Annotated in this window: 40 protein-coding genes and 1 tRNA gene (2 of these 41 cut by a window edge); 28 read left to right on the forward strand and 13 right to left on the reverse strand. The window is 35.9% G+C overall.

Going from position 1 to position 57,671, the window contains the following annotated elements; genetic code table 11:
* Positions 1–573, forward strand: the 3' portion of a protein-coding gene (locus CKV78_RS03725) for a patatin-like phospholipase family protein (RefSeq protein ID WP_005762155.1). Its footprint begins 270 nt before the window's first position; 573 of the gene's 843 nt are visible here — the last part of the coding sequence; the start codon falls outside the window, past its left edge; the stop codon is at positions 571–573.
* Between the two features lie 61 nt (positions 574–634).
* Here the strand turns inward: CKV78_RS03725 and rplY are convergent, their stop codons facing one another.
* Positions 635–919 (reverse strand): 50S ribosomal protein L25, encoded by a 285-nt coding sequence (rplY, locus tag CKV78_RS03730; RefSeq protein ID WP_005762156.1) that lies wholly within the window; start codon positions 917–919, stop codon positions 635–637.
* Positions 920–1,152: 233 nt separating this feature from the next.
* Between rplY and CKV78_RS03735 the strand changes: the two genes are divergently transcribed.
* On the forward strand, positions 1,153–1,767 hold the full coding sequence (locus CKV78_RS03735) for a DedA family protein (RefSeq protein WP_005762157.1): 615 nt from the start codon (positions 1,153–1,155) through the stop codon (positions 1,765–1,767).
* A 65-nt stretch (positions 1,768–1,832) separates the two neighbouring features.
* On the opposite strand, the gene bioD is transcribed toward CKV78_RS03735, so the two are convergent.
* Complete coding sequence (bioD, locus tag CKV78_RS03740) at positions 1,833–2,567, reverse strand: dethiobiotin synthase (RefSeq protein ID WP_032855149.1); 735 nt, start codon at positions 2,565–2,567, stop codon at positions 1,833–1,835.
* Positions 2,568–2,668: 101 nt separating this feature from the next.
* Entirely contained in the window at positions 2,669–3,889 is a 1,221-nt protein-coding gene (locus CKV78_RS03745) for an ROK family protein (RefSeq protein WP_005762160.1), read from the reverse strand.
* 288 nt (positions 3,890–4,177) lie between these two features.
* Here CKV78_RS03745 and asnS point away from each other — a divergent pair, with 288 nt between their 5' ends.
* Positions 4,178–5,581 (forward strand): asparagine--tRNA ligase, encoded by a 1,404-nt coding sequence (asnS, locus tag CKV78_RS03750; RefSeq protein ID WP_005762161.1) that lies wholly within the window; start codon positions 4,178–4,180, stop codon positions 5,579–5,581.
* Between the two features lie 71 nt (positions 5,582–5,652).
* A complete protein-coding gene (gene pbpC, locus CKV78_RS03755; protein WP_407946521.1) occupies positions 5,653–8,004 on the forward strand; it encodes a penicillin-binding protein 1C in 2,352 nt (783 codons plus the stop codon).
* Positions 8,005–8,063: 59 nt separating this feature from the next.
* On the opposite strand, the gene rsmI is transcribed toward pbpC, so the two are convergent.
* Positions 8,064–8,909 carry a 16S rRNA (cytidine(1402)-2'-O)-methyltransferase gene (gene rsmI, locus CKV78_RS03760; protein ID WP_005762163.1) on the reverse strand — a complete coding sequence of 282 codons (846 nt, stop codon included), beginning with the start codon at positions 8,907–8,909 and terminating at the stop codon, positions 8,064–8,066.
* 77 nt (positions 8,910–8,986) lie between these two features.
* Between rsmI and CKV78_RS03765 the strand changes: the two genes are divergently transcribed.
* From CKV78_RS03765 to dolP, 4 genes are read left to right on the forward strand one after another with little or no spacing between them, the layout of a single operon-like run.
* Positions 8,987–10,699: a penicillin-binding protein activator gene (locus tag CKV78_RS03765; RefSeq protein WP_005762164.1), complete on the forward strand. Its 1,713-nt coding sequence runs from the start codon at positions 8,987–8,989 to the stop codon at positions 10,697–10,699.
* A 2-nt stretch (positions 10,700–10,701) separates the two neighbouring features.
* A complete protein-coding gene (locus CKV78_RS03770; protein ID WP_005762165.1) occupies positions 10,702–11,061 on the forward strand; it encodes a YraN family protein in 360 nt (119 codons plus the stop codon).
* Positions 11,062–11,067: 6 nt separating this feature from the next.
* On the forward strand, positions 11,068–11,655 hold the full coding sequence (locus CKV78_RS03775; RefSeq protein WP_005762166.1) for a D-sedoheptulose-7-phosphate isomerase: 588 nt from the start codon (positions 11,068–11,070) through the stop codon (positions 11,653–11,655).
* A gap of 60 nt (positions 11,656–11,715) precedes the next feature.
* Positions 11,716–12,300 (forward strand): division/outer membrane stress-associated lipid-binding lipoprotein, encoded by a 585-nt coding sequence (dolP, locus tag CKV78_RS03780; protein ID WP_005762167.1) that lies wholly within the window; start codon positions 11,716–11,718, stop codon positions 12,298–12,300.
* Positions 12,301–12,368: 68 nt separating this feature from the next.
* Here dolP and CKV78_RS03785 read toward each other — a convergent pair whose 3' ends face one another.
* A complete protein-coding gene (locus CKV78_RS03785) occupies positions 12,369–12,983 on the reverse strand; it encodes a riboflavin synthase (RefSeq protein WP_005762169.1) in 615 nt (204 codons plus the stop codon).
* Positions 12,984–13,040: 57 nt separating this feature from the next.
* Here CKV78_RS03785 and CKV78_RS03790 point away from each other — a divergent pair, with 57 nt between their 5' ends.
* On the forward strand, positions 13,041–14,435 hold the full coding sequence (locus tag CKV78_RS03790; RefSeq protein WP_005762170.1) for an MATE family efflux transporter: 1,395 nt from the start codon (positions 13,041–13,043) through the stop codon (positions 14,433–14,435).
* Positions 14,435–15,481 carry a Gfo/Idh/MocA family oxidoreductase gene (locus tag CKV78_RS03795; protein WP_005762171.1) on the forward strand — a complete coding sequence of 349 codons (1,047 nt, stop codon included), beginning with the start codon at positions 14,435–14,437 and terminating at the stop codon, positions 15,479–15,481. Before CKV78_RS03790 ends, CKV78_RS03795 begins: the two co-directional genes overlap by 1 nt.
* Positions 15,482–15,543: 62 nt before the next feature.
* On the opposite strand, the gene pyk is transcribed toward CKV78_RS03795, so the two are convergent.
* Complete coding sequence (gene pyk, locus CKV78_RS03800; protein ID WP_081442232.1) at positions 15,544–16,983, reverse strand: pyruvate kinase; 1,440 nt, start codon at positions 16,981–16,983, stop codon at positions 15,544–15,546.
* Positions 16,984–17,224: 241 nt separating this feature from the next.
* Between pyk and CKV78_RS03805 the strand changes: the two genes are divergently transcribed.
* The 4 genes from CKV78_RS03805 to CKV78_RS03825 all read left to right on the forward strand — a co-directional run bounded on the left by CKV78_RS03805 (position 17,225) and on the right by CKV78_RS03825 (position 20,404).
* Positions 17,225–17,301: transfer RNA gene (locus tag CKV78_RS03805), tRNA-Val, on the forward strand.
* A gap of 191 nt (positions 17,302–17,492) precedes the next feature.
* Complete coding sequence (locus CKV78_RS03810) at positions 17,493–18,704, forward strand: tyrosine-type recombinase/integrase (protein ID WP_005762173.1); 1,212 nt, start codon at positions 17,493–17,495, stop codon at positions 18,702–18,704.
* A 268-nt stretch (positions 18,705–18,972) separates the two neighbouring features.
* Complete coding sequence (locus CKV78_RS10695; protein ID WP_005762174.1) at positions 18,973–19,560, forward strand: integrase arm-type DNA-binding domain-containing protein; 588 nt, start codon at positions 18,973–18,975, stop codon at positions 19,558–19,560.
* Positions 19,561–19,663: 103 nt separating this feature from the next.
* On the forward strand, positions 19,664–20,404 hold the full coding sequence (locus tag CKV78_RS03825; RefSeq protein ID WP_005762175.1) for an outer membrane beta-barrel protein: 741 nt from the start codon (positions 19,664–19,666) through the stop codon (positions 20,402–20,404).
* Between the two features lie 183 nt (positions 20,405–20,587).
* Here the strand turns inward: CKV78_RS03825 and thrS are convergent, their stop codons facing one another.
* Positions 20,588–22,522 (reverse strand): threonine--tRNA ligase, encoded by a 1,935-nt coding sequence (gene thrS, locus CKV78_RS03830; protein ID WP_005762177.1) that lies wholly within the window; start codon positions 22,520–22,522, stop codon positions 20,588–20,590.
* A 339-nt stretch (positions 22,523–22,861) separates the two neighbouring features.
* Here thrS and CKV78_RS03835 point away from each other — a divergent pair, with 339 nt between their 5' ends.
* Complete coding sequence (locus CKV78_RS03835) at positions 22,862–24,457, forward strand: ABC transporter substrate-binding protein (RefSeq protein ID WP_005762179.1); 1,596 nt, start codon at positions 22,862–22,864, stop codon at positions 24,455–24,457.
* 214 nt (positions 24,458–24,671) lie between these two features.
* On the opposite strand, the gene CKV78_RS03840 is transcribed toward CKV78_RS03835, so the two are convergent.
* From CKV78_RS03840 to putP, 3 genes are all read right to left on the reverse strand, one after another.
* Positions 24,672–25,778 (reverse strand): hypothetical protein, encoded by a 1,107-nt coding sequence (locus CKV78_RS03840; RefSeq protein ID WP_095075283.1) that lies wholly within the window; start codon positions 25,776–25,778, stop codon positions 24,672–24,674.
* An 827-nt stretch (positions 25,779–26,605) separates the two neighbouring features.
* A complete protein-coding gene (gene putA / locus CKV78_RS03850; protein ID WP_005762182.1) occupies positions 26,606–30,202 on the reverse strand; it encodes a bifunctional proline dehydrogenase/L-glutamate gamma-semialdehyde dehydrogenase PutA in 3,597 nt (1,198 codons plus the stop codon).
* Between the two features lie 59 nt (positions 30,203–30,261).
* A complete protein-coding gene (gene putP / locus CKV78_RS03855; RefSeq protein WP_005762184.1) occupies positions 30,262–31,761 on the reverse strand; it encodes a sodium/proline symporter PutP in 1,500 nt (499 codons plus the stop codon).
* A 259-nt stretch (positions 31,762–32,020) separates the two neighbouring features.
* On the opposite strand from putP, the gene CKV78_RS03860 reads away from it, so the two are divergent.
* Complete coding sequence (locus CKV78_RS03860) at positions 32,021–32,887, forward strand: fructosamine kinase family protein (RefSeq protein WP_005762186.1); 867 nt, start codon at positions 32,021–32,023, stop codon at positions 32,885–32,887.
* Between the two features lie 68 nt (positions 32,888–32,955).
* On the opposite strand, the gene CKV78_RS03865 is transcribed toward CKV78_RS03860, so the two are convergent.
* Both CKV78_RS03865 and sohB read right to left on the reverse strand, forming a co-directional pair.
* Positions 32,956–33,783 carry an OmpA family protein gene (locus tag CKV78_RS03865; RefSeq protein ID WP_005762188.1) on the reverse strand — a complete coding sequence of 276 codons (828 nt, stop codon included), beginning with the start codon at positions 33,781–33,783 and terminating at the stop codon, positions 32,956–32,958.
* Between the two features lie 248 nt (positions 33,784–34,031).
* Positions 34,032–35,087 carry a protease SohB gene (gene sohB, locus CKV78_RS03870; RefSeq protein WP_005762189.1) on the reverse strand — a complete coding sequence of 352 codons (1,056 nt, stop codon included), beginning with the start codon at positions 35,085–35,087 and terminating at the stop codon, positions 34,032–34,034.
* A 186-nt stretch (positions 35,088–35,273) separates the two neighbouring features.
* On the opposite strand from sohB, the gene CKV78_RS03875 reads away from it, so the two are divergent.
* The 12 genes from CKV78_RS03875 (at position 35,274) to CKV78_RS03930 (ending at position 50,272) form a co-directional block, all read left to right on the forward strand.
* A complete protein-coding gene (locus tag CKV78_RS03875; protein ID WP_005762190.1) occupies positions 35,274–35,864 on the forward strand; it encodes an FMN-dependent NADH-azoreductase in 591 nt (196 codons plus the stop codon).
* Positions 35,865–36,045: 181 nt separating this feature from the next.
* Complete coding sequence (gene trpE / locus CKV78_RS03880) at positions 36,046–37,614, forward strand: anthranilate synthase component I (RefSeq protein WP_005762191.1); 1,569 nt, start codon at positions 36,046–36,048, stop codon at positions 37,612–37,614.
* Between the two features lie 15 nt (positions 37,615–37,629).
* The gene (locus CKV78_RS03885) at positions 37,630–38,208 is read left to right on the forward strand and encodes an aminodeoxychorismate/anthranilate synthase component II (protein WP_005762192.1); all 579 of its coding nucleotides are present in this window, start codon (positions 37,630–37,632) and stop codon (positions 38,206–38,208) included.
* 317 nt (positions 38,209–38,525) lie between these two features.
* Positions 38,526–39,527 carry an anthranilate phosphoribosyltransferase gene (trpD, locus tag CKV78_RS03890; protein ID WP_005762194.1) on the forward strand — a complete coding sequence of 334 codons (1,002 nt, stop codon included), beginning with the start codon at positions 38,526–38,528 and terminating at the stop codon, positions 39,525–39,527.
* A 13-nt stretch (positions 39,528–39,540) separates the two neighbouring features.
* On the forward strand, positions 39,541–40,965 hold the full coding sequence (trpCF, locus tag CKV78_RS03895) for a bifunctional indole-3-glycerol-phosphate synthase TrpC/phosphoribosylanthranilate isomerase TrpF (protein WP_005762195.1): 1,425 nt from the start codon (positions 39,541–39,543) through the stop codon (positions 40,963–40,965).
* 31 nt (positions 40,966–40,996) lie between these two features.
* On the forward strand, positions 40,997–41,752 hold the full coding sequence (locus CKV78_RS03900) for an SDR family oxidoreductase (protein ID WP_005762196.1): 756 nt from the start codon (positions 40,997–40,999) through the stop codon (positions 41,750–41,752).
* A 220-nt stretch (positions 41,753–41,972) separates the two neighbouring features.
* On the forward strand, positions 41,973–43,169 hold the full coding sequence (trpB, locus tag CKV78_RS03905; protein ID WP_005762197.1) for a tryptophan synthase subunit beta: 1,197 nt from the start codon (positions 41,973–41,975) through the stop codon (positions 43,167–43,169).
* Positions 43,169–43,987 carry a tryptophan synthase subunit alpha gene (trpA, locus tag CKV78_RS03910; protein ID WP_005762198.1) on the forward strand — a complete coding sequence of 273 codons (819 nt, stop codon included), beginning with the start codon at positions 43,169–43,171 and terminating at the stop codon, positions 43,985–43,987. Before trpB ends, trpA begins: the two co-directional genes overlap by 1 nt.
* A 143-nt stretch (positions 43,988–44,130) precedes the next feature.
* Positions 44,131–44,826, forward strand: a complete 696-nt coding sequence (gene can / locus CKV78_RS03915) for a carbonate dehydratase (RefSeq protein WP_005762199.1) — start codon at positions 44,131–44,133, stop codon at positions 44,824–44,826.
* 352 nt (positions 44,827–45,178) lie between these two features.
* Complete coding sequence (purR, locus tag CKV78_RS03920) at positions 45,179–46,183, forward strand: HTH-type transcriptional repressor PurR (protein WP_005762200.1); 1,005 nt, start codon at positions 45,179–45,181, stop codon at positions 46,181–46,183.
* 226 nt (positions 46,184–46,409) lie between these two features.
* Positions 46,410–49,049: a phosphoenolpyruvate carboxylase gene (gene ppc / locus CKV78_RS03925; RefSeq protein WP_005762201.1), complete on the forward strand. Its 2,640-nt coding sequence runs from the start codon at positions 46,410–46,412 to the stop codon at positions 49,047–49,049.
* 191 nt (positions 49,050–49,240) lie between these two features.
* Complete coding sequence (locus tag CKV78_RS03930; protein ID WP_005762202.1) at positions 49,241–50,272, forward strand: ABC transporter substrate-binding protein; 1,032 nt, start codon at positions 49,241–49,243, stop codon at positions 50,270–50,272.
* A gap of 156 nt (positions 50,273–50,428) precedes the next feature.
* Here CKV78_RS03930 and CKV78_RS03935 read toward each other — a convergent pair whose 3' ends face one another.
* Positions 50,429–57,671 carry the 3' portion of a YadA-like family protein gene (locus CKV78_RS03935; RefSeq protein WP_005762203.1) on the reverse strand. The gene runs 3,008 nt beyond the window's last position, so the window shows 7,243 of its 10,251 coding nt (coding positions 3,009–10,251); its start codon lies off the right edge, out of view; it ends in the stop codon at positions 50,429–50,431.

Consider the following 57,671-nt stretch of genomic DNA (forward strand, 5'->3'; position numbering starts at 1 on the left):
CCTTTCACTTTAGATCCTTTTGATGTTGATACTTTTATATCATCAAATATTAATTTCTATGCAACACTCACCAATGTTAACACTGGTGAAGCGGAATATTTTAAATTAAAAAATCCATTGAAAGAAATGGAGGTATTACGTGCAACATCAGCGATGCCTTTTGTTTCAAAAATGGTGGAAATCAATGGTCAATTTTATCTTGATGGCGGAATTGCAGACAGTATCCCTCTAAAAAAATGCCAAGAACTTGGTTATGACAAAATCATTGTAGTACTTACTCGCCCATTGGATTACCGTAAAAAGCCTGCACCTAACTGGATTATTAACGCATTTTATCGCAAATACCCTAAATTAGTCGAAAAACTCAAACTACGTTACCAGAATTACAATAACATGGTAGAAGAAATTATTAATCTCAACAATAACAAAGAAATTTTTGTTATCCGTCCTTCCCAAACCTTGCCAATAAAACGTATTGAGAAAGATGTAGAAAAAGTACAAGCAATGTATGATTTAGGTATAGAAGATGCAAAAACAGAAATGGTAGCCTTAAAAGAATTTTTAAAAAGTTAAAAAATTGCACAAAAAAGAAAGCCCAATAATTCCTTATTGGGCTTTCTTTTTAGTTTAAAAATTAAACACGCTTGAAGTCAATGTGTACTAATTTTGGTTTGAATGGATGACGTTGCATAGCTTGTGCTTTAACTGCAACTTCTTTACCTTCAATAACTAAAGTGATCACTTCTGAATAGAATGAATCATGAACTTGTGCGTTATTTAAATCATCGTGGTTTAAGATGATTGAAACTGGTGCTTCGCTACCACCGTAAACGATAGCAGGGATTTGACCATTGTGACGCAGGCGGCGGCTCGCACCCTTACCTTGCGCTTGACGAACTTCAGCAGTAAATTTAAACATTTTTACTCTATCTCATATTTAAAATTAAAAGAAAAAAATCGCAGGCGACCCAGCAATTTTCCATAAATTTGCTCAAAGTCTCACTTTGAGAGGCTGAATTATAGTGAATTTATAAGTACAAAGCAAATGTTTAATCCCGAATTTAAAGGACTTTTTTACTAGGCTTTTTATAGTAAAAGGAGGTAGAATAACACACTTTGTTTATGAAAATATTATTTTGTTGAGTGTATGTAATGGAACTGCTAATTTCATTTTTCTCCGATTATGGCTATTTTGCCGTGTTATTTATTCTTATTCTTTGTGGTTTTGGTCTACCTATTCCTGAAGACATTACCTTAGTTTCTGGTGGTGTAATTGCAGGTTTATATCCTGATGATATCAATGTACATATTATGCTTGTTGTGAGTATGTTTGGTGTTTTAGCTGGTGACTCTTGTATGTACTGGCTAGGTCGTATTTACGGAGCAAAGATCTTACGTTTCCGTTTTATGCGAAAACTGATTACAGTGAAACGCTTAAGACTTGTTAAAGATAAATTTGAAAAATACGGGAACCGAGTCTTATTTACAGCACGTTTTTTACCAGGTTTACGTGCAGTGATTTATATGGTCTCTGGAATTACACGTCGTGTAAGTTACACTCGTTTTCTATTGATTGATTTCTTTGCTGCCATTATTTCTGTACCAATTTGGGTTTATTTAGGATTCTTTGGTGCTAAAAATTTAGATTGGCTAAGAGAGCAAATTCATAATGGTCAAATCGTTATTTATATTTTCATTGTTACTATTGCGGCATTCATTTTTTGGAAATGGAAAAAAAGCAAAAAATCAAAAGTGGAAGCTGAGTAACTAAAATATGCTTAAAAAGAAAAGAGTTTTGTGTAATACAAAACTCTTTTTGCTTTATTCAATTGTTAATCTACAAATGCTGTTTTCATGTAAGTTAAACGCTCTACATTTTTAATGTATTGCCCTAGATTTTGCGCTTCTGGTTTATATAAATAAGGGATCTCTCCCAATAAAGGTGCATCAATTTTCTCACTTAGCACTGAAATCATTTCAGAATAATACCCCAAACAGGGATTAATCCGATTTGCAATCCAACCTAATAAGGGAATACCTCTTTGCATAATTGATTCGATAGTGAGTAAAGCGTGATTGATACAACCTTCTTTAATCCCAACAACTAAAATTACGGGCATTTTTTGCTCTTGAACCCAATCAGCAAAACGATAATGTTTGTTGATTGGCGTTAGCCAGCCATAAGCGCCTTCGACTAACACGGATTGATATTTTGTATTAAGTCGAGATAAATCCATATTTAATTTTTCAATACGGATTCGTTTTCCCTCGTCTACAAAAATTGGCATTGTATGCTTGAATGTATAGCTATTCACATCGTGATAACTTAACTCTTCCACTGTTGAGTTGAGTAATGTCAATACATCTGAATTATCTTCAGAATCATAATCGCCCATCCCCTCATCCACATATTCTACATCAGAATAAACGATATCTTCTTGATTAAAGGCGATGGGCTTATAACCGACAATTTGCATTCCTTTATTTTGTAGGGCTTGTATAATGGCTCGGCTTGCTACTGTTTTACCGACGCTTGTATCTGTACCCGTTACAAAAAAACTGCTCATTTTGTCATCTCCCATTGTTCTTATTACAGGAAGATTCTAAAGGAATTAAATATTATAAGTTTTGAGCTAACACAAGTTTTTATGAAATTACGCCATTTTGGTTAGGAACGAATAAAATGTCCAAGTAGGCTACCATCATAAATACTTTGTTTGATAGCAGATGCTGCAATAACTGGGCTATTCCATTCATATTTTCCAGTTAAGACTTCAACATTCGTATAAGTATCTGCCAAATATAGTTGTAGTTGTTTATTTAAGCGAGTTAAAAATAAATCTTTTGAGCCTAAATAACTTGCGTTCAACATAATTTTTTCAGAACCAAAAATATTTACCAAATTCATCAAAATGTAGGCCAAGCTATCTGCAATATGAAAAATAATTTGTTGTGCCGTTTCGTCACCATTATTTGCTTTTTCACATAAGAAGCGAATTTTTTCTGTACTATCTAACTTATTCGTTTCTGGATAAAAATGTTTAATTAATGGATAAATTGCTCTGTGAGTAATTTGGTTTCTGAGTTGATAGCGTTCATCATTTGGTATATCTAGGGAAATCAGGTCTTGCAATTCATTATGTTTTGGCACATACATTTTACCAATCCGACTTCTCACTTGAAAACGATTTGTTAATAATTCACCTTTAGATAACACGCTAAAATTAATACCATTATCTAATTGTAAAAATAAAACATTGTCACAATTAATTACGCTACCTAAAGTGGATTCAGCTAATAACCAAGTTTGGAAATATTCTGTGATTAAGATTGGTGTTTTAAAATAAGGGCTAAAAAGTGCTTTTAGGTCTATATCCAATTCTGTTTCACCTAATTTTAACAAGCGATTTTTTTGATGATCTAATACACCACCAACAGCAACAGAAAAAGTAATGATATGATTACATTCGTGCTTTGCTTCTTCTAAAAAACTTTCTAGATGTTGAGTTAGTACATTATCTAAATTCGTCAAATCTTCTGAGTTTAAGGGATAAGCAACATGTTTAATTGCAACTCCATCAAGCTCACTTAGAATAATTTCAAATTTATTTTCAATAAGAGTTGCACACAAAGACTGCCAATAAAAAGGAGATACACACAAACCAATAGCTGGTCGCCCCCTACTTTCAGTATTTTGCACAGCACGCTCAACAATAAGTTTTTCCTTAATCAGCTCGCGTGTTAATGCTGTAATTGTGGCAGGGGCTAAACGAGATAACTTTGATAAATCAATGCGAGAAATTTCTTCAAACTGTTCAATCAGACGGTAAATTTTACCTAATTGTTTTAATCGTAAGGGTAACTTATCTTCTTTTCTTATTTTAGGCATAATGCAAACCTCAATGAATATTATTGATACAACAATTCACTTCCCATTTAATTTTTCTTATTAAAAATTGCAATCACAGAGAGCTTATCAACTCAAATGGAGAGATAATGCAGAAAATGAATTTTTCACTTATACCAGTTATTGTCATAAAAACAAGTACTTTAATGCAAATATGAGGCATATTTCACAAAAACAAAATTTTTAATTCATTTTGTTAATTTTTATAACTTGATGTAAAATATATCAGTTTATTTATTCACAAATATTTGTTGAAAATTGAGGTTTTATATGATTAAAGTGGCATCTATTGTTGATGTATTACAAGGGAAAATAGCCATCGGAGAAAAAGTCACGATCCGAGGTTGGATTCGTACTCGCCGTGATTCAAAGGCTGGACTTTCTTTTTTAGCAATTTATGACGGTTCTTGTTTTGACCCAATCCAAGCGATTGTTAATAACGATATTGAAAATTATGCGTCAGAAGTACTGCGTCTAACAACAGGCTGTTCAGTAATTGTGACTGGTACTGTGGTTGAATCTCCAGCAGAAGGTCAAGCTGTTGAATTACAAGCAGAGAACGTTGAAGTAACTGGTTGGGTTGAAGATCCTGAAACTTACCCAATGGCAGCAAAACGCCACTCTATTGAATATTTACGTGAAGTTGCTCACTTACGTCCACGCACAAACATTATTGGTGCGGTAGCACGTGTTCGTCACTGTTTAGCGCAAGCAATCCACCGTTTCTTCCACGAACAAGGTTTCTATTGGGTAGCAACCCCGCTAATCACTGCATCAGATACTGAAGGTGCGGGTGAAATGTTCCGCGTTTCAACACTTGATTTAGAAAATCTTCCTCGTGATGACAAAGGTGCGGTCGATTTTTCACAAGATTTCTTCGGTAAAGAATCATTCTTAACAGTGTCTGGTCAATTAAACGGTGAAACTTATGCCTGTGCATTAAGTAAAATCTATACATTTGGTCCAACATTCCGTGCTGAAAACTCAAATACCACTCGTCACCTTGCTGAATTCTGGATGATTGAACCTGAAGTTGCATTTGCGACTTTAGCAGATAACGCTAAATTAGCAGAAGATATGTTGAAATATGTATTCCGTGCAGTATTAGCAGAGCGCAAGGATGACTTAAAATTCTTTGAAAAACACGTTGATAAAGATGTCATTACTCGTTTAGAAAACTTCATCAACTCAGATTTCGCACAAATCGATTATACTGATGCAATTGAAGTGCTATTACAATCAGGTAAAAAATTCGAATTCCCAGTATCTTGGGGTATCGACTTGTCTTCTGAGCACGAACGTTACCTTGCAGAAGAACATTTCAAATCACCAGTGGTTGTGAAAAACTATCCAAAAGACATCAAAGCATTCTATATGCGTTTAAATGATGACGGTAAAACCGTTGCGGCGATGGACGTTTTAGCACCAGGAATTGGTGAAATCATCGGTGGTTCTCAGCGTGAAGAACGTTTAGATGTATTAGATAAACGAATGGAAGAAATGGGCTTAAATCCAGAAGATTACTGGTGGTATCGAGATCTACGTCGTTATGGTACTGTGCCACACTCTGGTTTCGGTCTTGGTTTTGAACGTCTAATCGTTTATGTAACTGGTGTCCAAAACATTCGTGACGTGATCCCATTCCCACGTGCACCACGTAACGCAAATTTCTAATTGTTGCAAACACATTTCAGTAAACAGTATTCCCCTTATTTCACAATAAGGGGAATTTTTTAGGTTACCTTATGATGAAAATCTCACGAAAAAAAAGCATTTCTGCGTTAATTTTGACCGCACTTTTTTGTGGATTATTCATTTTAGTGACTCGTTTATTTCCCTATTATCCTCTAAAAGATCATTTCCCATACTCCACCGCAGTTTATGATGAAAACCAGAATTTATTACGTTTAACTACTGCCAAAGATGAAAAATACCGTCTTTGGGTGCCACTTGAGGACATTTCGCCACAACTGATTGATGCGGTACTTTTTCAAGAAGATGATTGGTTTTATTGGCATTTCGGTGTAAACCCTTATGGATTACTGCGTGGTGCTTGGCAAACCTATGTATTAGGCAACTCTCCTCAAGGTGGATCAACGATCACAATGCAGCTTGCTCGCGTGCTATGGAATATTGATAGTCGTGGCGTGTTCGGCAAAATAGAACAAATTTTTAGAGCTATTCAGCTTGAAATTCGCTATTCTAAAAAAGAGATTTTAGAGGCATATTTTAATTTTGCACCTTATGGTAGAAATATTGAAGGTGCTGGCACTGCAAGTCTAATTTACTTTAATAAAGCGAATAATAAGATTAATTTAGCAGAAGCGATGACTTTAGCAATCTTACCTAAAAACCCGAATCGTTATATTCGTCACGCTAATGAAATGCTTAATCCAGCACTTTTGCAAGCACGTAACAACCTCTATCAACGTTGGTTAGAAAAATATCCTGCCGATAAAAAATGGCAATCTGATTTTCGTTTAAATTATGGTTTACGCCCGATCGAAAAATTACCTTTTTTGGCACCGCACTTTGTTGATCAACTTTTACAACAATACCCAGAAAAACATGATATTCACAGTACACTCAATCTTGCACAACAACGTTTAATTGAACGGATTACTACTCGTTATCTAGCACAACACAATATCAAAGGAATTAAAAATGCTGCAGTATTGTTAGTTGATAACAGAAATATGGCAGTTAAAGCCTTAATAGGTTCAGGAGATTATTTTAATGATAGTATCTCAGGACAAATTAACGGCACAGCTATTTCACGCTCTTATGGTTCAACATTAAAACCCTTTATTTATGCATTAGCCTTTGATCAAGGTTTAGCTCACGGGAAAACTGTTTTAAAAGACTTACCCACTTCCTTTGGTGATTATCAGCCAGAAAATTATGAAGGCAATTTTTTAGGACCAGTGAGTATTACTCAAGCATTATTACAAAGTCGCAATATTCCAGCCATAGATATGGCAAAACAGCTATCCCCTGATTTATATGATTTATTACAGCAAGCGAATATTGTCTTGCCAAAAGAGAAAAAACATTACGGGTTATCTTTAGTTTTAGGTGGCGCAGAAATCAGTATGCAGCAATTATCCACTTTATACGCTGCACTCGCTAACCAAGGGCAATGGCGACCGTTGCATTGGTTGATTGATGACCCAACAAGTATAGGGAAAAGCCTATTTAGCCCAGAAAGTGCGGTGATGATTCACGATATTTTGCGTCAAAACACAAGAACGGATGTCCAAAATAAAGCGATCAAAACACCGTTACCACTCTATTGGAAAACTGGCACATCAAATGGATTAAGAGATGCTTGGACAGCCGGTTATTTCGGCAATTACACCTTAATTGTATGGTTTGGGAATTTTGATAACCAAAATAATCCCCATTTTGTTGGACGAAAATTAGCTACGCCGTTGTTTTTACAACTAGCTGATGCGTTAATTTCCACTGAACCACAAATGAAAGATCTTAAAAAACCAGAAAATTTGAATTTGAAAGAAGTGCCAGTGTGCGCAGCAGATGGGCAATTGCCGAACCAATATTGCCAACATCAAGTCAATACGTTATTTATTCCGGGTAAATCGCCGATAAAAGTGAGTCAGCTTTATCAAGCATTTCAGGTAATTAAAAATAGCGATATGTTGGCCTGCAAACCTTATTCGGATAGTAGCGAACAAAAAATATATGAAATGTGGTCAAGTGATTTTCAAAAGCTTTTCGCTCAAGCTGGCATAATGAAACGCTCGCCGATAGCGAATCTGCAATGCCCTTACGAGCAACAAACGAACGCATTGCAAGCGCTATATGAAAATAATCCTAAAATAACAAGCCCTTTAATTCAGAGAAATTATTATATTCAGCCTCATCAAGATCAAAAAGGTATTGCACTTTCTGCTGTTGCAGCAGGTAATGTCAAAACACTATTTTGGTTTGTAAATAATGCTTTTCTCGGTGAAACGTCTCCAAATCAACCTTTATTTTGGCGACCAAAATCTGCAAGATATTACAATATTTCAGTTACCGATGATCAAGGTAGAACCAGTTCTGTTACTATTTCTGTTCGTATGAAAAACCACTAAAAAAGCACCGCACTTTATAGAATTTAGTGAGGTGCTTGAACAAGACTTGAAGATGAAATTTAATTAAAGTGTTCTAAACCATATTGATATAGCGCATTCTTCTTATAACCGTATAATTCAGCTACAATTGCAGAGGCTTTTTTCAATGGCAATTCTTCAGTCAGTAATTTCAAAGCCTTAATCGCTTGAAGATTAATCTCTTCCTCTTCTTGCTTTGGTTTGCCCTCAATAATTAATACCATTTCTCCTTTGGTACGATTCGCATCTTCCTGTAACCATTGGCGCAAATTTGCTACTGAATCCCCTCTGATAGTTTCCCAAGTTTTGGTAATTTCTCGTGCAAGTACCACATAACGTTCTCCACCTAGGACTTGTTCAACATCAGCTAAGGTATCTAAAATGCGGTGAGTCGACTCATAAAAGATTAAAGTGCGGTCTTCTTCTACTAAATTTTGTAATTTGTCGCATCTTGCTTTTGTTTTAGCCGGTAAGAAACCTTCAAAACAAAAACGATCAGACGCAATCCCAGAAGCGCAAAGTGCAGTAATTGCAGCACAAGCCCCCGGCACCGGTACTACTTTTATGCCCGCTTGACGACATTGACGTACCAGATGATAACCGGGATCGCTAATTAGTGGTGTCCCCGCATCAGAAATTAACGCAATATTATTTCCTTGTTGTAATTTATCAACTAATAAATGTGCCTTTTGCTGCTCATTATGATCGTGCAAAGCAAAAAATGGTTTTTTAATACCATAATGAGTTAATAATAAACCGCTATGACGAGTATCTTCAGCGGCGATTAAATCAACCTCTTGTAAGACGCTCAAAGCACGCTGTGTAATATCTTGTAAATTCCCAATTGGCGTAGCGACAATATATAAAATTCCTGTTAAATTATTCATTTAATACTTCTTTTATTTGCTTTTAGTATGTGAGATAAGTAAGATCGTTACTATTGTTGTTAACAAACGGAGTAATTATGACTATTCTATTACAACACCTTAATTTTAAAAATCGATTAATGCCTTTTTTATTCACTCTTTTTCTAGCTGGTTGTACTACAACCTTTTTTGGTGGTGGATTAACTAACTTATTAAAAAGTGATGCAAATGCAAGTTCAGATTTTTATATGAACAAAGTTTATCAAACTCAAGACAAACAAGATCAACAAACTTACAAACTTTTAGCTGCACGAGTATTACTCACTGAAAATAAAATTCCTCAAGCACAAGCCCTACTTGCTGAATTAATTGACTTAAATGAAGAACAATTATTGGACAAATCAATTATTGAGGCCAATATTTCTGCATTAAAGCAACAAAACACGCTTGCTGATAGCCAATTAAAGAAAATTAATCTAAGTTTATTAAGCAAATCGCAAATGGCTCGTTACTATAGTGTCGTAGCACGCATTGCTGAGAACCGTTACGATGCAATCGAGGCAGTGAAAGCACGAATTAAAATGGGTCAACTATTAACAGATGTACAAAGAAAACAAGCGAATATTGACCGCACTTGGAACTTATTACGCAACACTAATCGCGGTGTCATTAATAATACAAATGCTAGTGGCAATATTGAGTTAGGTGGTTGGTTAGCTTTAACACGTACTTATAACGAAAACTTAAATAACCCTGCTGTGCTTAGCCAAGCTATTCAACAATGGAAAGCGTCTTACCCAAATCATTCAGCAGCCTATTTATTCCCAACGGAATTACAAAGTTTATTTAATTTCCAACAAACAAACTTATCACAAGTAGCACTTCTTTTACCTCTAAGTGGCAATGCGCAATTAATAGGCAACACGGTGAAAGCCGGCTTTGATGCGGTTAAAGATGATAAAATGGCTAATGTACAAGTCTTTGACTCTATGGTTGCTCCAATGGACACCGTTTTTGAACAAGTGAAACAAGCAGGCATTAGAAGTGTTGTTGGTCCATTATTAAAACAAAATGTAGATGTGATTTTAAACAATGCATCACTTGTACAAGGCTTAGATGTTTTAGCATTAAACTCAACATCAAATGAACGTGCAATAGGTCAGCTTTGCTACTATGGTTTATCCCCAGAAGATGAGGCAGAGTCAGCAGCAAACAAAATGTGGAAAGATGGCGTGCGCAATCCTTTAGTGTTTGTACCACAAAGCGATTTAGGTCAACGTACAGCTTCAGCTTATAACATTCGCTGGCAACAATTAGCAGCGACTGATGCAAATATCAAATTTTATAATCAACCAGCAGATATCGCTTATGCTTTACAAGAAGGTGCTGAAGCAGCTTATATTATTGCAATGAGTGAACAATTAGCTGAAATTAAAACAAATATTGATAACAGTGGACGTAATATTAAATTGTATGCGAGCTCACGTAGCAACTCTGCCAATAATGGACCAGAATATCGTTTATTAATGGAGGGCTTAAAATTTAGTGACTTGCCTTTCTTTAAAGATACAACTTCGACACAATATAAGCGTATTGAAAGTTTAACTAAAGGTGACTACTCATTGATGCGTTTATATGCGATGGGTTCCGATGCATGGTTATTAATTAATCATTTCAATGAGCTACGTCAAGTACCTGGTTATAACATAGATGGTTTAACAGGTAAATTAAGTGCTGGTTCAAACTGTAATATTGAACGTGATATGACATGGTTCCAATATCAGAATGGTGGCATTGTTCCACTCAATTAAAGATGCTCTCATTAAAACGTCAACAAGGGGCGAGATTTGAACAACAAGCTCGCCTTTTTTTAGAATCTCAAGGCCTCAAATTTATTGCTGCGAATCAATACTTTAAATGTGGTGAACTTGATCTTATTATGCAAGATCAAACTACAATCGTGTTTGTTGAAGTTCGGCAGCGTAAAAAGGCTTGTTTTGGTACAGCGGTAGAAAGTGTTGATTGGCAAAAACAACAAAAATGGATAGATGCGGCAAACCTTTGGTTAGCACAACAAAATCTAAGTTTAGAAGATGCTGATTGCCGTTTTGATTTAATTGCTTTTGGAGCAACAACAAAAGAAATTAAATGGATTCCTAATTTTCTTGATTAAAAAACTATGTTAGAAAAATTAAAAGATTTATACACCGAAAGTATTCAAACTCAAATTTCAGCTTCCAGTTTATTACCTGAAACTATCGCTCAAGCTGCTAAATCAATCGTTGATTGCTTATTGCAAGGCAAAAAAATCATTGTTTGTGGTAATGGTCGCTCTTATATCAATGCTCAATTATTTGTGGCTAATCTCTTAAACCGCTATGAACTGACTCGCCCTAGTTTTCCTTCCGTATTATTAAGCTTAGATAGTGCGGTCAATTCTGCAATAGTTTTAGATCAAACAAGTGATACTCTATTTCAACGCCAGTTTAATGCTGTTGCACAAGAAGGCGATATTTTTGTGGTATTTTCCCCTCTAGCACATAATGAAGAAATGGTTACAAATGCGATTAATAGCGCAGTTAATAAAGCGATCAGGGTGATTGTTTTCACTGGTGCAAGTAATGACCATATTCAAGGCTTTCTTACTGAAAATGATTTGGAAATTGCTATACCTGCAACCAAAGAAAGCCGTATTATTGAAGGTCACTGTTTCATTGTGAATACAATTTGTGAATTGATTGATCATGCTTTGTTTTCACATCCATAACTTGACAAGGCAATAAAATTCAACAAAACTACATAAAAAATAAACTAAAGGAGAAAGTCGATGCAAATGAAAAACTTAAAAACCTTAGCGCTTATTTTAGGTAGTGCTATTGTGTTACAAGGTTGTGTTGCTGCAACAATTGCAGGTACTGCTGCGGTAGCGACGAAAGTTGCAACGGATCCTCGAACCGTGGGTACACAAATTGACGACGAAGCACTAGAAGAAAAAGTGCGTTTAGCTATTCGTAAAGATGAACAAGTAAAATCTGAAGCTCGCATTAACATCGTTTCTTACAGTGGACGTGTTTTACTCATTGGCCAAGCACCAAATCCAAATGTTGCTGAAGTTGCAACAAGCCTAGCAAAAGGAGTGGAAGGAGTTAATGACGTTTATAATCAAATCCGTCCTGAACCTAAAATTAGCTTCCCACAAATTGCAAAAGATAGCTGGATTACGACTGAAGTAAAATCGAAAATGTTATTGGATTCACGTGTAAAAACCAGCGATGTGAAAGTTATCACCGAAAATGGTGAAGTGTTCTTAATGGGTAACTTAACTCAGGCACAAGCAGATGCAGCAGCTGATTTAGCACGCAATATTGCAGGTGTAAAGAAAGTAGTTAAAGTGATTCATTATTTGAACTAATTGTTTCCCTGGCTAATAAAAAGTGCGGTGAATATTTTAAAAAATTCACCGCACTTTTTATTTACTAATCACAACCCTTTATTTACTAAATATCGCTCGACTGTATCAACAATCGCTTGTGTTTGAGGGTCAATCTCAATGTTCACTTGGCTACCCACTTTGCGTTGTCCAATTAAAGTTCTAGTCAGTGTTTCGGGAATTAAGTTTACACAGAATTGATTTTCCTTCACTTCACCAATCGTTAAGCTAATCCCATCAATCGCAATAAAGCCTTTTGGTAACACATACTTCATCGTGTCACTATTCGGTAATTCAAACCAAATTTGGCAATTATTTTCGCTACGTATTACATCAACAACAGTTGCAGTGCAATATACGTGCCCAGATAAAATATGACCGCCAATTTCACTCCCCATCTGCATTGCACGCTCAATATTAACAAGATCCCCTGTCTTTAACTCACCAAGATTTGTAATACGCAATGTTTCTGCCATTAGATCAAAACTAACTAAATCGCCATTAATTTCAGTAACTGTTAAGCAAACCCCATTATTTGCTACTGAAGCACCTATTTCTAAAGCATTGAGTAATTCTTGTGGCATTTTTACTATCTGTGTTCTAAAATTGGTTTTCTCTATGATTGACACAATTTGTGCAGTGCCTTGAACAATACCTGTAAACATTAGTCATCTCTCTTTTAAATAAAAAAACCTCGCTATTATAGCAAACTTGAGTATTTTATGAAGTTAACAAATTTTAAAGACTATCAAACTGAGTCTAAAAAGCTGATTTTGATTGCCCTACCTATTTTATTTGCTCAAATTGCACAAAACTCAATGGGCTTAGTGGATACTATTATGTCTGGACGTGTGAGTTCCGCTGATATGGCAGCTGTTTCTGTTGGCGCATCAATTTGGTTCCCACTCGTATTATTTGGTCACGGTTTATTGTTAGCCTTACCACCGACAATATCTTATCTCAATGGTTCTGGTAAACGTGATCAAATTGCGCATCAAGTAAGACAAGGAATTTGGATCATCATTTTTAGCTGTATTCCTCTGGGTTTACTTATTTATTACAGCAATTTAGTTTTTGACTTAATGGAAGTGGAAGAACATCTCAAAGAAATCACAATCGGTTATTTACATGCAATGATTTGGGGATTACCTGCCTATTTATTAATGATTAATTTCCGCTGTCTTAATGATGGTATAGCTAAAACAAAACCTGCAATGGTGATTGCTTTTTTAGGCTTAGCACTCAATATTCCACTTAACTACATTTTTATTTACGGTAAATTAGGCGTGCCAGCATTCGGTGCTGTGGGTTGTGGAATAGCAACAGCAATTGTCAATTGGTTTATGTGTATTTTAATGATTTCTTACTGTGTTAAAGCTCGAAATCAACGTGACTTAAATTTATTTAGCAAAATTATTGAAAAACCAAATCTAGTCACACTTAAAAAACTCTTAAATTTGGGCTTCCCTATTGCTGTTGCCCTATTTTGTGAAGTAGCTCTTTTTGCATTAACGGCATTGCTACTTTCACCTTTAGGTACAAAAATTGTAGCAAGCCATCAAATTGCTTTAAATACCAGCTCTTTCATCTTTATGTTGCCAATGTCTTTAGGAATGGCTGCGACAATTTTAGTTGGGCAACGGTTAGGGGAAGGCAGTGCAGATAAAGCTAAAAAAGTCTCTTATATCGCCCTTATTGTAGGTTTAGCGATTGCCGTTATTACTGCACTTATTACCATTTTACTACGTACTGAAATTGCCCATATTTTTGTGCGAGATCCAGAAGTTATTGCAATGGCTGGTTCACTTTTATTATTGGCCGCCTTATATCAATTTTCAGACACAATCCAAGTGGTATCTGGTGGTGTATTACGTGGCTATAAAGATACTAAAGCCATCTTGTGCATTACTCTATTCTGCTATTGGATTGTAGGAATGCCTATTGGTTATACGCTTGCAAGAACTGACATTGTAATGCCGGCACTCGGTGCTGAAGGTTTCTGGATTGGATTTGTGGTGAGTTTAACTATCGCTGCGGTGCTATTAATGCATCGAATGTACAAAATTCAAGCGCAACCAGATGATATTTTATTTAGCAAATTGGAGAGAATTAAATAATGAAATCAATCATTAATGTTGGTATCGCAGGTTTTGGAATGTCTGCTAAAATATTCCATTGCCCATTTCTTCATCTTGACTCACGTTTTCAACTCAAAAAAGTTTTTGAACGCAACAGCAAAAATGCTAAACAATACTACCCTTACGTTGATGTAGTACATCAATTTGATGAGCTTTTAACAGAAGATATTGATTTAGTGATCATCACTACACCAAACCAAACGCATTATGAGTTTGCGAAACAAGCTATTCTTGCTAGCAAAAATGTAATTGTAGAAAAACCAATTACTATTCATTCACAACAAGCATTGGAACTGGCTCAATTGGCTGAAAAACAAAATGTGACGCTGTCAGTATATCAAAACCGTCGCTGGGATAATGGAGCTTTAACTGTTAAAAAATTAATTAATGAAAATATATTAGGCGACATAGTTGAATATGAAATCCGCTTTGAGCGTTTTAGCCCAAATAAAAATCCTAAAGCGTGGAAAGAAACTGGTGAGCTTGGCACTGGTCTCGTTTATGATTTGGGCGTACACCTCATTGATCATGTTGTAGATTTATTTGGAGTCCCTATCTCACTTTATGCTGATGTGGTAAAACAAAACCCCAATAGTGGCAGCGATGATTTTTTCCGTATCACTTTTTACTATGAAGGTAAACGAGTGATTATGTCTGCAACAAAGTTTGCGCGAGAATCTGCTCCACATATTATATTGCAAGGTAAAAAAGGCTCGTATTTGCAACCTAAAGTGGATAATCAAGAAGCGTTACTGATTAAGGGTATAGAGCCTAAAGGCAATTGGAATAAACTTCCGCAAGAGCAATGGGGTATTTTACATACTGAAATTGAAAATGAAGTTATAAGAAAAAAAATTGAACCAGAGTTAGGTAATTATCAAGCATATTACAATAATATTTACGACAGTATTTGTAATGATTTACCGTTAAAAGTGACAGCGCAACAAGCGTATATTGTGTTACAACTCATTGAAAAAGTGTATGAAAGTGCAAAGTGCGGTCAAAAATTACTAATAAATTTATAAAATGGAATAAAAAACGGTGTCTAATTTAAGTTAGACACCGTTTTTATTACTCAAAGAACAGATTACTCAACAACAAGTGTACGGCAAGTATTTGTACCACTTGCTAATAATTCATCACCTTGTGTTAATAAGACTAAATCACCAGATACTAAGAAACCTTTCTCTTTCAATAGTTGGATTGCTAATGCTGCACCTTTTGAAGTACGGCTGATATCATCAAAGTAAATAGGTGTCACACCACGATATAATGCACATAAATTCAAGGCATCTTGGTTACGAGATAATGCAAAGATTGGTAAACCTGAACTAATGCGTGACATTAATAATGCTGTGCGGCCAGTATGTGTCATTGCGATAATTGCTGCTACACCTTTCATATGGTTAGCTGCATACATCGCAGACATTGCAACAGACTCTTCGATTGAATCAAATTGGATTTCCATACGGTGACGAGATACGTTAATACTAGGCATTTTTTCTGCACCCAAACATACTTTCGCCATTGTAGATACTGTTTCTGATGGATATTGACCTGCTGCTGTTTCAGCAGAAAGCATTACAGCATCTGTACCATCTAATACAGCGTTCGCAACGTCCATTACTTCTGCTCGTGTTGGCATTGGGTTGCTGATCATTGACTCCATCATTTGAGTCGCTGTAATTACAACGCGGTTTAATTGGCGAGCTCGACGAATTAATTTTTTCTGTACACCAACTAATTCAGGATCACCAATTTCAACTCCTAAGTCACCACGAGCAACCATAATTACGTCTGATGCTAAAATGATGTCGTCCATTGCTTCTGTTGTTGCAACTGTTTCTGCTCGCTCTACTTTAGCTACAATTTTTGCTTTTAAGCCAGCTGCTTCAGCAAGCTCACGTGCATAATTTAAGTCAGCACTAGAACGAGGGAAAGAGACAGCTAAGTAATCAACACCAATTTTCGCAGCTAATAAGATATCGTTTTTATCTTTTTCAGTTAATGCATCAGCAGACAAACCACCGCCTAACTTATTAATACCTTTATTATTTGATAAAGGTCCACCAACTGTAACTTCAGTAAATACTTTTGCACCTTCTGTTGATAATACTTTTAATTGAACGCGACCATCATCTAATAATAAAATATCACCAGGAACAACATCTTGTGGTAATGTTTTGTAATCTAAACCAACGCTTTCTTGTGAGCCTTCACCTTTTGGCAATTCAGCATCAAGGATAAATTTATCACCAATATTTAAGAAAATTTTGCCGTCTTTAAAAGTAGAAACGCGAATTTTAGGACCTTGTAAATCACCAAGAATTGCAACTGTTTTACCTAATTTTTTTGCAATTTCACGTACACGTTCCGCACGCCCCATATGATCTTCAGGTGAACCGTGAGAGAAGTTCATACGCACAACGTTTGCACCAGCAGCAATGATTTTTTCTAAATTATTACCACGATCTGTTGATGGTCCCATCGTACATACAATCTTTGTTCTTCTTAGTCTTCTAGACATTACCTACTCCGTAAAATTATTTATGATACACAATTATTGTTCCCGAATTCTTAACCTATTCAGGTTGAGAAAAAACTGGTCATATTATACGCCTAAAATAAAATTAGATCGAGATCACAAATTTGAAAATACCCATTTTAGATAAGGGAAAATGCCTATTTTTTTGACATTCAATAATTAAAACGAAAAAAAGTCTTGTTTTGTCAAAAAAAAACTTATATGATTCCCACACTTTTCAAGTGCAACTATAGCTCAGTTGGTTAGAGCACCACCTTGACATGGTGGGGGTCACTGGTTCGAGTCCAGCTAGTTGCACCATCTCTCCCTTTCATACCTCCTCATAACTCATCAAAAAGCCTTATAAATACTAGATAAAACAGCATTTTTCTTATATTCTACCCCTCACCACTAAACGCTTTAAAACGTATTTAATCAGCTATTTTAGTAACTATCTTAGTAACTACGGCAAAAATACTATCTTTTCATAGTTACTATAAAAGGGAGAATTTATGGCTAGAACAACTAAACCACTTACCAATACAGAAGTTAATAAAGCTAAAGCAAGAGATAAACCTTATACCTTAACTGATGGTAACGGCTTATTCTTATTGATTATGCCTAGTGGAGTTAAAACTTGGCAATTTAACTACTATAGACCCATAACAAAAAAGAGAGCTAAATTTAGCTTAGGTGCTTATCCTAATTTAACCATCGCCCAAGCTCGTGCTAAACGTGAAGAATATAGAGCGCTACTCGCACAAGGCATTGATCCACAACTTCACAAGCAAGAACAAGAATTAAAACAACAAGCAGAAAACACAAATACGCTTTTAAACATTGCTCACCGCTGGAAAGAAAAAAGATCCAAAGAGGTTGAGCCTTTGACCATGGAAAAAAACTGGAAACGACTAGAAAACCATTTATTCCCAATTCTGGGGCATTATCCTATTGATCAAATTACTTCACCTATTTTGATTGATGCCGTAAAACCACTTAATGAACAAGGGTTCAACGATACACTTCATAGAATAATCAACCTTACTAATCAGATCTTAAATTACGCTGTCACTATTGGACTTTTACCCTTCAATAGCTGTGTAAAAGCCTCTGATGCTTATCACAAAGAAGAACAAACAAATCATCCAGCTATCTCCTACAAAGAGTTAGCAACGCTACTAAAAGATTTTCAGGAATCAAATAGGGATTACTTAACAAAAGTATTATTCCGCTGGCAATTACTATCTATGGTAAGACCAGCGGAGGCGGTAAGTGCAGAATGGTCTGAAATTGATTTTGATAAAAAGTTATGGGTTATTCCAGCTATAAAAATGAAGAAAACTAGACAGGGACAATTTGATCACACCGTGCCACTCTCTAGCCAAATGATATCAATTCTCCAAGAATTAAAACCTATTACTGGTGTGTGTAAATATGTTTTCCCTCATTATAGTTTGCCTAATCGCTCTATGAGTAAAGAAACTATTACTAAAGCGCTACGTGATATTGGTTATCAAGGTAAACAAGATTCACATGGCTTGCGTTCTATCGGTAGAACTTATTTAGAAGATCAGAATGTAGATTTTAGATTAGCTGAAACTTGTTTAGCACATCGAGTAGGAGATAAAACGAGTCGAGCATATAACAGGGCTAAATATATAGAATTAAGGCGACCAGTGATGCAACTTTGGGGCGACTATGTAGAAAAATGTTCTCCTAAATAACAAATAAAGTGTGCTGTGCGTAAAAATTTATAAAAATAGTCTTCACCTCTTCATAGTCATCATTTTTATCTATAAATCAATATGTTATAGTGTGAAGACTTATTTTAAGTCTTCACAACAAGTGTTCACATAAGCAAGAAAAGGGGCTATTTGCCCCTTTATTCCTTTTCGATTTCTATTTATTTCTTCATTACATCAGTAAAGAAAACATTAAAATCTCTAAAATGAATATTTGTTCTCATTCCCTCTCTTACTTTATCTTTTTTAAATGGATGCTCATTACCATGTTATTTTATTGCCTGTTCAATACCTGCAACAAAAGTATTTAAACCAAGCTCTTTTAAATTATATGCTGCGGCATAAGCTAAATAAGCGGGGTAAAGGTGAGTTTGTATTCTATTCTCTCCCATTGTTCGAGTACCAATATAGCACCATTTCACTTTCCAAAACCATCCCCAAAAGCCCAAAATTTCAGCGAAACACAGTAATAGAGATAAACAACGCTAAAGTAAAAGACTATTCCCTATCAGATGGTCAAAGTTCTTTTTTGTTAGAAAAAGCAACTCGAAAAAATATAGCATTTCCAATACTACAGACCATTCTCAAAAAAACGTTTATGAGCTTAGGTTATTATCCAGAGATATTGCTTTCTGATGCGAGAAATAAGAGAGATGAATATCGTGCTTTATTATCTAAAGATATAGTTCCACAAGACCATAAACTGAAAGTCGCACAACAAAAACTACAAAAGAAAGAGTTTACTCTTTCAACCATTGCTAAAGGTTGGCTTATATTAAGAGAAAATGAAGTAAAAGCTGGAAAGTTGAAACAAGATACTTATGAAGATGAATGTTAAACAATAATATACTTTACTTCTAACTTCCTACTCATTACTATATACAAAGGTAAATTTACCTAGTAAATCATTAGTTTATTATTGCCACACATGGAACGTTATTATGAAAATTAACACATTACTTTTAACAACATTGTCAGTTCTTCCTGCTTTTGCAATAGCACAAACTGGTCAATTTAATTTTTATGGCAAAGCAGGGATTGATTTGACTTCTCGTTTTGAGTCAGTAGAAATAGCACCTTCAATAAGAAATCATTTTCTTAATACTACCGCTATCACATCAAAGAAAAATACATTCTCACCAAGCATTTTTTTAGAATCTACATATAACATATTACCCCAAACAGAAATTGGTGTTGGGATAGGTTATATTAAACGTAAAGGATTCAATCATACAGCTTCTGCAACTTTTCCAAACACAGCTTATCCAAACAATAATGCTACTCGTACTGTTACAGAAAAATTCAAAATAAATCGCTATTCCTCTATTCCTGTTTATTTAGCCCTTAAACAGAATTATCCTCTTAACCAAAATACAACATTGTATTTCAATGGTAATTTAGGTTATTCCTTTAATAAAATACGTAATAATACTACATACGATATAAAAGATTCCTCCCCTATCCTAAGTTATTCTAGAATATTTAATCTAAAAATTAAAAATGGACTTTATTGGGGTTTAGGCATGGGTATAGAGTACAAGTCATTCTTAGTTGATATTGGATATTATCACACCAATTCTTCTATCAATGTTATAGGTATTTACAACGGAGAAGAATATGAGTCAGGATATCACTCATACAAAAATGATGCACTACGCTTCTCTATTGGTTTTAAATTCTAATAAATAACCTAATCTTTATATAACCCAAAGCCGTTTTAATAACGGCTTTTTGTGTCTAAAATTTGAAGGGTATCGTTCACTTAAAAATAAAAGTATCACATCGTGAATAAACAGTACTCTCTGTTTTCCATAAAAAAACACCGTTTATCTTTATACAAACGGTGTTTTTAATGAATTATGAAATTACGACTCTTCGCCAAACAATTTTAGTTCACGAAGGCGAACTTGTTTTTTCAGAATATCTAAAAATTCTTCAATAGTGAATGTGCCAAGGTCTGCACCTTTACGAGTACGAACTGCCACCTTGCCCGCTTCAATTTCTTTATCACCACAAACGAGCATATATGGAACACGGCGTAAGGTATGTTCGCGGATTTTAAAGCCAATTTTTTCGTTACGTAAATCTGATTTCACGCGTAGACCTGCGTCAGATAAAGTCTTCACCACTTTTTGTACATATTCAGATTGTGAATCAGTAATATTCATCACGACTGCTTGTGTTGGTGCTAACCATGCTGGGAAGAAACCTGCGTATTCTTCAGTAATAATACCAATAAAACGCTCAATCGAACCTAAAATCGCGCGGTGAATCATTACTGGAGTACGGCGATCGTTATCTTCTGCAACATAAGATGCATTTAAGCGACCTGGTAATGCAAAGTCTAACTGAATTGTACCGCACTGCCACTCACGATCTAAACTATCACGTAATGCAAATTCAATTTTCGGACCATAGAATGCCCCCTCACCTTCTTGAATTTCATACTCAAGACCGTTATGTGCTAATGCTGCTGCAAGACCAGCTTCTGCACGCTCCCACATTTCATCTGCACCAATACGTTTTTCTGGACGAGTTGACAGTTTCACCTGAATATTCTCAAAACCAAAAGTGCTATAAATGTCATAAACCATTTTGATACAAGAGGTTACTTCGCTTTCAATTTGATCTTCAGTACAAAAAATGTGTGCATCATCTTGAGTGAAACCTCGTACACGCATTAAACCGTGTAGTGAACCAGACGGTTCATTACGATGACAAGAACCAAATTCAGCCATACGGATTGGTAAATCACGATATGATTTCAAACCTTGATTAAAAATTTGAACGTGACCTGGACAGTTCATTGGTTTGATCGCATATTCACGATTTTCTGATTGTGTCGTGAACATTAAGTCACCGTAGTTTTGCCAGTGACCTGTTTTTTCCCACAACACGCGATCCATCATAAATGGACCTTTTACTTCCTGATAATCGTATTCTTTTAATTTAGTACGAACAAAAGTTTCAAGTTCGCGGAAAATTGTCCAACCGTCATTGTGCCAAAACACCATGCCCGGAGCCTCTTCTTGCATATGATATAAATCTAATGCTTTACCAATTTTACGGTGGTCACGTTTTGCCGCTTCTTCTAAACGCGTTAAATATTCGCTTAGCTGCTTTTTATCAGCCCAAGCTGTACCATAGATACGCTGTAACATTTTATTTTTACTGTCACCACGCCAGTATGCCCCTGCCACTTTCATCAATTTGAAATGATGACAAAAACGCATATTTGGTACATGTGGACCTCGACACATATCGATATATTCTTCGTGATGATAAAGTGCAGGTGTGTCACAACGAGCAATGTTTTCATCTAAAATTGCCATTTTATATGGCTCACTACGTTGTTCAAAAGTATCACGAGCCTCCTGCCAACTCACCACTTTTTTCACTACATCATAATTAGTTTTAGCTAGATCAAGCATACGTTTTTCTAACGCATCTAAATCTTCTTGCGTTAAAGAGCGGTCTAAATCAACATCATAATAAAAACCGTTCTCGATTGTTGGACCAATCGCCATTTTCACATTTGGGAATAATTGCTTAATTGCGTGACCCAATAAGTGCGCACAAGAGTGACGAATGATTTCTAAACCGTCTTCATCTTTTGCGGTAATAATCTCTAGGCTACTGTCATTTGTGATAACGTCACAAGCATCTTTACGCTCGCCATTCACTCGACCAGCAATACAAGCTTTTGCAAGACCAGCACCAATGCTAGCTGCAACATCCATCACAGAAACAGGTTGTTCAAACTGACGCTGTGAACCGTCAGGCAAAGTAATAATAGGCATACATTTTCCTTTACAGTGGTAACCCATACGAGAGGTTACTTGTTTTGACTAAAATTTCTCAAAAATAAACCGCACTTTAGGCTCATTCCTACTCTGAATAAGACAAAAGTGCGGTAGAAAATTCTAGCATATTTCATTTTGATTGGCGATTTAGATTTGAACAAATCAAACAAAGATTGTCGATAATTCCACATTTTGGTGATTTAACTATAATTAATCGTTCACATTTATAGCAAGTCGTTATAAATTAAAACCCGAAGTTCTTTTGTCCATTCTATCAAGTTATTTTAATATAGCCCTTTATATTGCTGAAGCGCTATTTCACAACGAGGAGGCTCAATGAAATTAACCACAAAACTTTCTTTAATTGCGGCAGGCTTACTTGCCATTAACACCGCTCAAGCTGCTAATAAAACCTTTATTAACTGCGTAAGCCGTGCGCCAAGTAGCTTTAGCCCAGCACTCATTATGGAAGGTATTTCTTATAATGCCAGCTCACAACAAGTCTATAATCGTTTGATTGAGTTTAAACGTGGTTCAACAGATATTGAGCCGGCCCTTGCCGAAAACTGGCAAATTAGTGATGATGGCTTAACTTACACCTTTAATTTACGCAAAGGGGTTAAATTCCATACAACAAAAGAATATCAACCAAGTCGAGAATTTAATGCTGATGACGTAATTTTCTCTTTCCATCGACAATTAGATAAAACTCACCCTTATCATTCTGTATCCAAAGGCACTTATCCCTACTTCAATGCGATGAAGTTTCCAAAGCTGTTGAAATCCGTTGAAAAAGTTGATGATTACACCGTTAAAATTACATTGAACAAACCCGATGCTACATTTTTAGCCAGTTTAGGAATGGATTTTATCTCGATCTACTCTGCTGAATATGCTGACAAAATGATGAAAGCAGGTACACCTGAAAAAATCGATACAACACCAATTGGTACGGGTCCTTTCATCTTTACAGGCTATCAACTTGAGCAAAAAATCCGTTTCTTAGCCAACCCAGAATATTGGAAACCGAAAGCAGAAATTGACCGCTTAATTTTTGATATCGTGCCTGATGCAAGCACTCGCTATGCAAAATTACAAGCTGGTAGTTGCCACATGATCGATTTCCCTAATATTGCTGATTTAGCCAAAATGAAAGACGATCCTAAAGTGCAATTAATGTCAAAAGAAGGCTTAAATATTGCATATGTCGCATTTAATACTGAAAAACCACCATTTGATAATGTGAAAGTCCGTCAAGCATTAAACTATGCGACAGATAAACAAGCTATTATCGACGTTGTTTATCAAGGTGCTGGCGTAATAGCGAAGAATATCTTGCCACCAACTATTTGGAGCTATAATGATGCCATTCAAGACTATCCTTTTGATATCGAAAAAGCGAAAAAGCTTTTAACTGAAGCAGGTTATCCAAACGGCTTTGAAACTGAAATTTGGGTACAGCCTGTAGTACGTTCTTCCAATCCAAACCCTCGCCGTATGGCAGAAGTCATCCAAAGCGACTGGGCAAAAGCTGGAGTGAAAGCAAAATTAGTCAGCTACGAGTGGGGTGATTACATTAAACGCACCAAGGCAGGCGAGCTCACCGCTGGCACTTACGGTTGGTCAGGTGATAATGGCGATCCTGATAACTTCTTATCGCCACTATTAGGCAGTGAAAATATTGGCAATAGCAACTACGCACGCTGGAGCAACGCTGAATTTGATGCATTATTAAATAAAGCGATTAGCTTATCTAGCCAAGCGGAACGAGCAGAGCTATACAAAAAAGCTCAAGTGATTGCGAAGGAACAAGCCCCTTGGATCACTATTGCACACTCAATCACTAACACGGCTCTTAGCCCTCGCGTGAAAGACTATAAACAAAGCCCATTTGGTTATAGCTACTTCTATGGCACTAAGCTAGAAGATTAAAAAATTTGTAAAAAATACCGCACTTTAGGAATAAAGTGCGGTTTGTTTTTAGAAAAGATAAATGAAAGTCAGCAAGAAAAATCATATTGATTTGAAATGATATAGCTGTATATTCAATTTAGGAGACAGACTGTACCCCTTGTATCTTTTCATTGCTCAAATTCTTATTATTAGATAACTTCTTTTCTCTGAGCTCTCGTTGAAGAACTTTAAGCTAAAAAGAATAGACTACATCAAATTTCCGTTTTTCTGTTTTCTCTGGTACTTGAAAAACGACTTGTGATACATCGCCGGTATAATAACGAGTAACCTGCGTATAACGTTTTTTCTCATCAACTTCAGGTGGAAATGGCTGGCGAGTTTGGAAAAATTGTCTGATTGCACTTTCTTCGGCTTTAATTTTGCCTTGAGTAACTTGATGATGCGCTTCTTTAAACAAATTCGCTAATTGGCGATGATATAACTTTTCACTTTCAGTTAATAATGGTTCTGTTTTTAAATTAATACCGGATAATGCTCTACCATCTTGATATATTCCATGAACAATCACATTTTCAACCATTTCCGTTGGTAAACGATATACCACCGCATTGCCAATAATTTTCATAAGTTTTATATCCCCTAATTGGGAGTGAATTGTCATAGGAATATCTTTAACTAAGTAGGATTTATATTGTGTTAATGGTAACTCTACCTGAAAAGAAATTTGTTTTATGGGTTTGTATACATCAAACGCAACTTGTGTGTATTCACTATCTTTTGTTGCATAAACTGCTTTCTCAATTTCAGATAAATAATGCTCAAATAATTCGCCATCAAGATTTTTATCTTCAAAAATTTTTGAAGGTGAAAAATAGTCAAAATGAGTTTCTTGAGTTCCGTCGGTGAATTCAATACTTGTTGGTGTAAAAAGGGGGTGCAATTGTGGATTTTGCATAAAATAATCCATTTCTAACCCAAGTAATTCCGCTAATTTGGCCGATTCTTTCGGAATATTCAGAAAATAATAAGATCCTTTAAATGTGATGGTTGATTGTTTTTGAGTAAAAAAACTTTGTAATTGGTTGATATCAATTTCAATTTGGTTCGAAAGTGCAACAAAATTATGTTTATCTGCCGGATTAAATACATTTTGAGGCTGTTGCGGGACAAATTCTAAGGGCGTGAGCGAATCGCTGTTCGCTATTTTTTCCATATATTCTCGTGAAGCTTGCAAATTTGCCAAAGCACGTTGTTTTTCTTCTAAAGGGGTGGCATTCGCGCCAAAAGAGGTTAATAAGCACAATCCCAATAGATAAGTTATCTTTTTCACCATATTCATACCTTCCTCAGAAATAAAGCTCACTTGTTATATATAAAATACTTTGTTTATCATCTACTATTATTCATCAATAAGACACTATAAACACTATCGTGAAAACTTCATAAAAAACAGACCGCACTTTGAAAGTTTTAGGGTTATAAAACGTAAGTTTAATTATATACAAATACGTATATAGGAAAAGTAGCACTTGGAAGGATGACAAAATAGCTAAAAAGACTGCTATAAATAATCTTAAGATATATGAGATGAGCCCTATAATTAGTATAAAAAACTCTTATTATAAAAAAAGCCTATCAAGTAGGCTGTTCTTCGTTCAAATTTATTTTCTATCATTAGAATCTGGCAGGAGGAAAACAATATTTGTAAATGCAATAATAAATCCTAAAATACCAAATGGAATAAGAATGAATAGTGCCATATATATATCGTTATAAGAAAATAATAGAGATAAATATACAAATATTGTATGACAAATCAAAACAATGTAGATATTATCTTGAGTATATCTACGCCAACAACAAACTAGTGCAGATAGTAATGCAGCGATAGTTTCCATACCCGACACCCAAAGACTGTAGTCTCTAAATAAAAGTAATTGAATCAAGATAGGAAGTACAAACGCAACACTAGGAAATCCAAAAATTACTCTAAAATAGGGATAATCATATTTCATTTTCTGGGTCATCAAACAACTCTATTATTCATACAAAATGTCTATATGATAAAACGATTTTTGTTTTTTTGATAGCTTAATCTTAAAATTATAATAATAAAAGTGAGCAAATTGCTCACTTTTTGACTTATTTAAAGGTTAAACGTTTTAGCTAATCAACCTCTGCCATAAGGCTTGTATTGCCACCTGCAGCTGTTGTATTTACACTAATTGATTTCTCATAAATAAGCGGAAATACTGATAGAGCTAAAGAAAGATTCTCAACATAAGTTAAAATTTGACCATCCCTTTCGGCATAATTTATTTTCTGCTGTGCTGAAATTGGAGATAAGACAACCATTAATCCAACATTATTAAATTGGCTTAATTCGGTAACATACAAATACTCCACCAAACGACTTTGATATTTAGCCAATTCTGAATCAGGGCTAACGACTGCTCTAGCTCCCGCAGCGCTAATTGCAATAAGTGCTTTCATTTGTGACAATAAATCACCTTCTCCAATTGCAATGTAATTGCGTGGTTCAAAGCGCAAACAGTTGTCCTCACCTGTAATGCCTTTCATATTGAACCTGTGATTAAGCGGTGATTTGTATTCCAATTGACGTAGAATTTCCAATAATTCATCTTGCTGATTCTTATCAAAAATTGACCGCACTTTTGTTGCCAATGCAGATAAATTGACAGGTTTACCTAAAATGAGATGAGAAAGTTTCCATTCTGAGGTATGCATTAGGCGTTGTAAATAGAATGGGCCACCCGCTTTCGGTCCCGTTCCAGACAAGCCTCGACCACCAAATGGCTGAACACCTACAACTGCGCCTACCGTATTTCTGTTGACATACAAGTTACCTGCTTTTACTCCTTCTAACCAATTGTTAATGGTTTCATCAATTCTGCTGTGAATACCACTTGTTAAGCCGAATCCACTTGAGTTAATTTCATCAATGACTTTATGTAAATCTTTTTCTTCGAAACGAATAACGTGTAGAACAGGTCCAAATACTTCTTGTTTTAAGTGATGAATACTATCAATTTCAAATAAAGTTGGTGACACAAAAATACCATTTTTATTTATTTCAGGATCGATAGATACTTGGAATTTATCCTTCGCAATTTTGCTAATTTCATCAATATGTTGCAATAAACGGGCTTGAGCGGTTCTATCAATCACAGGACCAACATCTGTATTCAAAGACTGTGGTTTACCTACTTGTAATTCTGCCATAGCACCTTTCAACATCGTTAACATTGATGAAGCAATATCATTTTGTATATATAATACACGTAGCGCAGAACAACGTTGCCCTGCCGAGTCAAAAGCAGAACTAATTACATCTACCACTACTTGTTCCGCTAAAGCTGAACTATCCACTATCATTGCATTTTGCCCCCCAGTTTCTGCAATGAGTGGAACTAGTTTCTGTTGTTTTGCAAGATTGCGGTTAATACGTCTTGCCGTATCTGTTGAACCAGTAAAAATAACCCCATCTACACGAGGATCTGACACTAATTTTTCACCAACTACTTTGCCTGAACCGCATAAGCATTGTAATACGCCCACTGGTAAGCCAGCTTGTTGGAAGAGTTTCACTGCGAAATGAGCTATTAATGAGGTTTGTTCTGCAGGTTTTGCGATCACCACATTGCCGGTCACTAAGGCAGAAGAAACTTCACCAGTAAAGATTGCTAATGGGAAGTTCCAAGGGCTAATCGCCACTACAATGCCTCTCGGTTTATTTTCAGTACATAGTTTGCGTGCTTCTTGTGCATAATAACGACAAAAATCCACAGCCTCACGAACTTCGGCAATTGCATTATTTAAGGTTTTACCCGCTTCACGCACTGCAAGATCAAATAGCTGTGACATATTTTGTTCCATAAGATCAGCCATTTTCTCTAAAATTTTTGACCGCTCTTCGACTGGCGTTGCAGCCCAATTTTCTTTGTGCGCACTAGCTATCTCAAAAGCTCTTTCAACATCTACTTCTGTGGCGTCAAACACTTCACCCACAAGCATTGTGGTTTCTGCAGGGTTAAAGACTTGTCGCACTTCGCCTTTAGCTTCCGATTTTTCATCTAACAATGGATAGGCAACATAGTGCGTGTTTTGTAAGTGAGAAAGTGCGGTCTGTAATTCGGTTAATTTTAATGCATCTGTCAAATCATAGCCTTTTGAGTTTGCTCGTTCTTCACCAAATAATTTTTGTGGTAAAGGTGTTTTCGGATGCATTGTGCCTGCTGTTTCTTTCGCTTTCACAACAGGATCAATAATCAACGAATCAACAGGAATAGTGTCATCAACAATATGGTTCACAAATGAGCTATTTGCACCATTTTCTAACAAACGGCGGACTAAATAAGCTAAAAGCGTTTTATAAGAGCCAACTGGCGCATAAATACGGCACTGCACGTTTAAATGATCTTTACCCACCACTTGGTCATATAAGGTTTCACCCATTCCGTGTAAACATTGGAATTCAAAATGCTTACCTTTCGCTAAATGGTAAATTGTAGCAAGTGATTGCGCATTATGTGTTGCAAATTGTGGATAAATCACATCTTGTGCACCCAGTAATTTTTTTGCACAAGCGACATAAGAGACGTCAGTATGTACTTTTCGTGTAAAGACTGGATATCCCTCTGCGCCATCTGCTTGAGCACGTTTAACTTCACTGTCCCAATAGGCTCCTTTCACTAAGCGCACCATGATTTTTCGTTGATGTTTACGTGCTTGTTCAATTAAATAGTCAATCGCAAAGAAACAGCGTTTTTGATAAGCCTGAACAACTAAACCCACGCCATTGAAGCCTGCTAATTCTGGTTCAGTTAACAAACGGTCAACTAGATCAAATGAAGTTTCCAGTCTATCAGCTTCTTCTGCATCAATATTTAAACCAATGTCATATTGTTTTGCTAATAAAAAAAGATATTTTACTTTTGGATAAAGTTCATCAATCACGCGTTGATGTTGTGATAAGCTATAACGTGGGTGAATGGCTGATAATTTAATCGATACTCCAGAGGAATTATAAACGCCTTGTCCTTTAGCGCTTTTACCTACAACGTGAATCGAATTAATATAATCTTGATAGTATCGATCTGCATCTTCTTCTGTTAAAGCCGCCTCGCCTAACATATCGTAGCTATAACGGAATCCTTGTTGGAAACGTTTTTCACCATTTTTGATTGCATCTTCAATAGTTTCACCAGTCACAAATTGTTTACCTAATAAACGCATTGCGACCTCTACTCCTTTACGAATTAAAGGTTCTCCACCTTTAGCGATCAATTTAGTTAAACTCGATGACAATTGTTTTTCGCTATGAGTTGAAACCAGCTTACCTGTGAGTAATAACCCCCAAGCGGCTGCATTTACAAACATGGATGGGCTTTGCCCAATATGTGCACGCCAGTTACCTTTTGAAATTTTGTCACGAATTAATTTATCTGCCGTCGCTTTGTCTGGAATACGCAATAATGCCTCTGCTAAGCACATTAACGCCACACCCTCTTCACTTGATAAAGAAAACTCATGCATTAATGCATCTACACCACTGGCGTTTTTACGTGAGCTACGTACATTTTCAACAAGTTTACGAGCAAGTTGTTGGATTTGAGATTGAAGATGGGAATCTATTTCTGCGAAGGAAAACAAATGTTCCATTAATGTGGGTTCATCAATACGATAATTTTTACTTAGTTGTTCTCGCACAGAAACTAATTTAGGTAATAATTGATAACTCATAATTTTGTCTCACAAACTAACGTTAATCGTAGAAAAGCGGTGTAAAACACCGCTCTCAATTATTTCTGAGCTAGATAAGCTTCAGCTGCTTGCTCAAAATTCGATACCACATTTTTTGTCGGAGCAGGAGTGATTAGAGAAACAACCACAATCGCCACACAAGCTAAAATAAAGCCTGGGATCATTTCATAAATGCCACTGTTTGGCACAACATCATTCCAAAATACTACAACCAGTGCACCTGTTAACATACCAGCTAATGCACCTGCTGTATTCATCCGTTTCCAGAATAATGACAAGATAACTACGGGACCAAAAGCACAACCGAAACCAGCCCAAGCGTAAGAAACTAAACCTAATACTTTACTTTTCGGGTCTTGTGCTAAATAAATTGCAATTACAGCAACAACTAATACCATTAAGCGACCCAACCAAACTAATTCTTTTTGGGACGCATTTGGGCGAATCATACCTTTATAAAAGTCTTCTGTAATCGCACTTGAACAAATCAATAATTGGCAACTTAATGTACTCATTACTGCAGCTAAAATCGCAGAAAGTAAAATACCCGCAATCCAAGGGTTAAATAGTAACTTAGCCAACTCAATAAAGACCTGTTCATTATTCGCATTCACTATTCCTGCAACTTGTGGGTTAGAGAAGAAATAAGCTTGGCCAAAGAAACCAATACCTACCGCACCGAATAAGCAGATAATCATCCACATAATACTAATACGGCGTGCATTTACTAAAGAATGCGCATCTTTCGCACTCATAAAGCGTGCTAAAATGTGTGGCTGACCAAAATAACCTAATCCCCAAGCAGATAAACTTAATAAACCAATAAAGCTGGTTCCAGTGAATAAGTCAGTAAAATCACGTCCTGCGGCTTCGCTTGCTTGCATTAATACGCTATGCGTAGCTTCAAACCCACCAAGGTGAATTAATACGAAAATTGGTGTTAAGAATAATGCAAAGACCATTAGTGTTGCTTGAACAGTATCAGTCCAACTCACCGCTAAAAAACCACCAATGAAAGTATAAGCAATTGTGGCTAATGCACCATACCAAAGTGCAGTTTGGTAAGGCACTTCAAACAAGTTTTCAAATAAACGAGCACCTGCAACAACACCTGAAGCACAATAAATCGCAAAGAAAAAGAGAATAATTGTTGCTGAAATAATTTTTAAAATTTTGGAACTATCATTAAAACGATGGTGAAAATACTCAGGAAGTGTAAGTGAGTTTTGGTTAAATTCAGTATAAACACGTAATCGACCCGCAACAAATAACCAGTTTAAATAAGCTCCAATGGTCAAACCAATTGCAATCCATCCCTCTACAAGTCCTGCGGCATAAACAGCACCGGGTAATCCCATTAATAGCCAACCTGACATATCTGATGCACCAGCGGATAAACCTGTTACAAAACTGCCTAAACGACGACCTCCGAGAATATAATCAGACAAGTTTTGTGTATAACGATATGCAATAAAGCCAATAAGTAACATACCAATGATATAAATAGTAAACGTCATTATTGTTGGATTTCCAAACATACAAGTTCTCCTGATGAATAGAGAAAGATAAAAGGCAGAATAAAAATCACACAATATTAACAATTTTACAACAGTGTTTTTTCAAATTTACAACCTAGATCACACTTGAAACCGTTTACACAACGTAGATATAAAAAATATTCCTTCTTATTCTTAGTATTTTTCATTGTGATTTAAAAATTTTTTGACTTCAATCACAGTATTTTTTTAACAATCTTTTAGACTATAAAAACAACCGTTATCAATCGTCGGAGGCGCTATGTGGAAACATATTTCTCAAGTACTAGCAGATCAATTCGGTGCTTATTACTTTATTAAACATAAAGAACAAATTCATACGGGTGAAATGCACAACGCTTGGATTATTGATGATGGCATCCAACCAGTTTTTGTGAAAATGAATGATAAAAAATTTAGATCAATGTTCCGAGCTGAAGCTGATCAGCTCGCCTTATTAGCAAAAACCAATACTATTAAAGTGCCTACTGTATATGGCGTAGGTTGTTCTATTTCAGAAAGCTTTTTATTACTTGAAGCACTCGAAATGGATAAAAGCAACTATACTAAATATATGGCAGAATTTGGTCATAAATTAGCATTACTCCATCAGATTAAAGGTTCTGAAAATTATGGATTCGATTTTGATACTTGGCTCGGCCCTGAATATCAACCTAATGAATGGAAAACTAATTGGGCAACCTTCTTCAGTGAACAGCGTATCGGCTGGCAGTTGCAGTTATGTAAAGAAAAAGAGCTCGATTTTGGTGATATCGATTTAATCGTAAATAAAGTTGCTAGTTTATTAGCTAAACATAAACCAGCACCTTCTCTCTTACACGGTAACTTATGGATCGAGAACTGCGCAACTGTAAAAGGTGAAATTGTGACTTATGATCCGGCTTGCTATTGGGGAGATAGAGAATGCGATTTAGCTTTCACAGAATTATTTGAACCATTTCCAAAAGAATTCTATGAAAATTATGACCGCACTTATCCAATTGATGAGGCGTATCTTGATAGAAAACCAGTTTATCAGCTTTATTATTTACTTAACTTTAGCCACCGCTTCCATAAACATTATGTAGCACTAACAAAAACCTATATTGAGAAAATATTGTCACTATAACAAACATTAAATTAAAAAAGAAAGGGGCTTACAGTTAAGCCCCTTTTATATTAGATTATTTCACTAAATTATTTTTGATATAATGGTGCTGGACCTGTTTTACCTGCACCACCGTTTGTACCTGTATCAAGTTGTTTTAATACAGTGCCTGATGCCGTAATTTCTACGCGACGGTTAGGACGTAAACAGTCTTTTAATTGTTTACCGAATGGGTATTCTTCACAAGCTTTAACTTGCTGAGCCTTACCATAACCTACAGCATTAATATTTGCATTCACACCTTGTTCGATTAAACGTGCTTTAACACGGTTCGCACGACGTTGAGAAAGATCTAAGTTGTATGCTGCTGAACCTAAGCGGTCTGTGAAACCAGCAACTTTTACTTCTTTTGCTCCAGATGATTTTAATTGAGTTGCTACACTATCAACAACCTCTTTACCTTTTGCTGTTAAGGCATCTTTATCGAAATCAAATAAGAAGTCACCACTTAAGCTGAATGACGAGTTACCATTACAACCATTTGGATACCAAAAGAAGTTTTGTGCGTTCATATTTTTATCAAATAAAACTTTGTATTGACAAATTTTATGTATGCCATTTTCACGGTAGTTAAATGCGTAATCCCATTCACGGACACCATATAAACCTTCAGAGAAGTGTGGACGGCCTAATAGATTATAAAGTTGGTCTTTGTTCATACCACGTTCAACCATACGAACATTATCCCAGTTTGGCCAAGAACCAAATTCGCTTCCGCTATGGTTGAATACTGCCTCATCAATTTTAGGCCAAACTAAATTATCCGATGTACCTTCATCTGTAACTTTACTTAAATTTCCACAAGCTACTAATGTAGTTGCAGCAACTGCTGTTAATAATAAACGTGATAATTTCATATGTTTTACCTTCGTTACCTTTGTTGTTAAAATTTGTTATTCCAAAGAATCGCAAGCTATACTTTAAAAGATTATTATCGTCTTATTTTTTATACTTACTTTAATAAACTACAAAGTAAGCAACCTCAAAACTCTTTTAAAATTAGAAGTTATATAGTAAAGGCGATTGAATATAAAGTAAATCACTAAATTCCTGCTTTTACCAAATTACCCCTAGGTTTTAGTCAAGTTATGTAAAGATAATTCAATCAGAGTAACTGTCTGTTATTTCGACTTAACCAGCGCAATAATACACCATCTACACTTTCTTCTGCTTGCATACCAATTTTTTGAATAAGAGATTTTTTAGTTTGATATTTGAGTGATACCACTTTCTTCGTCTTAATCGCATCAAGGATAAGATCATCACTTGTCGCAATTTCATCTACTAAATTAAGTTCTAATGCTTGTTGACCAAACCAATGTTCACCCGTAGCTATTTTATTAACATCTAAGTGCGGTCGATTTTGTGCTACGAATTGTTTAAATAAATCGTGAGTTTCTTCCAATTCTTGTTGGAATTTTTGTTTGCCTTTTTCTGTATTTTCACCTAATAATGTCACTGTACGTTTATATTCGCCAGCTGTCATCACATCTACATCCACATCATGTTTTTTCAATAGACGGTGAATATTTGGAATTTGAGCTACTACACCTACAGATCCTAAAATAGCAAACGGCGCGGCCACAATTTTATCAGCCACACAGGCCATCATATAACCACCACTTGCAGCCACCTTATCTACTGCAATAGTTAATTTAATATTATGTTTTTTCAAACGTGCTAATTGAGAGGCTGCTAATCCATATCCATGTACCACTCCTCCAGGACTTTCTAAACGTAACAACACTTCATCTTCTGGTTGTGCCACACCAATAATCGCACTAATTTCTTCACGAAGTGCTGTCGTTTCTGATGCAGAAATATCGCCTTTAAAATTTAAAACATATAAATGAGGTTTACGCTCATTAATGAACTCCCCTCTTTTACGTTTTTCTTTTTCAACTTTTATCTTTTCTTTTTCGGCTTTTTTCTCTGCCTTTTCAACATCTTTTAAATCGTCTTCGCTTAGATGAAAATTACGTAATTTTTGTGTATTGTCTTCATATTCTGTAGACAAATCCGTAATACTCAATTCACCTGATGTTTTTTTCTTATGTTGTTTTAAAGTAAAAATCATCAATATAATACCCAATATAACTAATAAAATAGTTAGTATTTCTAAAATAAAAATGCCATAACCAACCGCAATTTCAGACCACATAATATTCCCTCTACAGAGTAGCAATAAGCTTGTTATAATAATGCATTTACTTTAAAGTTAAAGTGCAATTTAAGACTTATTTTTTACTTTAAGTTGATAATTTTTTTCCAATTATACTATTGATTATGAAATAATAAAATTTATAATAACTCCGACTCCACAACAACATAGCAAAAGGATTTTTCAATGCAAAATATTTTAGTTTTAAAATCAAGTATTTTAGATACAAACTCACAAAGTAATCTCTTATCTAATTATTTAACTTCTAAATTATCTAATAAAAACATTGTTGAGCGTGATCTAGCTACTAATGTTCTACCTCATTTTGATAGCGTGACAGCTAACGCATTACGAGGCGAAGCAAAAAATGAAGAAGAGAAAGCACTATTAGCACTATCTGATACATTAGTAGAGGAATTAAAAAATAGTGATTTAGTAGTGATTAATGCACCAATGTATAACTTTAACATTCCAACACAATTGAAAAGTTATTTTGACTTCATTGCTCGCCCTCGCGTAACATTCCAATATACAGAGAATGGTCCTGAAGGTTTAATTAAAGGTAAAAAAGCACTTGTTATCTTAACCTCAGGTGGTATTCACCAGGGTTCAGCAACAGATCTAGTTGCAGCTTATATGAAAATCATGTTAGGTTTCATTGGTATTACAGATGTTGAATTTGTTTATGCTGAAGGTTTAGGAATGGGTGGCGATGCTGTTGAAAAAGCACAAACTCAGGCAAAAGCACAAATCGACCAATTTTTAACACGTTGTTAATTCACTTCTAAAGAATTAAAGGATAAAGGACAATTTCTAATGACCTTTATCCTTTTTTATTGCTCCCAATTCAAATAATTAATTCTCTTATCTCTCATTTTTGAATCTTTTTCTTGACTTGATTAAAATGAACTAGTTTAATAGTTCATGTTTTAATTTATATGTATGAGAAGTAAAATTTATGCAAACAGAATTTATTATCACAAAAGTAACAAATGTTGCTTACTATCAAGATCCAACGTTAATTTTCCAAAATCTCTGCCACAATCAAAGCAATACCCTATTACTTGAGTCCGCAGAAATTAGTAGTAAAAACAGCTTGAAAAGTTTATTACTGATTAGTGCCGCAGTAAAAATTACTTGTGAACAACAAGTACTACGATTTGTTGCGCTCAATCCTAATGGGATTCCTGTGTTATCTGCAATAAAAACAAGGCTAGAAGATCAAGTTATTATACACAAAGATGAACCGACACTTTTATCCATTCAATTCCCAAAATTAAATCCTAACCTTGATGAAGACAGTAAATTACAAGAATTAACAGTACTTGATGGATTACGCACAATCACTACTCTCTATAAAGAAAGTTCAATACCAGTTTTCCTTGGTGGATTATTTTCTTATGATTTAGTTGCTAATTTCATTCCAATGGAAAATATTACATTGCAAGATGATGGAATAACCTGCCCTGATTATTGTTTTTATTTAGCAGAACAGTTATTGGTGATCGATCATCAATTGAAACAATCCGAATTACAAAGTTTCTGTTTCAACCCAAATCAACAACTAGCAGTTGAACAAAATGCGATAGACATTTCGACAACATTAAAACAAATAAAACCTCATTTTTTACCAGTACAACCAGCATCAACTGACGTTAACGTGAATTTAGATGACAATGCATTTAAAGGCATTATTCAAGATTTAAAACAACATATTTACCAAGGCGATGTATTTCAAATTGTTCCTTCCCGCCGTTTTTCATTAATTTGTAAAAATAGTTTAGCGACTTATCAACAATTGAAAAAAAATAATCCCAGTCCATATATGTTTTTTATGCAAGATGATGAATTTACCTTATTTGGTGCATCGCCTGAAAGTGCATTAAAGTACAACCAATACACACGCCAACTGGAGATTTATCCAATTGCAGGCTCAAGACCACGTGGATTTGATCATAACGGCAAGATTGATCCGGAATTAGATGCTCGTCTTGAGCTGGAGTTACGTTTAGATAAAAAAGAACTGGCTGAACATTTAATGTTAGTGGATTTAGCCCGTAATGATGTTGCAAGAGTCTGTGAAAGTGGTACACGTCAAGTGGCAGATTTAATGCAAGTTGACCGCTATTCTCATATTATGCATTTAGTTTCCCGAGTAGTGGGTAAATTGCGCCCAGAATTTGATGCATTACACGCTTACCAAGCTTGTATGAATATGGGTACATTAACTGGAGCCCCCAAAATTAAAGCAATGCAATTAATCTATCAATTTGAGCGACAAAAACGCCATAGCTATGGTGGTGCTGTAGGCTATCTTTCTTCTAATGGTGATATGGATACTTGTATTGTGATCCGCTCTGCTTTTGTACAAAACAATATTGCTTATATTCAAGCAGGTTGTGGTGAAGTATTAGATTCCGATCCTCAAATGGAGGCAGATGAAACACGTCACAAAGCTCAAGCTGTAATTAATGCTATTATCCAAACAAATCAGCAAGCAAACGAACAAGCTACTTTAGCCAAATAATAACAAGGATATTTTATGGCTCATATTTTATTTTTAGATAATTTTGACTCTTTCACTTATAACTTAGTAGATGAATTTCGTAGTCTGGGGCACCAAGTCAGCATTTATCGCAACGATTGCGATCTAGATTTTTTAGAACACGCTGCCTTAATTCAACCGAATACCATTTTGGCCCTGTCTCCGGGACCCGGTAATCCGCAACAGGCAGGAAATATGCTCCCATTAATTCAACGTTTAAAAGAAAAAGTACCAATCATTGGAATTTGTTTAGGACACCAAGCTTTAATTGAAGCATTCGGAGGCAAAGTGATTCATGCAGGTGAAGTGCTGCATGGCAAAGTATCTTATATTCACCATGATGAACAAGCGATGTTTACACAACTAACCAATCCCATGCCCGTGGCTCGTTATCATTCTCTGATGGGCAGTAATTTGCCTGAAGAACTGATTGTTAACGCATATTATGGTGAAATAATTATGGCAATACGCCACCGAACATTACCTATTTGTGCTTTTCAATTTCACCCTGAAAGCATTTTAACTGTACAAGGTTCTCAACTATTAGCACAATCCATAGATTGGTTACTCTCCTAAAAAACACTCAAAAATGACCGCACTTTTGTTACGCTGTATTCTTAAAATGGCGGTCATAATTATCTGTTCATAAAGCTTAATGATTAAAAATTAACATGTACCCTATAATTAGTGTTGAAAACCTTAGAAAAAGGAACAAGAAAGATCCCAATTGTTTTTTAGGTTTGTTATCCTTTATTCAAATTTAATACTATCTATTTTATTCAATCAGATAAAATAATCCCACATATTCAAAAATTCCACTTGACACAAAATAAATACACTAGTTTAATAGTGCAAGATAAAAATTAAAGGAAGGAATACCTAAAGGATATATTATGCAAGTGGAACAATTACTTCACTATTTATTTGAAAAACAAGCTCTTAACCAACAACAAACCGAAGTTCTTTTTACTGCAATAATACGTGGTCAACTCTCTAATGAACAACTGACTGGCGCATTAATTGCACTCAAATTGCGAGGAGAAACCGTTGAAGAAATCAGCGGTGCTGTCACCGCATTACAAGCCGATGCTGAAGCATTTCCTATTCCAGACTACCCTTTTGCAGATATTGTTGGAACAGGTGGTGATGGGGCAAATACTATTAATATATCAACCGCATCTGCTATTATTGGTGCGACTTCGGGTCTGAAAATTGCAAAGCATGGCAACCGCAGTGTGTCGAGTTTGACAGGATCCAGTGATTTACTTACCGCACTTGGGGTTGATGTGGCAATGCCTGCTCAAAAATCACGACAAGCTCTAGATGAAATTGGGCTTTGTTTTTTATTTGCACAACAATATCACTTAGGATTTAAACACGCATTGCCGGTACGCCAAGCACTGAAAACACGCACCATTTTTAATATTCTAGGCCCTTTAATTAATCCTGCTAAACCGAAACGCCAATTGTTGGGTGTTTATTCACCAGATTTAATCCAGCCTTATGCAGAAACCGTTGCTCGTTTAAATCATCAACATACGATTATTGTGCATGGCGCTGGCTTAGATGAAGTTGCACTACACGGTAAAACAGAAGTAGCGGAAGTTTACGATGGAAAAATTGAACGTTACACCCTTTCACCGCAAGATTTCGGTTTCCAGACTCAATCACTTGATTGCTTAAGAGGTGGAAATCCTACTGAAAATGCCAAAATAATCACCGCACTTTTACAAGGTAAGGGGCAAATGGCACACAATCAAGCGGTGGCAATCAATACCGCAATGCTAATGAAATTATTTGGGCAAGAACATATTGCGCAAAATGCTGAACAAGCGTTGGATATTATCGCAAGTGGTAAGGGATTTACTACACTTGAAAAACTCGCTTCATATTAATCAAGGATATAGAATGCAATACACTATACAACAAAATACGCCGACAGTTTTACAAAAAATTGTCCAAGATAAAATTCAATGGATTGCCTCAAAGCAAATGGATTTGCCTCTTGAACAACTGAAACAAGATGTGGAAAAAACTGACCGCTCTTTTTACCAAGCGATCTTAACATCTGAAAAACATAAACCTGTTTATATTTTAGAGTGTAAAAAAGCCTCCCCTTCGAAAGGCTTAATTAGAGAAAATTTTGACATTAAAGAAATTGCTGGAGTGTATAAAAATTATGCTACTGTAATTTCTGTACTTACAGATGAACAATATTTTCAGGGAGACTTTGCTTATATTCAGCAAGTACGAGAAATTGCACCACAACCAGTGTTATGTAAAGACTTCATTGTATCTGAATACCAAGTTTATTTAGCTCGCTATTCCCACGCTGATGCAATTTTATTAATGTTATCAGTGATTGATGACAATACTTACCGCAAACTTGCAAATTTAGCACACCAATTAGGAATGGGCATTTTAACCGAAACAAGTAACGAAGCTGAATTTGAACGTGCATTAGCACTCAACGCAAAAGTGATTGGAGTTAATAATCGTAATTTGCACGATCTAAGTATTGATCTCAACTGTGTTGTTAAATTAAGTTCTAAATATGCAGATAAAATCCCAGAAAATTGCAAAATTATCAGCGAATCAGGTATTTATAATCATCAGCAAATTAGGCATCTAAACCAAGTAGCCGATGGCTTTTTAATTGGCAGTAGTTTGATGAGTGAGCCAGACTTAAATAATGCTATCCGTGCACTGATCTTTGGAGAAAATAAAGTATGTGGTTTAACCCGTGAGCAAGATGTGATTGAAGTGTATCAACAAGGTGCTCTTTATGGTGGATTAATTTTTGCTGAGAAATCTAAACGCTGTTTGAGCTTACGCCAAGCACAAGAACTTGTGACAAAAGCACCATTACGATTTGTTGGCGTATTTCAAAATCAACCTGTTGATTTTATTTGCAAAATATCAAATCAATTACAGCTCTATGCAGTTCAGTTACACGGAGATGAAACTGATGAATTTATTACCACACTTCGCTCAAAACTCTCTCCAGAATGCCAGATTTGGAGAGCTATTTCAGTGGATATAACACAAAAAAGAGCGGTAGAAATTAGTGAAAACCCACTTGTATCACGCTATATTTTCGACTCAAAAACAGTAAATCAGCAAGGCGGTACGGGCAAATCTTTTGACTGGTCACTAATTCCTGAAAAACTAAAATCCAAAATTTTATTAGCTGGTGGTATTAACCCTGATAATATTGAGCAAGCATTAGCACAAAAATGTTTAGGCGTAGATCTAAATTCAGGTGTAGAGCACTATATAGGGATGAAAGATGCACAAAAAATTGCTACTATTTTTAAGTATATTTTGCATTAATAGAACAAGCAATTAAAAAATAGGAGTGAAAATGAACAAAATAGCATTAGTCACTGGCGCAACAGCAGGTTTTGGTAGCGCGATTTGTCGCACACTAGTCAATAATGGCTATCACGTAATTGGTACAGGGCGTCGTATAGAACGCCTAGATACATTAGCTAAAGAATTAGGTAGTGCTTTTTTCCCACTCTCATTCGATGTATCTGATCGTGCACAAACTGAAAATGCATTACAGCAATTGCCTGAAAAATGGCAAAACATTGATGTGTTAGTCAATAATGCTGGTTTAGCATTAGGCTTAGAAAGCGCAGATAAAGCCAGTTTAGATGACTGGGAGAAAATGATTGATACCAACATTAAAGGCTTAGTGAATATCACACGTTTGTTATTGCCACAAATGGTCAAACGTAATATCGGACATATTATCAATATGGGATCAATTGCCGGAACTTATCCATACCCTGGCGGCAATATTTACGGTGCAAGTAAGGCATTTATTAAACAATTCAGCTTGAATTTACGCTCAGATTTAGCGGGCACAGCCATTCGTGTAACCAATATTGAACCTGGTCTATGTGGTGGTACTGAATTTTCTAATGTCCGCTTTAAAGGTGATAAGGAACGGGTTGCAAAATTATATGAAAATGTCGATTTTATTACACCAGAAGATATTGCCAATATTGTTTTATGGGCAAATCAACAGCCACCACACGTCAACATTAACCGTATTGAAGTAATGCCTGTAGCTCAAAGCAGTGCTGCACTTAATGTGGTAAGAAAAGCTTAAAAATTGCTTAAGGGAGTGCAAAACTCCCTTTTTATTACCGATTTTGAATTTCAAATTTACTTTTCTGGCATTTACTTTATTTTCTCTTTCTACATAAAAAAACTTGATTTTTCACTCTTATACTAGTTTAATAATACAAAATCAAATTCAAGAGGTCTCTTTCTAATAACCTCTTATTTCAGTTTAAAACAACATCCATTTATTTAAAGGAATAACTATAATGTCTGAAACTTTGCTTAATCCTTATTTTGGTGAATTTGGCGGAATGTATGTGCCAGAAATTCTCGTCCCAGTACTAAAGGAATTAGAAAAAGCCTTTGTGGACGCTCAACAAGATCATCAATTTCAAGAAGAATTCCTCGATTTATTAAAAAATTATGCGGGTCGTCCTACAGCCCTAACCTTATGCCGAAATTTAACCAAAGGCAGTAAAACCAAGCTATATCTCAAACGTGAGGATCTTCTACACGGTGGCGCACACAAAACTAATCAAGTTTTAGGACAAATTTTGTTAGCAAAACGAATGGGAAAAACACGTATTATTGCCGAAACAGGTGCAGGTCAACACGGTGTTGCCACTGCCCTTGCTTGTGCAATGCTCGGTATGCCTTGCCAAATTTATATGGGAGCAAAAGATGTCGAACGTCAATCACCTAATGTCTTTCGTATGCGTTTAATGGGCGCAAATGTTACTGCTGTTAATAAAGGCTCTTCATCACTAAAAGATGCTTGTTGCGAAGCAATGCGTGATTGGGCTGAAAATTATGAAAATACACATTATCTATTGGGAACTGCTGCCGGTCCACACCCTTTCCCAACCATTGTGCGTGAGTTTCAAAAAGTGATTGGAGAAGAAACTAAACGTCAAATCTTGGAACAGGAAGGTCGCTTACCAGATGCAGTTATTGCTGCTGTAGGTGGTGGTTCAAATGCTATTGGTATATTTACTGATTTTATTGATGAAGAAAAAGTCCAGTTAATCGGTATCGAACCTGCGGGTAAAGGCATAGCAACAGGTCAGCACGGTGCGCCGTTACGCCATGGTACAACGGGAATTTACTTTGGGATGAAAGCACCATTAATGCAAACTAAAGATGGACAAATTGAAGAATCTTACTCAATATCTGCAGGTTTAGATTTTCCATCTGTTGGGCCCCAACACGCCTATTTACACGCTATTGGGCGTGCAAGTTATGAATCTATTACGGATGATGAAGCCTTAAATGCCTTTCAGCAATTAGCACGTCACGAAGGTATTATACCAGCATTAGAAAGTTCGCACGCATTAGCTTATGCTTTAAAACTGATAGAAAAGAATCCAGAAAAAGAACAATTATTAGTCGTTAATTTATCTGGACGTGGAGACAAAGATATTTTCACAGTTGATAAAATTTTATCTGAAAAAGGAGTTTTCTAATGAGCCGTTTCAATACTACTTTTGCCAAGTTAAACGCTAAAAATGAAGGGGCTTTTGTGCCATTTGTCACCTTATGCGATCCAAATTTAGAACGTTCTTTTGATATTATTTGTACTCTTGTTGAGAATGGTGCCGACGCATTAGAATTAGGTTTCCCATTTTCTGATCCTCTACTCGATGGCCCTGTTATTCAAGCTGCAAACCAGCGTGCACTCAGTGCAGGTTATAGCAGTGATGCTAGTTTTGAATTGATAAGCAAAGTGCGGTCAAAATATCCAGATATTCCTATTGGTTTATTACTTTGCGCGAACCTCGTTTATGCACAAACCATTGAGGACTTTTACAAGCGTTGTTCTGAAGTTGGTATAGATGCTGTCTTAATTGCTGATGTACCATTATTAGCTAGCAATGAATTTATGCCATTTGCAGAAAAATATGGCATTCAACAAGTGTTTATTTGCCCACCAAATGCAGATGAAAAAACTATTCAACGTCTAGCAATTCAAAGTAAAGGCTATGTTTATTTAGTCTCACGTGCAGGCGTAACGAGCGCTGAAAATCAAAAGATGACAAGCAATCTGGCAGAATTGATCAATGCATTAAAGCAAAACAATTCGCCACCTATTTTACAAGGCTTCGGTATCTCAACTCCACAGCAAGTTACCGATTGTTTAAAACTTGGTATTGCCGGAGCAATTTCAGGTTCTGCAACAGTGAAAATTATTGAGCAATATCTTAATGATCACGAAAAATGCTTGGAGGAATTAGCGAGCTTTGTAAAAAGAATGAAAGAATCAACTGTACTTAAATTACGGTAATACCACTATGTTAGCCAGTGTTTTACTCATCAACACTGGCTAATATCACTTCCTTTTTATCTTTTAATCCTTAAACAAATTTCCTCTCATTCTGTTTCTACGCTATACTAGAGCTCTATTTTTGCTGTATAGGAATGATATTAATGAAAAAAATTGAACAGCTTTTTGCGAATAATTATAGCTGGGCAATCAGAATGAAAGAGGAAAACTCCTCTTATTTTCAGGAGTTAGCAGATCATCAAACGCCAAGCTACCTCTGGATTGGTTGCTCTGATAGTCGTGTTCCTGCAGAAAAATTAACAAATTTAGGGCCCGGAGAATTATTTGTACATCGTAATGTCGCTAACCAAGTCATTCATACGGATTTAAATTGTTTATCTGTTGTACAGTACGCTGTGGATGTTTTAAACATTGAGCATATCATTATTTGTGGTCACACTAATTGTGGTGGTATCAAAGCAGCTATGGCAGATCAAGATTTAGGTTTAATTAATAACTGGCTTCTGCATATTCGTGACATTTGGTACAAACATAGCCATTTATTAGGCAAATTACCTCCTGAAAAACGTGCAGATATGCTCACAAGAATCAATGTTGCGGAACAAGTTTATAACTTAGGTAGCTCATCAATTATCAAATCTGCTTGGAAAAATGGGAAAAAACTGTCTTTACATGGTTGGGTCTATGATGTCAACGATGGTTTTTTAATAGATCAAGGCGTAATGGCGACAAGCAGAGAATCTTTAGAAATCTCTTATCGTGATGCAATAGCTCGTTTATTGACCTTAGATGAAAGTGATATTTTGAAAAAAGCACATGAAATCTATGAGTATGATTAATTAGCAATTTATAGCCAGATTTTATCAAAACGAAGAGCGGTCAATTTTTTTAAAATTTTGACCGCTCTTTTTAATAACCTGTTAACTTGACTATCTTGTATTTAGAAAATAGATAATGCTAACACAATAATCACGCCAAGTGCTAAAACAACTGTCATCATTGAATAACCAAAAGTACCCATTCTGCTCTCCTCAATTAAGTAAATTTTGCTTATTCTAATAAAAAATGCCCATAAATAAAAATAATATTTATAACAAGAAAAAATGTGACATTGCGCAAAAAATTAGGAACTATTGCTTAACCTATGATCCAAATCTCGTATAATGAATAAATTTTGTATGGAGAACACTTATGGCAACAATAAAAGATGTCGCAAAAATGGCTGGGGTATCAACAACCACAGTTTCTCACGTAATTAATAAAACACGATTTGTTGCAGAGGAAACGGAAAAATTAGTTTTAGATGCTATTCAACAATTAAATTATTCTCCAAGTGCTGTCGCTCGTAGCTTAAAGGTCAACACAACAAAATCGATCGGAATGATCGTCACGAGCAGTGAAGCACCTTATTTTGCGGAGATCATCCACGCAGTAGAAGAATATTGCTACCGTCAAGGCTATTCATTATTTTTATGCAATACACAAAACAACGTTGAAAAAATCAAAAACCATCTTGAAATGCTGATTAAAAAGCGAGTTGATGGTATTTTAGTCATGTGTGCTGAATACACGCAAGATTCTTTGGATTTATTAGCAAATTTCACTTCTCTCCCTATGGTTGTAATGGATTGGGGACCAAATAATAAAAATACCGATATTATCCAAGATAACAGCTTCACTGGCGGCTATATTGCTACAAAATATTTGATCGATAATGGTCACAAAGATATCGGTATCATTGCAGGTGAGCTTTCAAAAACAACAGCAAAAACACGTTATGAAGGTTTTATCAAAGCAATGAAAGAGGCCAATTTAGTAATTAACCCAGATTGGGTTATGGAGGGTTATTTTGAACCAGAAGACGGTTACGAGTGCATGAACAAAATTCTAGCACAAGACACACTCCCTACGGCTGTTTTCTGTTGTAATGATGTAATGGCTCTAGGAGCAATTTCTGCTATTAGTGAACGTGGTTTGCGTGTACCTGAAGATATTTCAATTATTGGTTACGACAATATTCACGCATCACGTTTTTATTCTCCACCATTAACAACAATTCACCAATCAAAATCACGTTTAGGTGCGCGAGCAGTCACTTTGTTGTTTGAGCGTATTAATGAAAAATCAGATCTCCACGAAACGATTGAAATGCATCCAGAGCTCGTCGTTCGTAAGTCGGTTAAATCGCTTCTTTAAGACTTCTTGAGCTCTATTTTTAGATGAAACTAGAGCTCATTAATTTCCTTCGACCTATCAAAAATCATATTTATACATACTTTCTAATTTATTATCCAAGATCATATTTTTCATTTAAAAAAATAAATAGGATTGATCTTTATAGCTATTTTTGATTATATCTACATATATTGAGGTATTTGACCTGCCATTTTTAGTCATCAAAAATTATTTAAGAGGTTATATTATGATTCAGCAGTACTCTACTATGCGTAATAATATTAGTATGTTAGGACGCTTTCTTGGGGAAACTATTAGTGATGCGCAAGGTAGCGATATTCTTGAGCTCATCGAAAATATTCGTGTACTGTCGCGCAATTCTCGTGGCGGCGATGATAAGGCGCGTAATCAACTACTTTCTACTCTTGCAACAATTTCTAACGATAATATTATCCCTGTCGCACGTGCATTTAGCCAATTCTTAAATCTCACTAATATTGCGGAGCAATATCAAACTATATCGCGTCATCATAATGATCAAGTTGCTTCTGAACGGTCCATACCAGCATTATTTAAACGCCTAAAAGCACAACAAGTACCACAACAAAAACTAATGGAAGCTGTTGAGAAGTTACTGATTGAGTTAGTTCTGACTGCACACCCAACAGAAGTAACTCGCCGCTCTTTAGTACATAAACACGTTGAGATTAATAAGTGTTTGAGTAAATTAGAACATAGCGATTTAATGGATAATGAACGCAAGATGATTGAGCGCCGTTTATTACAACTCATTGCTCAAGCTTGGCACACTAATGAAATCCGTACACAACGCCCTACGCCATTTGAAGAAGCTAAATGGGGATTTGCGGTGATTGAAAACAGTTTATGGCAAGCTGTGCCTGAATTTTTACGTCAGCTCAACGCAAGTGCGGTCGAATTTTTTGGATTTAATATTCCAGTGGAACTAAACCCAATTCGTTTTTCTTCTTGGATGGGAGGAGATAGAGATGGTAATCCATTCGTGACTGCCGACGTTACTTGTCAAGTGCTACGCTTAGCACGTTGGAAAGCTGCTGATTTATTTTTAAAAGATATTCAGGCTCTTTCTGATGAATTATCAATGGTAAAATGCACAGAGGAATTCCGCCAAAAATATGGCGATCACATTGAGCCTTACCGTGCTGTTGTCAAAGAATTACGTTCAAAACTCATGACAACCTTAACATACTACGATGATCTATTAACTAACCGAACTCCACGTGTAAGTGAAAATGAAATCATTACTTGTGATGAGCAACTCTGGGAGCCTCTCTACGATTGTTACCAATCATTACAAGCTTCTGGAATGCGCATTATCGCCAATGGCTTATTACTAGATTGTTTACGCCGTATTCGTTGCTTTGGAGTGACCTTGTCACGTCTTGACATACGCCAAGAAAGTACTCGACATACAGAAGCCATTGCTGAAATCACACGTTATATTGGTTTAGGTGACTATGCACAATGGAGTGAAAGCGACAAACAAGCTTTCTTAATTCGTGAGTTAAGCTCTCGCCGCCCATTATTGCCACTTAATTGGTCACCTTCTGCCCCAACACAAGAAATTTTAGACACTTGTCGAGTGATTGCAGAGCAACCTGAGGGGGTAATTTCTTGCTACATCATTTCAATGGCAAAAACAGCATCTGATGTACTTGCTGTACATTTATTATTAAAAGAATGTGGCGTTCCATACCACTTGCCTGTCGTGCCATTATTTGAAACCCTCGATGATTTAGCTGCTTCAGAAAGTGTGATGACTGAGTTATTTAATATTGGCTGGTATCGTGGCATTATCAATAATAAACAAATGGTGATGATAGGTTATTCTGACTCAGCTAAAGATGCAGGAATGATGGCGGCCTCTTGGGCGCAATATTGTGCACAAGAAGCAATAGTGAACTTATGTCACAAACTCAATATTGAATTAACTTTATTCCACGGACGAGGTGGTACAATTGGTCGTGGAGGTGCACCAGCACACGCTGCTCTACTTTCTCAACCTCCCCGCTCACTGAAAAATGGCTTACGTGTGACAGAACAAGGAGAAATGATTCGATTTAAATTAGGCTTGCCTGCTGTAGCAGTAGGAAGTTTGGGGTTATATGCAAGTGCTATTTTAGAAGCTAACCTACTACCACCACCAGAGCCAAAAGCAAAATGGCGTGAGCTAATGAATGAACTTTCTGCTTCGTCATGCAAAATTTACCGTGATATTGTACGTGGTGAAAAAGATTTCGTACCCTATTTCCGCTCCGCAACGCCAGAACAGGAGCTATCCAAATTACCATTAGGCTCACGTCCAGCAAAACGTAATCCAAATGGTGGAGTGGAAAGCTTACGTGCTATTCCTTGGATATTTGCTTGGATGCAAAACCGGCTCATGCTGCCTGCTTGGCTAGGTGCAGGAGCTTCACTACGCCAAGCTATTGAAAAAGGACAACGCAATGTGATTGAGGAAATGTGTGAAACTTGGCCATTCTTCTCGACACGTATTGGTATGTTAGAAATGGTGTTTAGTAAAACAGACACTTGGCTTTCCGAGCATTATGATCAACATTTAGTTGACCCATCATTGTGGTATCTAGGCAATGCTTTACGTGAACAGCTAAAGCAAGATATTCAAACGGTATTATCGCTCTCTCACGAAAATCAATTAATGTCTGATTTACCTTGGGTAGCTGAATCTATCGCATTACGTAATGTCTATACTGATCCCCTCAATTTATTGCAAGTAGAGCTCCTACGCCGTTTACGCACAAATCCAGATAACGTGAATGCAGATGTAGAACAAGCATTGATGATCACAATTACAGGTGTAGCGGCAGGCATGCGCAATACTGGATAGCCCTTTTCCCTATCCCACTTGATAGAAATATTTATGCACTAGGAAATAGTGCATAAATTTCATCACTTTTTCAACTGGTCAAAAAATTTACTATCCCATTGATTTTAAATGGAAATAAATAATGTTATTTGCTAAGATATGCTGCTTTTTTGAAAAAAGCAGGTTGTTTTTTATCACTAATGGAATAGTAAATGAGCAAAATGAAATCACATTTATTCAAAGCAATTTCACTCACATCAACATTTTTCTTATCTCACCCTCTTTACGCTGAAAACAATCTCACTATTTACTGCACATTACAAAATGAAGCGTGTGAAGAAGTTGTACAGCGTTTCTCTACACAACACAATATCAATGCAAAATTTGTACGTAGTAGCACTGGTGTGACACTAGGTAAAATCAAAGCAGAAAAGGATAAACCTCAAGCTGATATTTGGTATGGGGGCACCATTGATCCACATTTACAAGCGCGAGATTTAGGGTTATTAGAAAAATATCGCTCCCCTAAACAATCAGAAGTCTTACCACAGTTTAAACATTTAGTCGAAAAATATGGTGATTACACGTCTTTTGGCTATATGCTAGTTTTAGGTTTAGGGATTAATACCCACAAGTTGAAACAACTTGGCTTAGAACACCCAAAATGTTGGAGTGACTTACTTGATCCTCGCTTTAAAGGTGAAGTGCAATTACCTGATCCACAAAGCTCAGGCACCGGTTATTCATTTCTAGCAACGCTGATTCAAATGTGGGGAGAGGAAAAAGCCTTTTCATTTTTAAAACAATTAGACAGAAATATTTCACATTATGTAAAAAGTGGTATTGTCACTAGTAATTTAGCACGCGGTGACAGCAGTGTTAGCATTGGTTTTTTACATACTTTCGAAGCCGAAAAAGCTAAAGGTGCACCTATTCAGTCAGTTTCAGTATGTGAGGGTGATAGCTATACTCTTGGAGGCATTAGCATTATTAAAGGTGCACGCAACCTTGAAAACGCAAAAATATTTATGGATTGGGCATTAAGTAAAGAAGGTCAAGAGCTTAATTGGATGCGTAAAGCACCTTATCAAATACCAACTAATAAATATACTGAGATCTTGCCTGATGCTGTTAAACCAAACCAATTAAACCTCATTGACTTTGATTTCGAGAGATTCGGTTCAAGTGAACAGGCGAAAAAAATCCTCTCTCATTGGATTGAAAAAATCAAATTATCCAAATAAGCCTTCAAACAAAAATCCACTTTCTACAAAGTGGATTTTTTATACCTAAAGTGCGGTCAAAATTTTATATTTTTTAATACACTAATTATATGCAATAAAAAAGTAGGAATAAGCGACCTCATTCCTACTTTTAATTATTATCTTATCGTTCAGTGATTAGAACTTATAGCCCACACTTGCACCACCAGTCACATCACCATAAGTATTTGTACTTCCAGTCACTTTAATGATGATCTTACCGTTATCAGACACTCGAGAATAACCCAACGCAACCGCTGACTTACCACGATAAGTACCCGCACCAACAGCGACTAAACTCTCATTCGGGTTGAAAGCCTGAACTAAAGTGCCCGATGCCACAGCACCTGCAATACCTGCTTGTAAGCGTGAGTCAAGTTTGCCCATTTCAGCTTTGAATTGACCATAATTGACCGCATCACCAGCTTCCACTGCGTTACCCACATTCTGAACACGGTTTCCGCCCATATTCACTGTGCCACCTGGATTCACATTTAATGAATTAAATGTTGGTGCCATTGAGGTTGAGATATCAATTGATTCATCTTTATTATGAGCAATCTCAACGTTGTTACCTGCACGAACTTTGACTGTTTTACCGATACTCACTTTCGTTGTATCCGCTTTACCTTTTGTCACTTTTCCTGAGGTACCGTCAACTTCTTCAGCTTTCAAATTCCAACCAGAATCCATTACAGCATACAACTGGCTTCCATTGATTGCATCCGTACTCTTATCGCTGATTAAACCTGGTGCAACATTTTGAATACGACGAGTTTCCATCGCTCCATCTTGTTTTACATTACCCACACTTACAACGCCGACAACTTCATTCGCTTTACCACCAGCGTATTTATAAGTGGTCTCACCGATTTTTTGTTCAGAGTATTCTGCATTACCTTTAGTTGTACCCGCTTTATTATCAGCAGCCACATAACCAACAGCATCACCTAAGAACACGGAACGAGCTGTCGTTACTGTAACATTGTTACCCAGTACGAATGTTTTCTCACTGGTTGTTTCAATCTTGTTGTTATTACCGATAGCATAAGCATTATCTGCATTGATATAACTTGGATCACCAATTGCACCAGAGTTCTTACCATTTACCTCATTACCTGATCCAATTGAAATTGTGTTGTCGTTTGAAGCACGAGCACCTGCACCAATTGCAATTGCATTTTTAACGCCCTCAACAACACGAACTTTACGTTTAGTTACTACATCTTTACCATTTACACGTTCAGTAATAGTTACTTCTTTTTCTTCAAGAATCTTACCTGCCACAGCATCTGAACCAAATGCAATACCATTCATACCTGCTGCATTAGCACGATAACCAACTGCTGTTGCGTACTCACCACCGGCACTTGAGTCTTGTTCATTCAAGCCTTGCTCTTGTGGTCTTTCCTTTTTCTTACGACCATCATTGGTATGGAAGAATTTGATACCTTCAGTATTCATATTTCTAATCGCACTAATGACCGAATTCTCAATATGCTCTCCTTGCCCTTCAACATTATATGTTTTTAATAGAGGATTACCTTTGTCATCAACAATCACATTTTTAGCATCAATTACTGTTGTAGAACCATCAGGTTGAGTAATTATGATCTGTTTATCTTCAATTTTTGGAATTTCTCCACGACTCAATGCAAACACTTGGCTACCATTAACTGCATCTTTACTGGTTGGCGAAATATCACCATTTGAAATGCCAGATAATTTCACAGTTCCTGGTTTGTTATCTGCTCCAATTCCTGAACTTAATGTTAATACAGGTTCTTTTTGAGCAGGATTATCCTTGTTAGCTACATCAGAAGGCGTAAACTTGATTGCATTAGTATTTCCATCTTTTAATTCCAAACCTTTAAATTCAGGTGTTTCTTTGATTTTCACCGTTAGAGAATTATCATTTGCATTTGCTTCAACATAAACATTTTTACCTGAAGTTCCAGTAGATTCTCTTGCTTCTCCTTTAATATCTAATGTAGTACCAAGAGGACGATGTACTTCAGCATCAGTATTATTACCTTTAAACGTTAATCCTGCTTTTGCAACGGCTTGTAAATCACCAATTGTTGCAACTTTATTTAAAGGTGCACCCTCTGTAGTTAATAACCCTGATTTACCATCTTTACCAGCAATTACCTCTTTAGCTTTTTCTACGCTAATTGCTTTTGGCTCTGCCGGAGAACCGTCTACTGAGTTAGTTTCTGATTTCCCATCAAGGCCTAAACCACTTCTTACATTTGAAATATCTGTAAGTTGCTTATTGCTGGCTGTTGCTGGAGCTTTATCTTTTATAGTCGCTGTAGTAGCTTCAGTCATTATCGGTTGACCATCAGTACCTAATTTTGGTTTGCCATCAGGACCAGCAACATAATATTTATCGTCTTTTTTCACAACTGGATCATTAAAAATTTTTCCATCAACAATATGTTTACCAGCTAGATCTTTTTCTGAATAATACTTATCACCGACTTTAACTAATTTATTGCCAGCTTCATCTCTATATTCGAACGGAGAACTTCCTTCATTAGACTTCACTTTGTCATACAAATCTTTCACAGCACCTTCAGTTGCTGCACGACCAACATTATCACCGACACCATAACCATTAGAGCTTAGATCTCTTGCGGTTAATCCTGTAATTTTACCTGTAGTTGGCTTATCTGTATTGTCTGTATCTTCACCAATTGTTAAGAATGGTTTTGAGTCACCATCCTTGCTCAGGGTGATTTCTTTAAAGTCTGGTCTTTCAGAGATACCAATAGATAAAGTTCCATTACCAGTAGCATCATCTTTTACATATCTTGTAGTGATGTTTTTACCTACAAAATTCTTATTATCCTTTGTAATAACTGTTTCAGTGGATTTAACATTAAAAGTTGAACCTAAATTCTGATTTCCATTCCCCTCATCACCTGCAAATCCTAAACCACGATTTACGGCCTCGATAGTATTATCAATCGCACCTTTTAGCGTAGTTGGTGCTGTGGATTCTGTACCATTAGCAGCTTTAATTGAAGCAAAAGTAGGATTGATAAAGTTTTTTCCATCCGGATTAATACCAACACCTAGATTTTTTGCTAAATCCTTGAGCTGGTTACCTGTTACTGCTTCCTTAGAACCATCAGCAATATTCCCATCAGCAATACCATCTAAAGTGACAGAATCTTTTCCTGCCGTGCTCGTAGATAGTTTAAGCTTTGTGCCATCTTTATCTGGCGTCATACTAATAGACTTAGCATCTGCTTCACCAGAATTCAGCTCCAATCCTTTTAACTTTGGTATATCCTTAATTTTCACATAAAGCTTATCGTCTTTAATTTCAGTAACGACATTTTCAGTACTGTATTTACTTTCAATATCAGCATCTGACACACCTTCTTTACCTAAAATACTTAAAGTTGAACCTAATGAGCGATGAATATCTGTACCTTTGTTAGCTTTGAAATTTAAACCAGCTTGAGCTGCTGCTTGTAAATCACCAATAGTCGCGACTTTATTGAGTTTCCCTGCATCAGTAATTGTTAACAATCCATCTGCTCCAGAAATCAAATTAATGGCAGCCTCTGGCTTAATACCTTTATTTGGCTCATAGACTGTCTGATCGGTTACTTTACCTATTTTGTCTGGATTTAAACCACTTGCCACATTGGTCATTGGTTTTAAATCCTTACTTTTAACTACGACATCTGTCACAGAAGTTACGGGCCTACCGTTTTTAGTATAAATCTTACTATTAGGATCATAAGTTGCTCCCTCAAGATCTGCTGGTTTATAAAACTTGTCATCTTTTCCTTTGACTAGTTTCTCACCACTTATGGCATCCGCATATGTCATTGGTGAACTATCATTATTCAAATTAACTGTATCAGATAGTTTTTTCACCGCACCTTCAGTTGCTGCTCTACCAACGTTATCACCAGTACCATAATCATTAGAATCTGTTGTTCTATTAGTTAAGCCAGTAATTTTACCTCTATTACCTGCATCATCTTTTCCTAAAGTAAGATAAGGAGTAGCATTTGCGCCATCAGTTAATGTGATAGATTTAAAATCGGGCGTTTCAGATAGACCTATAGATAACGTACCATTGCCATCTGTGATGCTATATTTTGTTTTTAAGTTTTTCCCCACAAAATTTTTAGTGTTATCAACAATAGCGTCAGTTGTAGCTTTTACTGCAAATTTTGATCCTAAATACTGAGTACCATCGCCAATATCGCCAATAAAACTTAAACCACGATTTAATGCGCTAACAATATTATCTATCGCACCTTTGAATGTTGTAGGCTTAACTACATTTGTATCTGTACCATTTGCATCTTTAATTTTTTCATTAAATATAGGTTCCGCAAACGTATTATTAGTTGTATCAACACTTACACCTAGCTTATCTGCCAAATCTTTAAGTTGCTTACCTGTAACTGCATCTTTAGAATCATTAGCAATATTTGCATCTTTAAGATTACTGATTTTTCCTTCACCTACATCAATGCCTGAGCCATTAATTTTCACTGGGGTTGAATCAGTACTGTTTGATTTAACGACAAGCCCATCAGTCGAATTTAATTCAATTTGAGGTTTATCGTCACCTTCTTTCACAGTAATACCTTTAAACTCAGGTTTCTCTTTGAATTTGATATAAAGCTTATTGTTTGCAGTCTCTGTAACAAGATTATCAGAGCTATATCCTGTTACACTGGTAACACCATCTTTCCCCAAAATCTCTAGTTTTGAACCTAATGGACGATGAACATCTGTTCCGACATTTCCAGAAAAATCTAAACCAGCTTGAGCAAGCGCTTGTAAGTCACCAACAGTAGCGACTTTATTTAAATTAGCACCGTCTGTAGTTAATAAATTTGTGATTACGCTTTTTGCTTTATCTACACCAATTGCCTTAGGCTTACTAGGTGTACCTACTGCATCATTATTATCTGATTTACCATCAAGCCCTAATCCACTTCTTACGTTGGTAATTGGCATTGGAGTAGCATCTTTTATTTTTACTACAACATTTTGAGGTTCTACTTTTTTAGATTCTTCCCCTTTTTTAACACTACCATCAGGCTCAACTGAGTCTTTAGGGTAAAAATTCCCATCTTTTGCTTTTGTTAATTGATTCCCGTTGTTATCAACGTAATTAAATGGGGATGTATTATCTGATTGTTTTACACGATCCGATAATTCTTTTACCGCACCTTCAGTCGCAGCACGACCTGCATTACTATTTGTACCATAATCTGTATTTTTAGTAGCGTCTCGATTAGTTAAGCCTGTGATTTTACCGCTATTGTCATTAGGATCTTTTTCTAAAGTAAGATAATTATTTGTCCCATCAGATAATGTAATTGATTTAAAGTCTGGCGTTTCAGATAAACCTATAGATAAGAGACCATCGCCACTTTGATTGGTATATTCTGTTTTTAAGTTTTTACCAATAAAAGTGTTACCATTAGCAGAAATAGTTGATACGGCTGCTTTGACATTATACCTTGAGCCTAAATATTGAGTAGCAGAGCCAGTATCTCCACCGAAAGTGAATCCCTTATTAATTCCTTCCGTAAGTTTATCTAAAGCATCTTTGAAAGAAGTTGGAGTAGTTCCATTATTACCATCTTTATCTTTAATTGGATTAAAAGTTGGGCTAGTAAAATTTTTACCATTTGGAGTAATACCCAATTTATCAGCTAAATCTTTTAATTGAGCACCTGTAATTGCCTCTTTAGAATCAGTGGTAATTTCACCATCAGCCAAACCTGAAATATTTTTATTACTCATATCAAGCCCAGTTGTACTTAGTGCTGGACCATTTTCAATCCCAATAGAATTAGTCGCTGTCACCTTTGTGAAATTGACCTCATCAAGTGTAGAATAAGTAAATTCTTTACCAGCTTGCTTTATTTTCAGATTTTTACCTGCTTTAAAGGTAACTGTATTACCTGAACTTACTTTTTCATTAGAAGCACTTCCTTCTAAAATTCCACCATTATCAGCAGAAGCTGTCGCAATCCAGCCTACATTTTTTAATGCTTGAGATACATTTTTAGCTGTGACTAATTTGTTAGTATCATTAACTTCAGTAACAGCTCCCGTTGTAGTATCCACAGAAATATCTGTAGTTTTAACAGTAAAACTGACATTCGCGCCACCATTTGCTTTAGTTACACTAGATTCAATATTAGTACTATTAACAAAATTAACTTTATTTGTGCCAGCTTTAATATCTTCAACTTTCGTTAATGAGTCCCCTGCAATTTGCCAACCGCCTTCAAGAGTCCTGATTCTTTCATTAGTTGCATGAAGTTGTTTACCAGTTACGGCTTCTTTACTAGTAGAGGAAACATTACCTTCTGCTAAATTCGTTAATTTAACACTGTCATCTGCACCAGTATTTACATTTTTACCAAATCTCAATCCATCTGCTGTAGGAGTAACAGTAACTTGGTCACTACCATTTTTAAACACTACACTCTTAAACTCTGGATTTTCAGATAAACCAATAGATAAAAGACCGTTACCCGAATTATCTTTTGAATAATATGTTTTTAAATTATTACCAACAAAATTTTTGCCATTATCAGAAATAGTTGATGTTGTGGCTTTTACATTATAGATTGACCCTAAATATTGAGTAGCAGAAGTACCTTGATCTCCTCCAAAAGTTAAACCTTGATTTAAACCTGATGTGATTTTATCTAGTGCATCCTTGAAAGAAGTTGGAATTGCTCCATCATTACCCTCTTTACCTTTAATTGGAGTAAAATTAGGACTGCCAAAACTTGTATCAGTTGGAGTGAGTCCCAGTTTTTTCGCTAAGTCATTCAGCTGTTTACCTGTAACAGCATCTTTAGAAGAGTCAGAAATAGCGGCATCAGCAATATTTGTTAATTTGATAGGATCAGAGCCAGACTTTCCACCACCAAGTGTCAATGCATTGCCATCATTGGATGTTAATTTAATTGGAGTAGAATTAGTATTTGATTTCAAAGATAAATCTTTAAAAGTTGGAGTGTCTACTGTCTTAATGGTTACAGTGCTATTATTACGAGTAACGAGAATATTGTCTCCTTGCTTAATTTTGACGACAGAGCTAGGCGTAATTTTCTCTCCCACATTATTGGCTTCATCATTTATATTGAGCATGAAACCAGATTTAGATACCGCATTATTAATAGCGTTTGCTACACTTTCTGCTGTTGTAATACCTTTTTTATTTGGCTGATTTAATGGTTTTGCATTGGCTAAACCTGATGTTGCATTATTTTCAATATCTTGAATAACAACGTCAAAAGTTACATTTGTTCTGTTATCAGTATCCTTATGATCTACCGATACCGTTGTATAATTACCCTCTTTAAAGTTGACT

The sequence above is a fragment of the Pasteurella dagmatis genome, from assembly GCF_900186835.1.
In the GTDB taxonomy this organism is placed as follows: domain Bacteria; phylum Pseudomonadota; class Gammaproteobacteria; order Enterobacterales; family Pasteurellaceae; genus Pasteurella; species Pasteurella dagmatis.

What these genes read in the sequence shown, in the direction of transcription:
- rplY (WP_005762156.1), bottom strand. Translation starts at nt 919, where the DNA reads ATGTTTAAATTTACTGCTGAAGTTCGTCAAGCGCAAGGTAAGGGTGCG.
- CKV78_RS03735 (WP_005762157.1), top strand. Translation starts at nt 1,153, where the DNA reads ATGGAACTGCTAATTTCATTTTTCTCCGATTATGGCTATTTTGCCGTG.
- bioD (WP_032855149.1), bottom strand. Translation starts at nt 2,567, where the DNA reads ATGAGCAGTTTTTTTGTAACGGGTACAGATACAAGCGTCGGTAAAACA.
- CKV78_RS03745 (WP_005762160.1), bottom strand. Translation starts at nt 3,889, where the DNA reads ATGCCTAAAATAAGAAAAGAAGATAAGTTACCCTTACGATTAAAACAA.
- asnS (WP_005762161.1), top strand. Translation starts at nt 4,178, where the DNA reads ATGATTAAAGTGGCATCTATTGTTGATGTATTACAAGGGAAAATAGCC.
- pbpC (WP_407946521.1), top strand. Translation starts at nt 5,653, where the DNA reads ATGATGAAAATCTCACGAAAAAAAAGCATTTCTGCGTTAATTTTGACC.
- rsmI (WP_005762163.1), bottom strand. Translation starts at nt 8,909, where the DNA reads ATGAATAATTTAACAGGAATTTTATATATTGTCGCTACGCCAATTGGG.
- CKV78_RS03765 (WP_005762164.1), top strand. Translation starts at nt 8,987, where the DNA reads ATGACTATTCTATTACAACACCTTAATTTTAAAAATCGATTAATGCCT.
- CKV78_RS03770 (WP_005762165.1), top strand. Translation starts at nt 10,702, where the DNA reads ATGCTCTCATTAAAACGTCAACAAGGGGCGAGATTTGAACAACAAGCT.
- CKV78_RS03775 (WP_005762166.1), top strand. Translation starts at nt 11,068, where the DNA reads ATGTTAGAAAAATTAAAAGATTTATACACCGAAAGTATTCAAACTCAA.
- dolP (WP_005762167.1), top strand. Translation starts at nt 11,716, where the DNA reads ATGCAAATGAAAAACTTAAAAACCTTAGCGCTTATTTTAGGTAGTGCT.
- CKV78_RS03785 (WP_005762169.1), bottom strand. Translation starts at nt 12,983, where the DNA reads ATGTTTACAGGTATTGTTCAAGGCACTGCACAAATTGTGTCAATCATA.
- CKV78_RS03790 (WP_005762170.1), top strand. Translation starts at nt 13,041, where the DNA reads ATGAAGTTAACAAATTTTAAAGACTATCAAACTGAGTCTAAAAAGCTG.
- CKV78_RS03795 (WP_005762171.1), top strand. Translation starts at nt 14,435, where the DNA reads ATGAAATCAATCATTAATGTTGGTATCGCAGGTTTTGGAATGTCTGCT.
- pyk (WP_081442232.1), bottom strand. Translation starts at nt 16,983, where the DNA reads ATGTCTAGAAGACTAAGAAGAACAAAGATTGTATGTACGATGGGACCA.
- CKV78_RS03810 (WP_005762173.1), top strand. Translation starts at nt 17,493, where the DNA reads ATGGCTAGAACAACTAAACCACTTACCAATACAGAAGTTAATAAAGCT.
- CKV78_RS10695 (WP_005762174.1), top strand. Translation starts at nt 18,973, where the DNA reads ATGGATGCTCATTACCATGTTATTTTATTGCCTGTTCAATACCTGCAA.
- CKV78_RS03825 (WP_005762175.1), top strand. Translation starts at nt 19,664, where the DNA reads ATGAAAATTAACACATTACTTTTAACAACATTGTCAGTTCTTCCTGCT.
- thrS (WP_005762177.1), bottom strand. Translation starts at nt 22,522, where the DNA reads ATGCCTATTATTACTTTGCCTGACGGTTCACAGCGTCAGTTTGAACAA.
- CKV78_RS03835 (WP_005762179.1), top strand. Translation starts at nt 22,862, where the DNA reads ATGAAATTAACCACAAAACTTTCTTTAATTGCGGCAGGCTTACTTGCC.
- CKV78_RS03840 (WP_095075283.1), bottom strand. Translation starts at nt 25,778, where the DNA reads ATGAATATGGTGAAAAAGATAACTTATCTATTGGGATTGTGCTTATTA.
- putA (WP_005762182.1), bottom strand. Translation starts at nt 30,202, where the DNA reads ATGAGTTATCAATTATTACCTAAATTAGTTTCTGTGCGAGAACAACTA.
- putP (WP_005762184.1), bottom strand. Translation starts at nt 31,761, where the DNA reads ATGTTTGGAAATCCAACAATAATGACGTTTACTATTTATATCATTGGT.
- CKV78_RS03860 (WP_005762186.1), top strand. Translation starts at nt 32,021, where the DNA reads ATGTGGAAACATATTTCTCAAGTACTAGCAGATCAATTCGGTGCTTAT.
- CKV78_RS03865 (WP_005762188.1), bottom strand. Translation starts at nt 33,783, where the DNA reads ATGAAATTATCACGTTTATTATTAACAGCAGTTGCTGCAACTACATTA.
- sohB (WP_005762189.1), bottom strand. Translation starts at nt 35,087, where the DNA reads ATGTGGTCTGAAATTGCGGTTGGTTATGGCATTTTTATTTTAGAAATA.
- CKV78_RS03875 (WP_005762190.1), top strand. Translation starts at nt 35,274, where the DNA reads ATGCAAAATATTTTAGTTTTAAAATCAAGTATTTTAGATACAAACTCA.
- trpE (WP_005762191.1), top strand. Translation starts at nt 36,046, where the DNA reads ATGCAAACAGAATTTATTATCACAAAAGTAACAAATGTTGCTTACTAT.
- CKV78_RS03885 (WP_005762192.1), top strand. Translation starts at nt 37,630, where the DNA reads ATGGCTCATATTTTATTTTTAGATAATTTTGACTCTTTCACTTATAAC.
- trpD (WP_005762194.1), top strand. Translation starts at nt 38,526, where the DNA reads ATGCAAGTGGAACAATTACTTCACTATTTATTTGAAAAACAAGCTCTT.
- trpCF (WP_005762195.1), top strand. Translation starts at nt 39,541, where the DNA reads ATGCAATACACTATACAACAAAATACGCCGACAGTTTTACAAAAAATT.
- CKV78_RS03900 (WP_005762196.1), top strand. Translation starts at nt 40,997, where the DNA reads ATGAACAAAATAGCATTAGTCACTGGCGCAACAGCAGGTTTTGGTAGC.
- trpB (WP_005762197.1), top strand. Translation starts at nt 41,973, where the DNA reads ATGTCTGAAACTTTGCTTAATCCTTATTTTGGTGAATTTGGCGGAATG.
- trpA (WP_005762198.1), top strand. Translation starts at nt 43,169, where the DNA reads ATGAGCCGTTTCAATACTACTTTTGCCAAGTTAAACGCTAAAAATGAA.
- can (WP_005762199.1), top strand. Translation starts at nt 44,131, where the DNA reads ATGAAAAAAATTGAACAGCTTTTTGCGAATAATTATAGCTGGGCAATC.
- purR (WP_005762200.1), top strand. Translation starts at nt 45,179, where the DNA reads ATGGCAACAATAAAAGATGTCGCAAAAATGGCTGGGGTATCAACAACC.
- ppc (WP_005762201.1), top strand. Translation starts at nt 46,410, where the DNA reads ATGATTCAGCAGTACTCTACTATGCGTAATAATATTAGTATGTTAGGA.
- CKV78_RS03930 (WP_005762202.1), top strand. Translation starts at nt 49,241, where the DNA reads ATGAGCAAAATGAAATCACATTTATTCAAAGCAATTTCACTCACATCA.